61 protein-coding genes and 2 pseudogenes (1 of these 63 running past the window's edge) are annotated in these 57671 nt (G+C 42.7%); 29 read left to right on the top strand and 34 right to left on the bottom strand.

Annotated elements, in window-relative coordinates:
- The 3 genes from cdaA to APA_RS13325 all read right to left on the bottom strand — a co-directional run.
- Window positions 1-506, bottom strand: the 5' portion of a protein-coding gene (gene cdaA, locus APA_RS13335; protein ID WP_201322751.1) for a diadenylate cyclase CdaA. The gene continues 382 nt to the left of window position 1, outside the view; the window shows 506 of its 888 coding nt (coding positions 1-506); the start codon lies at window positions 504-506; the stop codon falls past the left edge of the window.
- 124 nt (window positions 507-630) lie between these two features.
- Window positions 631-2061, bottom strand: a complete 1431-nt coding sequence (lysA, locus tag APA_RS13330) for a diaminopimelate decarboxylase (protein WP_201322750.1) — start codon at window positions 2059-2061, stop codon at window positions 631-633.
- Between the two features lie 92 nt (window positions 2062-2153).
- Window positions 2154-2678: a cofactor assembly of complex C subunit B gene (locus APA_RS13325; protein ID WP_201322749.1), complete on the bottom strand. Its 525-nt coding sequence runs from the start codon at window positions 2676-2678 to the stop codon at window positions 2154-2156.
- A gap of 259 nt (window positions 2679-2937) precedes the next feature.
- Here APA_RS13325 and APA_RS13320 point away from each other — a divergent pair, with 259 nt between their 5' ends.
- A complete protein-coding gene (locus APA_RS13320) occupies window positions 2938-5145 on the top strand; it encodes a polysaccharide biosynthesis tyrosine autokinase (protein ID WP_201322748.1) in 2208 nt (735 codons plus the stop codon).
- A gap of 54 nt (window positions 5146-5199) precedes the next feature.
- On the opposite strand, the gene APA_RS13315 is transcribed toward APA_RS13320, so the two are convergent.
- Window positions 5200-6333: a cob(I)yrinic acid a,c-diamide adenosyltransferase gene (locus tag APA_RS13315; protein WP_201322747.1), complete on the bottom strand. Its 1134-nt coding sequence runs from the start codon at window positions 6331-6333 to the stop codon at window positions 5200-5202.
- Between the two features lie 148 nt (window positions 6334-6481).
- On the opposite strand from APA_RS13315, the gene APA_RS13310 reads away from it, so the two are divergent.
- Window positions 6482-7054, top strand: a complete 573-nt coding sequence (locus APA_RS13310; RefSeq protein ID WP_201322746.1) for a hypothetical protein — start codon at window positions 6482-6484, stop codon at window positions 7052-7054.
- A gap of 60 nt (window positions 7055-7114) precedes the next feature.
- Here the strand turns inward: APA_RS13310 and APA_RS13305 are convergent, their stop codons facing one another.
- Window positions 7115-7672, bottom strand: a complete 558-nt coding sequence (locus APA_RS13305) for a pentapeptide repeat-containing protein (protein ID WP_236579570.1) — start codon at window positions 7670-7672, stop codon at window positions 7115-7117.
- A 466-nt stretch (window positions 7673-8138) separates the two neighbouring features.
- On the opposite strand from APA_RS13305, the gene APA_RS13300 reads away from it, so the two are divergent.
- The 7 genes from APA_RS13300 (at window position 8139) to APA_RS13270 (ending at window position 18080) form a co-directional block, all read left to right on the top strand.
- Window positions 8139-10853 (top strand): valine--tRNA ligase, encoded by a 2715-nt coding sequence (locus tag APA_RS13300; RefSeq protein WP_201322745.1) that lies wholly within the window; start codon window positions 8139-8141, stop codon window positions 10851-10853.
- Between the two features lie 57 nt (window positions 10854-10910).
- Window positions 10911-11732 carry an ATP-dependent sacrificial sulfur transferase LarE gene (gene larE, locus APA_RS13295; protein ID WP_201322744.1) on the top strand — a complete coding sequence of 274 codons (822 nt, stop codon included), beginning with the start codon at window positions 10911-10913 and terminating at the stop codon, window positions 11730-11732.
- A gap of 740 nt (window positions 11733-12472) precedes the next feature.
- A complete protein-coding gene (locus APA_RS25220) occupies window positions 12473-13582 on the top strand; it encodes a septal ring lytic transglycosylase RlpA family protein (protein WP_236579569.1) in 1110 nt (369 codons plus the stop codon).
- Window positions 13583-13770: 188 nt separating this feature from the next.
- Window positions 13771-15348, top strand: a complete 1578-nt coding sequence (locus tag APA_RS13285; protein WP_201322743.1) for a bifunctional pantoate--beta-alanine ligase/(d)CMP kinase — start codon at window positions 13771-13773, stop codon at window positions 15346-15348.
- Window positions 15345-15977 (top strand): LptA/OstA family protein, encoded by a 633-nt coding sequence (locus tag APA_RS13280; protein WP_236579568.1) that lies wholly within the window; start codon window positions 15345-15347, stop codon window positions 15975-15977. The genes APA_RS13285 and APA_RS13280 overlap by 4 nt, the downstream gene beginning before the upstream one ends.
- A gap of 83 nt (window positions 15978-16060) precedes the next feature.
- Window positions 16061-16789 (top strand): LPS export ABC transporter ATP-binding protein, encoded by a 729-nt coding sequence (gene lptB, locus APA_RS13275; RefSeq protein ID WP_201322742.1) that lies wholly within the window; start codon window positions 16061-16063, stop codon window positions 16787-16789.
- Between the two features lie 103 nt (window positions 16790-16892).
- Window positions 16893-18080 (top strand): LptF/LptG family permease, encoded by a 1188-nt coding sequence (locus APA_RS13270; RefSeq protein ID WP_201322741.1) that lies wholly within the window; start codon window positions 16893-16895, stop codon window positions 18078-18080.
- A 27-nt stretch (window positions 18081-18107) separates the two neighbouring features.
- Here APA_RS13270 and APA_RS13265 read toward each other — a convergent pair whose 3' ends face one another.
- Together APA_RS13265 and APA_RS13260 are read right to left on the bottom strand one after the other, a co-directional pair.
- The gene (locus APA_RS13265) at window positions 18108-18710 is read right to left on the bottom strand and encodes a Uma2 family endonuclease (RefSeq protein ID WP_201322740.1); all 603 of its coding nucleotides are present in this window, start codon (window positions 18708-18710) and stop codon (window positions 18108-18110) included.
- Window positions 18711-18793: 83 nt separating this feature from the next.
- Entirely contained in the window at window positions 18794-19444 is a 651-nt protein-coding gene (locus APA_RS13260; RefSeq protein ID WP_201322739.1) for a hypothetical protein, read from the bottom strand.
- 495 nt (window positions 19445-19939) lie between these two features.
- On the opposite strand from APA_RS13260, the gene APA_RS13255 reads away from it, so the two are divergent.
- The 4 genes from APA_RS13255 (at window position 19940) to APA_RS13240 (ending at window position 24816) form a co-directional block, all read left to right on the top strand.
- Window positions 19940-21946 (top strand): GAF domain-containing protein, encoded by a 2007-nt coding sequence (locus tag APA_RS13255; protein WP_201322738.1) that lies wholly within the window; start codon window positions 19940-19942, stop codon window positions 21944-21946.
- Window positions 21947-21994: 48 nt separating this feature from the next.
- Window positions 21995-23563, top strand: a complete 1569-nt coding sequence (locus APA_RS13250; protein WP_201322737.1) for a YARHG domain-containing protein — start codon at window positions 21995-21997, stop codon at window positions 23561-23563.
- A 206-nt stretch (window positions 23564-23769) separates the two neighbouring features.
- On the top strand, window positions 23770-24192 hold the full coding sequence (locus APA_RS13245) for a hypothetical protein (protein WP_201322736.1): 423 nt from the start codon (window positions 23770-23772) through the stop codon (window positions 24190-24192).
- Window positions 24193-24357: 165 nt separating this feature from the next.
- Window positions 24358-24816 carry a Spy/CpxP family protein refolding chaperone gene (locus APA_RS13240; protein ID WP_201322735.1) on the top strand — a complete coding sequence of 153 codons (459 nt, stop codon included), beginning with the start codon at window positions 24358-24360 and terminating at the stop codon, window positions 24814-24816.
- 45 nt (window positions 24817-24861) lie between these two features.
- On the opposite strand, the gene radC is transcribed toward APA_RS13240, so the two are convergent.
- From radC to APA_RS13210, 6 genes are all read right to left on the bottom strand, one after another.
- Complete coding sequence (radC, locus tag APA_RS13235; RefSeq protein ID WP_201322734.1) at window positions 24862-25596, bottom strand: DNA repair protein RadC; 735 nt, start codon at window positions 25594-25596, stop codon at window positions 24862-24864.
- 134 nt (window positions 25597-25730) lie between these two features.
- Window positions 25731-26057 carry a type II toxin-antitoxin system RelE/ParE family toxin gene (locus APA_RS13230; protein ID WP_201322733.1) on the bottom strand — a complete coding sequence of 109 codons (327 nt, stop codon included), beginning with the start codon at window positions 26055-26057 and terminating at the stop codon, window positions 25731-25733.
- 4 nt (window positions 26058-26061) lie between these two features.
- On the bottom strand, window positions 26062-26319 hold the full coding sequence (locus APA_RS13225) for a hypothetical protein (RefSeq protein WP_201322732.1): 258 nt from the start codon (window positions 26317-26319) through the stop codon (window positions 26062-26064).
- Window positions 26320-26353: 34 nt separating this feature from the next.
- A complete protein-coding gene (locus APA_RS13220; protein ID WP_201322731.1) occupies window positions 26354-26776 on the bottom strand; it encodes a type II toxin-antitoxin system VapC family toxin in 423 nt (140 codons plus the stop codon).
- Window positions 26769-27029: a hypothetical protein gene (locus APA_RS13215; RefSeq protein WP_201322730.1), complete on the bottom strand. Its 261-nt coding sequence runs from the start codon at window positions 27027-27029 to the stop codon at window positions 26769-26771. Before APA_RS13215 ends, APA_RS13220 begins: the two co-directional genes overlap by 8 nt.
- A gap of 277 nt (window positions 27030-27306) precedes the next feature.
- On the bottom strand, window positions 27307-29814 hold the full coding sequence (locus APA_RS13210) for an N-6 DNA methylase (RefSeq protein WP_201322729.1): 2508 nt from the start codon (window positions 29812-29814) through the stop codon (window positions 27307-27309).
- Between the two features lie 146 nt (window positions 29815-29960).
- Between APA_RS13210 and APA_RS13205 the strand changes: the two genes are divergently transcribed.
- The 3 genes and pseudogenes from APA_RS13205 (at window position 29961) to APA_RS13195 (ending at window position 31210) form a co-directional block, all read left to right on the top strand.
- Window positions 29961-30122 (top strand): hypothetical protein, encoded by a 162-nt coding sequence (locus APA_RS13205; RefSeq protein ID WP_201322728.1) that lies wholly within the window; start codon window positions 29961-29963, stop codon window positions 30120-30122.
- A gap of 38 nt (window positions 30123-30160) precedes the next feature.
- Window positions 30161-30849 (top strand): annotated as a pseudogene (locus tag APA_RS13200) (IS1 family transposase).
- Between the two features lie 199 nt (window positions 30850-31048).
- Complete coding sequence (locus APA_RS13195; protein WP_201322727.1) at window positions 31049-31210, top strand: hypothetical protein; 162 nt, start codon at window positions 31049-31051, stop codon at window positions 31208-31210.
- Between the two features lie 130 nt (window positions 31211-31340).
- Here the strand turns inward: APA_RS13195 and APA_RS13190 are convergent, their stop codons facing one another.
- The 6 genes from APA_RS13190 to APA_RS13165 all read right to left on the bottom strand — a co-directional run bounded on the left by APA_RS13190 (window position 31341) and on the right by APA_RS13165 (window position 36017).
- Window positions 31341-32369 (bottom strand): anthranilate phosphoribosyltransferase family protein, encoded by a 1029-nt coding sequence (locus tag APA_RS13190; RefSeq protein WP_201322726.1) that lies wholly within the window; start codon window positions 32367-32369, stop codon window positions 31341-31343.
- An 82-nt stretch (window positions 32370-32451) separates the two neighbouring features.
- Window positions 32452-33375 (bottom strand): LysR family transcriptional regulator, encoded by a 924-nt coding sequence (locus APA_RS13185; RefSeq protein ID WP_201322725.1) that lies wholly within the window; start codon window positions 33373-33375, stop codon window positions 32452-32454.
- A 152-nt stretch (window positions 33376-33527) separates the two neighbouring features.
- Window positions 33528-33929 (bottom strand): hypothetical protein, encoded by a 402-nt coding sequence (locus tag APA_RS13180; RefSeq protein WP_201322724.1) that lies wholly within the window; start codon window positions 33927-33929, stop codon window positions 33528-33530.
- Window positions 33930-34254: 325 nt separating this feature from the next.
- A complete protein-coding gene (locus APA_RS13175) occupies window positions 34255-35289 on the bottom strand; it encodes a fatty acid desaturase (RefSeq protein ID WP_201322723.1) in 1035 nt (344 codons plus the stop codon).
- Window positions 35289-35471 (bottom strand): hypothetical protein, encoded by a 183-nt coding sequence (locus APA_RS13170; protein WP_201322722.1) that lies wholly within the window; start codon window positions 35469-35471, stop codon window positions 35289-35291. Before APA_RS13170 ends, APA_RS13175 begins: the two co-directional genes overlap by 1 nt.
- A 138-nt stretch (window positions 35472-35609) precedes the next feature.
- A complete protein-coding gene (locus APA_RS13165) occupies window positions 35610-36017 on the bottom strand; it encodes a hypothetical protein (protein WP_201322721.1) in 408 nt (135 codons plus the stop codon).
- 247 nt (window positions 36018-36264) lie between these two features.
- Here APA_RS13165 and pipX point away from each other — a divergent pair, with 247 nt between their 5' ends.
- From pipX to APA_RS13150, 3 genes are all read left to right on the top strand, one after another.
- The gene (gene pipX, locus APA_RS13160) at window positions 36265-36534 is read left to right on the top strand and encodes a transcriptional coactivator PipX (RefSeq protein WP_201322817.1); all 270 of its coding nucleotides are present in this window, start codon (window positions 36265-36267) and stop codon (window positions 36532-36534) included.
- A complete protein-coding gene (ispE, locus tag APA_RS13155; protein WP_201322720.1) occupies window positions 36531-37439 on the top strand; it encodes a 4-(cytidine 5'-diphospho)-2-C-methyl-D-erythritol kinase in 909 nt (302 codons plus the stop codon). Before pipX ends, ispE begins: the two co-directional genes overlap by 4 nt.
- 319 nt (window positions 37440-37758) lie before the next feature.
- Window positions 37759-38205, top strand: a complete 447-nt coding sequence (locus APA_RS13150; RefSeq protein ID WP_201322719.1) for a CopD family protein — start codon at window positions 37759-37761, stop codon at window positions 38203-38205.
- Window positions 38206-38238: 33 nt separating this feature from the next.
- Here APA_RS13150 and APA_RS13145 read toward each other — a convergent pair whose 3' ends face one another.
- On the bottom strand, window positions 38239-39201 hold the full coding sequence (locus APA_RS13145) for a hypothetical protein (protein WP_201322718.1): 963 nt from the start codon (window positions 39199-39201) through the stop codon (window positions 38239-38241).
- Between the two features lie 204 nt (window positions 39202-39405).
- On the opposite strand from APA_RS13145, the gene clpB reads away from it, so the two are divergent.
- Together clpB and APA_RS13135 are read left to right on the top strand one after the other, a co-directional pair.
- Complete coding sequence (gene clpB, locus APA_RS13140; protein ID WP_201322717.1) at window positions 39406-42078, top strand: ATP-dependent chaperone ClpB; 2673 nt, start codon at window positions 39406-39408, stop codon at window positions 42076-42078.
- Window positions 42079-42142: 64 nt separating this feature from the next.
- The gene (locus tag APA_RS13135; RefSeq protein WP_201322716.1) at window positions 42143-42496 is read left to right on the top strand and encodes a DUF565 domain-containing protein; all 354 of its coding nucleotides are present in this window, start codon (window positions 42143-42145) and stop codon (window positions 42494-42496) included.
- Window positions 42497-42573: 77 nt separating this feature from the next.
- On the opposite strand, the gene APA_RS13130 is transcribed toward APA_RS13135, so the two are convergent.
- On the bottom strand, window positions 42574-43056 hold the full coding sequence (locus APA_RS13130) for a cob(I)yrinic acid a,c-diamide adenosyltransferase (protein WP_201322715.1): 483 nt from the start codon (window positions 43054-43056) through the stop codon (window positions 42574-42576).
- 300 nt (window positions 43057-43356) lie between these two features.
- Window positions 43357-43599 (bottom strand): DUF433 domain-containing protein, encoded by a 243-nt coding sequence (locus APA_RS13120; protein WP_201322713.1) that lies wholly within the window; start codon window positions 43597-43599, stop codon window positions 43357-43359.
- A 92-nt stretch (window positions 43600-43691) separates the two neighbouring features.
- On the opposite strand from APA_RS13120, the gene APA_RS13115 reads away from it, so the two are divergent.
- Complete coding sequence (locus tag APA_RS13115) at window positions 43692-44354, top strand: hypothetical protein (RefSeq protein ID WP_201322712.1); 663 nt, start codon at window positions 43692-43694, stop codon at window positions 44352-44354.
- Window positions 44355-44423: 69 nt separating this feature from the next.
- Window positions 44424-45983: pseudogene (locus APA_RS13110) on the top strand (GUN4 domain-containing protein).
- A gap of 275 nt (window positions 45984-46258) precedes the next feature.
- On the opposite strand, the gene APA_RS13100 reads toward APA_RS13110, so the two are convergent.
- From APA_RS13100 to APA_RS13065, 9 genes are all read right to left on the bottom strand, one after another.
- Window positions 46259-46573, bottom strand: a complete 315-nt coding sequence (locus APA_RS13100; RefSeq protein ID WP_201322816.1) for a helix-turn-helix transcriptional regulator — start codon at window positions 46571-46573, stop codon at window positions 46259-46261.
- Window positions 46574-46752: 179 nt separating this feature from the next.
- Window positions 46753-46878 carry a hypothetical protein gene (locus APA_RS25505; protein ID WP_268961920.1) on the bottom strand — a complete coding sequence of 42 codons (126 nt, stop codon included), beginning with the start codon at window positions 46876-46878 and terminating at the stop codon, window positions 46753-46755.
- Window positions 46879-47120: 242 nt separating this feature from the next.
- A complete protein-coding gene (locus APA_RS13095) occupies window positions 47121-47360 on the bottom strand; it encodes a type II toxin-antitoxin system HicA family toxin (RefSeq protein WP_201322709.1) in 240 nt (79 codons plus the stop codon).
- Entirely contained in the window at window positions 47360-47578 is a 219-nt protein-coding gene (locus APA_RS13090) for a type II toxin-antitoxin system HicB family antitoxin (protein WP_142657513.1), read from the bottom strand. The genes APA_RS13095 and APA_RS13090 overlap by 1 nt, the downstream gene beginning before the upstream one ends.
- 58 nt (window positions 47579-47636) lie before the next feature.
- A complete protein-coding gene (locus APA_RS13085; RefSeq protein ID WP_201322708.1) occupies window positions 47637-47864 on the bottom strand; it encodes a DUF433 domain-containing protein in 228 nt (75 codons plus the stop codon).
- A gap of 254 nt (window positions 47865-48118) precedes the next feature.
- Window positions 48119-48382: a Txe/YoeB family addiction module toxin gene (locus APA_RS13080; protein ID WP_201322707.1), complete on the bottom strand. Its 264-nt coding sequence runs from the start codon at window positions 48380-48382 to the stop codon at window positions 48119-48121.
- Complete coding sequence (locus APA_RS13075) at window positions 48363-48626, bottom strand: hypothetical protein (RefSeq protein ID WP_201322706.1); 264 nt, start codon at window positions 48624-48626, stop codon at window positions 48363-48365. The genes APA_RS13080 and APA_RS13075 overlap by 20 nt, the downstream gene beginning before the upstream one ends.
- Window positions 48627-48782: 156 nt before the next feature.
- A complete protein-coding gene (locus tag APA_RS13070) occupies window positions 48783-49097 on the bottom strand; it encodes a helix-turn-helix transcriptional regulator (RefSeq protein ID WP_094528755.1) in 315 nt (104 codons plus the stop codon).
- Window positions 49098-49110: 13 nt separating this feature from the next.
- Complete coding sequence (locus APA_RS13065) at window positions 49111-49443, bottom strand: type II toxin-antitoxin system RelE/ParE family toxin (protein ID WP_201322705.1); 333 nt, start codon at window positions 49441-49443, stop codon at window positions 49111-49113.
- 122 nt (window positions 49444-49565) lie between these two features.
- Between APA_RS13065 and APA_RS13060 the strand changes: the two genes are divergently transcribed.
- Window positions 49566-50081, top strand: a complete 516-nt coding sequence (locus APA_RS13060; RefSeq protein WP_201322704.1) for a molybdenum cofactor biosynthesis protein B — start codon at window positions 49566-49568, stop codon at window positions 50079-50081.
- Window positions 50082-50143: 62 nt separating this feature from the next.
- On the opposite strand, the gene APA_RS13055 is transcribed toward APA_RS13060, so the two are convergent.
- Together APA_RS13055 and APA_RS13050 are read right to left on the bottom strand one after the other, a co-directional pair.
- Entirely contained in the window at window positions 50144-50929 is a 786-nt protein-coding gene (locus tag APA_RS13055; RefSeq protein ID WP_201322703.1) for a RibD family protein, read from the bottom strand.
- 145 nt (window positions 50930-51074) lie between these two features.
- The gene (locus tag APA_RS13050) at window positions 51075-51641 is read right to left on the bottom strand and encodes a hypothetical protein (RefSeq protein ID WP_201322702.1); all 567 of its coding nucleotides are present in this window, start codon (window positions 51639-51641) and stop codon (window positions 51075-51077) included.
- 320 nt (window positions 51642-51961) lie between these two features.
- Here APA_RS13050 and APA_RS13045 point away from each other — a divergent pair, with 320 nt between their 5' ends.
- Entirely contained in the window at window positions 51962-52519 is a 558-nt protein-coding gene (locus tag APA_RS13045) for a photosystem I assembly protein Ycf4 (RefSeq protein WP_236579566.1), read from the top strand.
- Between the two features lie 64 nt (window positions 52520-52583).
- Entirely contained in the window at window positions 52584-53354 is a 771-nt protein-coding gene (locus tag APA_RS13040) for a peptidylprolyl isomerase (RefSeq protein ID WP_201322701.1), read from the top strand.
- 42 nt (window positions 53355-53396) lie between these two features.
- On the opposite strand, the gene APA_RS13035 is transcribed toward APA_RS13040, so the two are convergent.
- A complete protein-coding gene (locus APA_RS13035; RefSeq protein ID WP_201322700.1) occupies window positions 53397-53846 on the bottom strand; it encodes a hypothetical protein in 450 nt (149 codons plus the stop codon).
- 222 nt (window positions 53847-54068) lie between these two features.
- Between APA_RS13035 and APA_RS13030 the strand changes: the two genes are divergently transcribed.
- The 3 genes from APA_RS13030 to APA_RS13020 all read left to right on the top strand — a co-directional run.
- Window positions 54069-55676, top strand: a complete 1608-nt coding sequence (locus tag APA_RS13030; RefSeq protein ID WP_201322699.1) for an Hsp70 family protein — start codon at window positions 54069-54071, stop codon at window positions 55674-55676.
- 343 nt (window positions 55677-56019) lie between these two features.
- A complete protein-coding gene (locus APA_RS13025) occupies window positions 56020-56529 on the top strand; it encodes a hypothetical protein (protein WP_236579565.1) in 510 nt (169 codons plus the stop codon).
- Between the two features lie 60 nt (window positions 56530-56589).
- Window positions 56590-57671: response regulator (locus tag APA_RS13020; protein ID WP_201322698.1), on the top strand; the 1082-nt coding region annotated here is incomplete at its 3' end.

The raw sequence follows: 57671 nt of genomic DNA, 5'->3' as shown, positions 1-57671 counted from the left end.
AATATTGTATGCAATAGCTCTTTTGATAATAAGGCGTTAAGTTTCACCCCTGGCACCGAAAAATCGCGATCGTCAATAGGTTCACCCGTCTCAATAATCATTAATGCACCTGTACGGTTTTGCGATAGTTCAATCACAGCATCATTAATTTCTTCAATTACTGAGTCAGCCTCAACGGTTGCCCGCCGATTTGTTGTCGGTTGAATTAACGAAAGCAGATCTCCTCGTCCCAGCCGTTCCAGAAATCGCCGTAGCTCTGGCTGCAAAATCACTGCCATCGCCACGGCTGCGCCAATTAATAATTTGTCGAGAACAAAATTGAGCAATCGCATACCAAGGCGATCGCTCAACACGCTAGCAATTAGTAAAAAGATGATCCCCCGCACCATCAATAACGTGCGGCGATCGTTGCTGAGAGACAGCATGAGATAGATCAATCCTAATACCGCAAGGATATCGATCGCCCTCATCATGAATGCAATTGAGTTGATATTAAACCACTGCATTCATCGTCCTCTCATTCACAACTCAACTCCAACTACTTCCGTAATACCAAAACATAAAACGGCTACGCCGTTTTATGTTTTTAAAACCCCTACTGGGTTTGGTTTTCAATCCACAAAAGTGTCGTCACACTTTTGTAGATTGGTATAATCTCTCTGGCAGACAATCTTGACGCAATAAATCCTCACGAGTTTCTCGTTTAATGATTAAACTGGATTCGCCAGTTCCTACAATGACTGCCGCAGGCTTTGGCAAACGATTGTAATTCGATGCCATGCTGTAATTGTATGCGCCCGTTCCAAATACAACGAGAATATCGCCAGCATTAGTCGCAGGTAGTTGAATATCCTTTATTAAAATATCACCTGATTCGCAATGCTTACCTGCGATCGTCACAGTTTGCGACAAGGACTCACCCATGTGATTTGCCACCACAGCCCGATATTTCGATTGATAGGTGATCGGACGCGGATTGTCCGACATGCCACCGTCAACGGTGATGTAGGTGCGAATATCAGGAACAGTTTTGCTACCACCAATTGTATAGGCTGTCACACAGGTCGCGCCAACTAGAGATCGCCCTGGTTCACAAAGTAATTTGGGCAATGCTAAACCTGAAGCAATAAATGCATCAGTTACACCAGAACTAACAGTTTTTACCCAGTCTTCGATGCTAGGTGGATCATCTGATTCCACATAGCGAATCCCAAGACCACCGCCAATATTTAGCTCTGAAAACTTCAAACCATATTTTTCAATCGCAAGTTTAAACCATTGCACCATCACACCGCCAATATCTTGGTGGGGTTGTAGTTCAAAAATTTGTGAACCGATATGGGCATGGATACCAATGCAGTTAAGGCTAGACTTTGCCACAAAAGCAAATACCGCTTCGATTTCATTGGGATCAAAGCCAAATTTACTATCAATATGTCCAGTCTGAATATATTCATGGGTATGGCATTCGATCCCAGGGGTCAGACGCAACATGATGCGCGGTGCAATAAAACTAACAGCAAGGGATTGTTCTTTGCCAAGGAGATCCAGAGTTTGTAGCTCATGCCAGTTATCAACCACGATCGTGCAGCCAGACTCTAGGGCATAGCTCAGTTCATCGGCAGATTTGTTATTGCCATGAAAATAAATCAAACTTGGCGAAACACCTGCCCGAAGTGCAGTCAAGATTTCACCTGCCGAGACGACATCGATGCCCAGCCCTTCAGAGCCAACGATCGCACATACAGCTAGGCAGCTCCAAGCTTTAGAGGCATATAAAACCTGTGATTGTCCTTGATAATGCTTAGTAAAGGCATCACGATATTGCTGGCAAGCAGTTCTGAGACTGACTTCATCCAAAATATAAAGTGGCGAACCATATTGTCGAACTAAATCCACCACATCACAACCACCAATTTCGAGATGATCGTTAGAATTAACGATCGCAGTTAAAGGCAAAAGCTGTTGATTAGGGGACAAACTATCTAAGCTTGAGGTAGTATTTTTCAATAAATCCGCTGTGATTATCTCTTCGCGCAGACTTGGTAAAACAGTAGTCATTAAATACCAATAAAATTTTGCAAAATTCTCTAAACCTATTATAAAAAATAAAGTGCAAAGCGCTATGAATTAGATTTTGTCGTTGGCAAAATCTAATTCACTTCTATTTTTTCTAGTTTTAGAGATCGCTGCAATTCTTCGATTTCGTCTTTGTGAGCGCGAACCTTAAGTCTTGTCTCAGGCAGAAGTTGCAAACTAACTTTACGCTCACGAGGAGTACCTCGCCAATAAAACACACCAGCGATCGGCGACAAGATTGTCAACCATAACCAAAGATTTTCTAAATCGGGGATTAAAATGCCTAACACCACACCCAGACAAATTAAGCCGATCGCCGCTAGTATTGTCAGAAATATTGCCAAAAAAAGACTTGGTTTGACTTGCCCTGAGAGATTTGCCACATCACGTTCTGGATCAATCTCAACGACTTTGTAAGCTCTTTGTTGAAAATGATCGCGAACTTGCTTCAATAGGTGATCGTCCGTCAGGTTGTCTACAGCAAATAGTGCGTCAGTTGTGCGATCGCGGATTGAACCACGCAAAAAAGAAATTAACCCATAAAACAACAGGATTGTTAAGAACAGGGTGGAATATATTGTCGGAATAGTTGCAGGCATTCGATCTGAGATGTTATTGGCTTTTGATACAGTCTAATAATCACTTATTATAGGTAGACATAATTAAATATAAAACCCTAAAACCTGTTTCGCCCACTGCGCGGGCGAAACAGGTTTGGGTTTGGGGTTGGGTTTTTAATTATGCCAATTATGCCGATGTACTTACTCAAATTTTTTAATTTGATATATTATCTTGATTTTGATATAAACATTAACGATTAAGGGCGTAACGATTAAAGCTACTTAGGTAAAAACAACGATGACTGAATATCCTAAAGCTACCTATGTAGGCAAGTATGTTGATGATTCATTTAAACTTGCCAAATTCCTCAGAGTACTCCGCAAACGCTGGATCGTCATCGTCGCTGTTTCGGTCACCGTATTTGCTGGAAATACCTACTACACATTTACCAGAACTCCGCAATACCGCTCAAGTGCTTCACTCTTAGTCAACTCAACGATCGCAGTATCAGACATCCAACTCCCCGGCTTGCCCACTAGCTCTACAGTTAATCTTGGTACAGAAATCGCAATTCTGAGGAGCCGCCCTTTGATTGAAATTGCTGTCTCCAAGATGCAGCAATCCCCGTCATCTGCGTACAAAGATCTAGATGCATTGACAATCATGAGCGGATTAGACATCCGTCCCGAAAAAGACACGATGGTTTTGCGTCTTACTTATACAGATAGCAATCCCAAACGAGCACAGGGAGTTTTAAGTGCATTAGCTCAAACCTATGTCGAATATAGCTTAAAAGATCGCCGTACTAAATCCAGTACTGCGATTAAATTTATTCAAGACAAACTGCCCCAAGTCAAACAACAACTTGATAAGTCAGCTCTAGCTGTTACCCAATTTCGTAAGACTTACAACATTGTTGATCCTGACACTTATGCTGCCTCTGTTTATAAAATGCGCGAGGCTCTAGAAAATCAAGCTCAAGACTTACAAATCAAAATTGCCCAAGTCCAACAGCAATATGAAGCTCTTAGTCGCCAAGTTGGTAAATCTCCAGAAGCTGCGATCGGTGGTGCGATTTTGCAACAAGATGCTCCTTACCAATCCTTGGTTAAGCAATTCCAAGAAGTTGAAACTAACTACTTTTTAGAGCGAACTCGATTTCGAGGCGATCACCCTAGTGTTATCGCCCTTAAAGATCGTCGTGATGAACTCTATCGGCTACTGGAGACTCGCGCTCAGTCAGTAGTCGGGGTGAGAGGCAATACAGCAAATATTACTAATGAACCCAATAGCGCAATTCAACAAAACCTAGCCTCACAGTTATTTGATGCTCAAACTACCCTTGCGGTGAGTCAAGCTCAGCTAGAAAGCATCCGCAATGCCCAAACAGAAGTATCTACGGCTTTTTCTAAGATCCCCCAGATTCAACAAAGGTATGTGGAAATTCAAAGACAACTTGCTCTTGATAGCTCTACCTACAATAAGCTCAGCGAAAAACTAGAGGAATTAAGGATTTCTGAGGCTCAAGAGATTTCATCGTGGAAGGTTTTGGAGCCACCTCTTATTCCCATCAGACCATCTTCTCCAGATATCGAGAGAAGTTTGATTACTGGAGCAATTTCTGGCTTAGTACTAGGTGTCTTATTTGCCCTGCTACTCAATCGCCTAGATCAGCGTATTCGTGAGGTCGGAGAAGTAAGAGAAATAATTGATATTCCTTTACTTGCTTCAATTCCGATGACAGAAACAGCCTCTTTGTCTGCAATCAATAGTCACGGGCTATTACCCACTAGTAGCTACTATGCTTTTAAAGAGGCGTTAGGCTCTCTAGCATTAAATTTGCGATATTTGGGTACGGACAACATGATGAAAGTAATTGCTTTCACCTCGTCTGTCCCTTCTGAAGGCAAGAGTACATTGACTTATAATCTTGCCATCATTCTATCGGCCCTAGGATACAGAGTTCTTTTAGTAGATGCAGATATGAGAAAGCCAACCGTTCATAAGTTGGCTGGACTGAGCAATAAAGTTGGTTTGTCTACAGCTTTAGCTACACCTAGTCCTTGGCAAGATCTGATTCAGGCAGGAGATGATGATGATCGTTTGCATATTTTAACTTCAGGCTCTCTCCCTCCCAATCCAATGCTATTGCTAGAGTCTAATAAAATGGCAACCCTCTTACAGGAATGGCGGCAAGAGTATGACTATGTATTGCTTGATACTCCGCCTGTAATCGGTATTACTGACGCTCAGTGTTTGACCTCTAAGGTAGATACATTCATTTTGGTGGCAGCGATTAATCGCTCGACAAGAAGTGGGATTTCCCGCGCTTTAGAGATTTTATCGACAGCTAGGGCTAATGTTTCTGGGTTGTTGATTAATATGATTGGCTCCTCTGATAGCGAGTATCACTATGGATACTACGATCGTTACTATCTCAATCCATCAGAAACTGTAGAAGAAGAATCTGATTCGGAAGTGGAAGTAATCGAAAATGCTACATAAAACCCAAAGGAGAATGGTGGCGCTTTGCGCCACCATTCTCCTTTGGGTTTTGATTTAAAAATCTACGCCACGTTTAAGATCTACACCTTTCTCGGCATAGTGCTTGTGGCAAACCATTTCCGAATGTACAGAGGCAAGGTCGAAATAGGCAGGCTGATTGAAACATCGACCTGTGATAATTATTTCGGTGTCGCGAGATTTTTTGAGCAATGCTTGGCAGATTGGCTCAACGGGTAATAAATCCAGATCAACAGTGGGATTTAACTCATCAAGAATGATCGTCTTATAAAGTCCAGATGCGATCGCAGCCTGAGCAATTTCCCAACCGCGTTGCGCTTCGATGCAGTCCATTTCCTGTTGTTGACCGCGCCAAACGATCGCATCTCGTCCACAACGCTGATGATCGATCACATGGGGATAGCCGCGTTTGAGGGCGGCGATCGCCGCATCTTCGGTATAACCAGCACCGCCTTTGAGCCATTGCATAATTAAAACTCGGTGGGATAAATCGCGGCTGATCCCTGTACCGATCGCCTTCAGAGATCGCCCTAATGCCGAAGTGCTTTTACCCTTACCTGCGCCTGTATAAATTTCGATCCCCGTCACACCATATTTCTCAGCATGGGCATCATCGTGTAATCGCATTTCTGAGTGCAGGTCAGCAATATCGATCAGCGATTGCGGTGCGCCACGTCCTGTGCAGATTACTTCGAGATGCGGTGGCTTATTTTTTAAATCTTTGACAATGCGATCGACAGGAATTAATCCTAAATCCAGTACGGGATTAATCTCATCTAAAACCACTACCGAATAAAGTCCCGAAGCCATTGCGCCTTTAGCGATCGCCCAACCACGTTCGGCTTCTTGGCGATCGAAAGGCGTGACATGTTCGGCATCAAAAAATTCGGCGCGACCAGTCCGCACATGATCGATCAAGTGGGGAAATCCCTGTTGCAAAGCTGAAATCGCGGCATCTTCGGCATATTCGCGTTCAGCTCCTTTAAGAAACCGCAATAACAAAATTCTTGTGCCGAAGGGTGAGGTGTCAGACATTCCTAAGCCAAGCGATCTCAGTACTACGCCCAATGCTGCCTGTGATTTGCCTTTGCCTGTTCCGTCATAAACATGGATTTGTCCGATCTCACGTTCGGGACGCACCTGTGCGGTCATGATGCCTATCGCTGCCATGTTTTTATCTAAGCTCGTTCATTTCTCATTCATTGTGATTATATCGAAAACCAAAGGATCAAATGTGGCACAAAGCTCCGCCCTTGATCCTTTGATCCTTTGGTACAGAATGCTAAAATCTACGTCTTAGAACCAATACATTTGTGTCATGAGAAAATTTGCAGCGCGATCGCTAATTACCTTTACAGCTATGACCACCGCAATATTAGCTGTGGCTACACCCGTGAGATCGCAGACCAAGCCAAGCACAACGCCAAGCACACCAACCTCAGTCGAGATTTCGCGACCAGAGAAACCAGAAATTAATTCAGGTAAAAAAGCTAGTTTCGTGAAAATGTTTGAAGACATTGCGATCGCGCCAAGATTTACACCGAAAGCGATTCAACTGCGGGGCATTAGTGGTGGCGGAGTCGAAACCCAAAAAAAGTCAGGACGCAAAGTTACGGAAACAGGCGACTGTATTGGGTTTGTTGATGCAGAACCCGATCACAAAATTACTCTCACAAAACCATTTCGATTTCTGCAAATGCAAGTCAAGAGTTCTGGCGATACTATTTTGCTCGTGCGCGGACCGGGTGGCAGTTGGTGTAGTGACGATGTTAGCGATCGTAACCCAGAGATTGGTGGCGACTGGCTAGAAGGAACCTACGAAGTATGGGTTGGCTCCTATGAAGAAAATACTTCTTTTCCTTATTTACTCCAACTTACCGAGGAACCCTAACCACCACATCAAAAAAAAGGTAGGAACAGTCGGCGCGAAGCGCCGCCGATCCTTATGCAATTAGATTGGACAGCCTAAAGTTTGGCGACTGTCATTTTTGGTAAACGGATGCGTGCCACTGGCGATCGTGCAAAGGTATAGCCGAGTGCGATCGTCCAAGTTCCGAACGCCTGTGAACTCTGTATCAGCACAGGTTCGTAAATTTTTGAAGATTGCGCCCCGCAAATTTGTGCCACGCATATTAGAACCCTTCATAATTGCGCCTGTAAAGTCGGCTTCAATTAAATTGCCGCCACTGAAATTAGTGACACTAAGATTTGCTCTAATAAATTTACTATTAGAGGAATTTGACCAAGTTAAATTTGCCCAACTTAGGTCTGCATCAGAAAAGTTTGCGCCCCTTAACAAAGCCCCTCTAAGATTTGTTTCAATCAAGTTAGCCCCTGTCAAGTTTGCCTCAATTAAATTAGCGCTACTCAAATCGGCTTTGTTCAAAGTAGATCCGCGCAAATCAATACCAATCAAGACAACACTGCGTAATTGAGCGTTACTAAGATCTATATTGGAAAAGTTCCGTTGTCCCTGTCTGTATAGTTCCAACAGTTGCGCGACTTCCAAGGCGGTTACTCCTAGCAAATGATATGACTTAGTTAGCTTCTGTTGCGGGCAATAAAAATATCGCAATTGTTAAGCTACTAGCAAATTTTTTTGATATTTAAGGTCTGGGCAAAATCTTAGCCTACTTTAAGCTTTCACCTCAAGCCAAAATGTTAATTATTGCAATTCTCATTATAAAAGTCGATTTTGAGGCAAGTTCGCTGTCGGCGGACTTGCCTCAAAATCGACTTTTGGATTTTCAGAGCTGTAGTCATTGAAAGCCTTGAAAGCAATTTTATTGAAAGTAGCCTGTGACATATCTCAAACCATTTAATCTCACAAATGAGAACTGATGGTGGATTACGACAAGATTTGGAGAATTCTAGTCTGGGAAACACTATAAGATATAAGCTGTATATAAACTTTAATTAAGTTGCTTTAATTTAAGTTGTCCATTGATTTTTGTCTAAATTTTCAGTAACCCGCTATGAGTACGACCGAACTTCCCAAACAATATAATCCTCTCGAATCTGAAGCCAAGTGGCAAAAATATTGGGAGGAAAGTGGCGTATTTGTAGCAGCCAGCGAAAGTGATAAAGAACCCTACTGCATCATGATTCCGCCGCCTAATGTCACGGGCAGCTTGCATATGGGTCATGCCTTTCAAGAAGTATTAATCGATATCTTGATCCGCTATCACCGTATGCGTGGCTTTAATACCCTCTGGCTGCCAGGTACAGATCACGCCAGCATCGCCGTACAGGCTATTCTCGATAAACAAATTAAAGCCGAAGGCAAAACCAATCAAGAAGTCGGGCGTGAAAAATTTCTCGATCGCGCATGGAAATGGAAAGCCGAATCGGGTGGGACGATTGTTTCGCAATTGCGGCGCTTAGGCGTGTCCGCCGACTGGACACGCGAACGTTTCACAATGGATCAAGGGTTGTCTAACTCGGTAACTGAAGCCTTTGTCAAACTCTACGAAGCAGGCTTAATTTATCGTGGAGAATATTTAGTCAACTGGTGTCCAGAATCCCAATCAGCCGTATCCGATCTTGAAGTTGATAGCAAAGAAGTAAATGGTCATCTCTGGCATTTTCGATATCCTTTAGCTGATGGCTCTGGTCATCTAGTAGTTGCTACCACCCGTCCCGAAACAATGTTGGGGGATACTGCCGTTGCTGTCAATCCTGACGACGATCGCTACAAGCATCTAATTGGCAAGACAATTATGTTGCCAATTATGAATCGTGAAATTCCGATTATTGCCGATCAATATGTTGACCCAAAATTTGGCAGTGGTTGCGTCAAAATTACGCCTGCTCATGACCCGAATGACTTTGAGATGGGCAAGCGTCATCAGCTTCCACTAATCAATATTCTCAATAAAAATGGCTCGATCAATGAGAATGGTGGTGAATTCCAAGGACAAGACCGCTTTGTGGCGCGAAAAAATGTAGTGGCTAAGCTCGATGAACTGAGCTTATTAGAAAAAATTGAAGACTATGCCCACACTGTTCCCTATTCAGAACGCGGCAAAGTCCCCGTCGAGCCATTGCTTTCAATTCAGTGGTTTGTGAACATCAAGCCACTATCAGATTTTGCATTGGAACAATTTGACAAACAAAATTCGCCCACCTTCGTACCCGATCGCTGGGGTAAAGTTTACCGCGATTGGCTGATCCGTCTTAAGGATTGGTGTATTTCTCGCCAACTATGGTGGGGACATCAGATTCCTGCATGGTATGCCCCCGACGGCACAATTTTTGTCGCCCATACCGAAGCGAAGGCGTACGAGCAAGCTAAAGCAAAGTTTGGTGAAGATGTAATTTTAGAGCGCGATCCAGATGTACTAGATACATGGTTCTCGGCAGGTTTATGGCCATTCTCGACTTTGGGCTGGCCTGAGCAAACACAAGACTTTGAGACTTTCTATCCAACTAGTGTGCTAGTTACTGGCTTTGACATTATCTTCTTCTGGGTCGCACGGATGACGATGATGGCGGGTTATTTCACGGGCAAGATGCCTTTTCATACGGTCTATATTCATGGACTGGTGCGCGATGAAAATAACCAGAAGATGTCCAAATCCAAAAATAATGGCATCGATCCGTTAGTTCTAATTAATAAATATGGAACTGATGCTTTGCGTTATTCCCTAGTTAAAGAAGTAACTGGCGCAGGGCAAGACATTCGCCTTGATTACAATCGCAAAACTGATGAATCAACAACCGTAGAGACAGCAAGAAACTTTGCTAATAAGCTTTGGAATGCTTCGCGATTTGTGATGATGAATCTCGATTTGAATCGTGGCTCCGCCACGATTCAAATCGAAAATCTGGAACTTGCCGATCGCTGGATTTTGTCGCGTTACTATCAAACAGTTTTACAAGTGCGGGAACAACTTGATGCCTATAGCATGGGCGAAGCAACCAAGAGCCTGTACGAGTTCTTCTGGGGTGATTTCTGTGATTGGTATATAGAGCTAGTCAAGTCTCGTTTGCAAGAAGATGCTAACCCAATTTCTCGCGCCACTGTGCAGCAAACCCTTGCCTTTGTCCTTGATGGGATTTTGCGTTTATTGCATCCATTTATGCCCCATGTTACTGAGGAGATCTGGCAATTGATCACCTATGGCACAAGCGAACCATCTAGCGATCGCCCAGTTCTCGCTATTCAACCCTATCCCGAAATTGACACAACTCATATTAATGAGGAGCTAGAAGAACAGTTCAAATTAATCATTGGCACAATCCGCACGATTCGCAATCTTCGCGCTGAAGCTGAGATTAAGCCCAGTCTGAAAGTCAAAGTGATTTTGCAATCCGACAGCGATCGCGAACGCACTTTACTCGAAGCTGGACAAAGCTATATTCTCGATTTGGCAAGGGTGGAAGACTTGGCAATTTTGGCTTCAGTCGATGAATCAGTCACTGAAGAGGCGATCGCGGGTGTCGTTGGGACAGTACAAGCGATCGTATCGTTAGTCGGGGTTGTCGATATTGCTCAATTGGTTGCCAAGCTAGAGCGCAGTCTCAAGAAATTGGAAGGGGCGATCGCGTCTAGTCAAGGTCGTCTAAACAATGAAGGCTATGTCAAAAAAGCCCCGCCTGAAGTGGTGGCAACCGCCCGTACAGAACTTGAAGAATCCTTGAAACAACAAGAGATTCTTCAAGCGCGTCTAGCTCAGTTGCAAAAATAAAGTCAAGCCCTCACCCCTAGCCCCTCTCCCAATGGGAGAGGGGAACAATACATATTTATGTTAAATGCTACTTTGTCCGACAAGCTCGATCGCTTACGTCAAATTTTTAACGAATCATCGCAAGTAATTGTTGCCTATTCTGGTGGCATTGATAGCACCCTTGTTGCCAAAGTTGCCTTTGATGTTTTAGGCGATCGCGCTTTAGCGATTACTGCTAAATCACCGTCATTATTACCCGCCGATCTTGCGGCCGCTCAAGTTCAAGCCGAATTTATGGGTATTAAGCATCAAATCGTCCAAACCGAGGAGATGAATAACCCCAACTACACATCCAATCCGATTAATCGTTGCTATTTCTGCAAAAGCGAACTGCATGACACTCTTAAACCACTTGCGAAAACGATGGGCTATGGCTATGTCGTGGATGGCTTAAATGCTGATGATTTGCAAGATTATCGTCCGGGGATACAGGCGGCTAAGGAACGCGGCGTGCGATCGCCTCTAGCCGAAGTGGGTATAAGCAAAATCGAAGTACGCATGTTATCGCAATATCTAGAAATGCCTTGGTGGGACAAGCCTTCACAGCCATGTTTAAGCTCACGGTTTCCCTATGGTGAGGAAATAACCATTGAGAAATTACGTCGTGTTGGTAATGCAGAACAATATTTGCGTGATCGCGGATGGAAAGGAGATATCCGTGTGCGATCGATGGGTGATACTGCCAAAATCGAAGTGCCTAGCGATCGCCTGCTCGAATTTATGCACTTTATGGCGATCTCCGATCTGACTAAATCCTTTCGGGGATATGGATTTAGTCTAATCACCTTGGATTTAGAAGGATTTCGGAGCGGAAAGCTAAATGATGCGATCGTGCAATAAATCAAAAAGAGAGTCGAAACTAAGTTTCGACTCTCTTTTTGATTTATTGCCTAAATTTTTCAAGATTTTTGAAAAAGTTTCTGTTGATTGATTAGAAATTCTTATGCTTTACCTTCAAAAGTTTTGCTTAACTTCTTAGTGATCCTGAGGCAGTTACGACATTTTTAAACACAAAAGTCTAAAATCAATTCAAATCGAACATATTTCTCAAAATGCTTCCAAATAGTTTTTATAGATTTAGTTTTTGTATCTATCCTAAGATTGATCTATTACTGTTTTTGGCGCTTTGTTTCTGAGATCATGTCTTCATAAGGTTTACGCACGAACAAAACTCAAGTTGGATTGCGATCGAAACTGAAATTTTCTTGTATATTGAAGCCTTATGCATACAAATCTTGTTTGATGGCAAAAATACCTATGTCTTTAGACATACTTTTATGGAGTTCTTTTTGTGATTATTAGCACAAAGTTCCATTTTTATAAAGAATGCTAATGAGAAAGAAGCAAAATTTTGATTTTTAGCAAAAATGAAGAGTTCAAATCCTTTCTCAATAAGGATTTGACGGCTAAGTTATCGTCATTTTGAATAACCATGTTAATCTGAACAACATGAACGAAATTATTAATTTTTTGTTCCTAGTTATCAAGATCGCTTGTTAGTGATTTTGTGTATTTAAGTCCCTCTGCGTAAAGCTTCTATCGATATATTCAGTCGTTTATCTTCATTTTCTGTTTTACCTATGCTTAATTGGAACTGGAGCTACACTCTCTCTACCTCAGTGGTAGCTCTTGCTATCGTCTCAAGTCTTGCTAGCCATAGCGCACAGGCTCAATCAGGATCTCAACTAGAAGTTAAAGCTGCTAATGCATCTACTTCTCTATCTAATTCTTTAAAAGTTGGTGAAACAAGATCGCAGTCCCTGACTAGAACTAAAGACGATGCAATCGCTCGTATTTACACACACAAACTAAATGGCAAAAATGCCGCTACAGTCTATGTCCGTGGCATTCCCGTAGTTACTTATATTGAGTCCGAAGAATCTGCAAAACCAGTCTCAGAAAATACTGCCTCCGACTCATCGAAAACTAAAAGTGAACCTAAAGGCGAAACTAAAAAGAACTCCGAATCAGTAAAGTTACCATCAAACACTACTAACTTAGAGCCTAGCAACTCAGCAGCAGATAACCCAGCAAAATCAGCAGATGATAGCTCAGAGAACCTGCTAACGTCATCAAATCCCATCGAACGTGCCACCGCCGCTGCTGCCTTGATTAATCAACTTAATCGTGATGGCATCGATGCAAACAAAATTATTCCTGCTTGGAAAAATGGTAACTATGTGATCAAATTAGGCGATCGCGCCATGTTGAAATTTGATCAGCAAGCAGTTTTCCCAGAATCTTTGCAAAATCAAACCCAAGACGTTTTGGAGTCAGCAAACCTCCTGCGCCGTCTGCTAGGTGGTGCTGATCCTGTCTTGGAAGTTGTCAATGCACCAAAGACCAAATTTACTGCTAGCTCGTCCTCTCGTCCAGCTTTAAATAGTCGCATTGTGGGCGTAATGTCTGGGATGGCTTCATGGTATGGGCCAGGCTTTGATGGGAATTACAGTGCTAGTGGTGAAATCTTTAATGCTAGCGAGTTAACTGCTGCCCATCCAAGTTTGCCATTTGGTACTTTAGTGCGGGTTGTAAATATGGATAACAATCAGTCAGTGGTAGTACGCATCAATGATCGTGGACCCTATGCCCATGGTCGAGTAATCGATATTTCTACAGCGGCAGCTAATGTAATTGGTTTAATTTCTTCTGGAGTTGCTCCAGTTAGAATCGAAGTACTTTCCAAATAAAAAAATATGTAGAGTGCCTTGCGCTCTACACATTTTTTTATGCTCAAAATTAGTTTTTAAGAAAGTCAGCCTAGGCTGACTTTCTTAAAAACTAATTTTTTTTATCGTCATGTATCGCTCAAAAACTCGAAATTGGTTTCATAATTAAAATTGCTGCTTTTTATAGTGATTTCGTTGAGGTTGATTGCTTGACACAGCTATTTACTACGATCGCTTCTCTGCGTAATTACTTAAACACCCAAAAAGAAAAACAGCCCTTAGGTCAAGTGTCTGTCGGGCTTGTGCCAACAATGGGGGCTTTGCACATTGGGCATTTGAGCTTGATTGATCGGGCAAGGACTGAAAATGCTTGTGTGGTTGTAAGTATTTTCGTCAATCCTTTGCAATTTGGTGCAGGTGAAGATTTTGATCAATATCCACGTACATTCGAGAATGATCTTCATATTTGCGAGAACGCAGGTGTTGATGCGGTTTTTGCGCCAGATGCTTTGGAGATGGGCGTAAATAATATAGACAAGTTAACGCAAGTGATCCCACCACCAGAAATGACAAATATCTTGTGTGGGCGATCGCGTGTTGGTCATTTTCAGGGGGTAGTCACAATCGTGACCAAGCTCTTAAATGCTGTGCAACCTAATCGTGCCTACTTCGGCAGTAAAGATGGTCAACAACTAGCGATTATTCGGCAATTGGTGATTGATTTAAACTTGCCTGTAGAAATTATTGGTTGTCAGACGGTGCGTGAACCTAGTGGCTTAGCCTACAGTTCTCGTAATCGCTACTTGTCAAGCAAAGATCGCATTTTTGCCCAACATATTTATCAAAGCTTACTGCAGTCCCAACAGCAATTTTTTCTTTGTTACGAGCTTTGGAACCCAGCGCAAATTATCGAAGCTGCTCGAAATTATTTAGCGAAGCTACCTGAAATTAATCTAGAGTATATTGAGTTAGTCGATGCCAAGACCCTGCAACCATGCAATCAAATTACGTCTGAAGCTGAGTTGATGCTGGCGATCGCGGCTCGAATTGGAAATATACGCTTGATCGATAATATTTTGCTAAGTCACACTATCACTCCCAGAAATCCGATCATTGCGATCGATGGTCCCGCAGGTGCGGGCAAATCTACGGTTACCAAACAGGTTGCTAACAAATTAGGCTTATTGTTCTTAGATACTGGCGCAATGTATCGTAGTGTTACGCTTGCGGTGTTACGAGAAGGCATTGATTTAAGAGATCAAGACAAAGTGCAAGCGATCGCTGCCGAATCAAAAATCCAACTGTTTGCTAATCCGATCTCAGGTAAGCCGATGCAAGTCTTGCTCAATGGCGAAGATATCACCACTGAGATTCGTACACCTGAAGTAACGGCAAATGTGTCATCGATTGCTGCTCAAGCTGCTGTGCGGGAAATTTTGGTCAAGCAACAACAACTGATTGGGCAAACAGGCGGTGTCGTCATGGAAGGACGAGACATTGGAACCCATGTCTTTCCTGATGCAGAGGTAAAAATCTTTTTGACTGCCTCGGCGGAAGAGCGGGCCAAACGCCGTCAAGCCGATCTGATCGCCCAAGGTCAAGTTGCCCCCGATCTCGCCACCCTCGAGCAAGAAATCCAAGAACGCGATCGCAAAGACTCCACCCGCGACCATGCGCCTCTGATTCAGGCTGAAGATGCAACTTTAGTTGATACAGATGGTCTAACTATAGAAGAAGTGGTCGCAGCCATTGTAAATTTGTATGAACAAAAGGTACAAAACCGATGAAGCCATTAAGCATGATTTACCGATCGCTGTTGCAAGGACAAGGGAAAAAGGAAAAAGGAAAAAATCATCACCCTTCAACAATTACCAATTACCAATCACCAATTATCAGACTGTTTTTAATTGCAATTCCGATTTTGGCGATCGCCTCTAGCTCACTACCATCCATCCAAGCTCAATCGAACACAGCTCTAACGATCCGTGCCGATGTCCAAGAAGCAAATTCGATCACAGGTGTAGTTACGGCAACTGGCAACGTAAAAATGAGTTATCCCGCCCGACAGATTGATGCGGTAGCTGAGCAAGCACAGTATTTTTCTAAGGAGCAGCGTGTAGTTTTAACTGGCAATGTGGTTGTCATTCAAGAAGGTGTCAATAGCATCAAAGCTCAAACCATCACCTATCTCGTCACTGAAGGGAAATTTATTGCAGCCCCGCCTAATAACCAACAGGTCGAAACAATTTATGTAGTCCCAGATCGCGATGCTGTCAGTAATCCTGCAACTTCGGCAACGCCTGTAACCCAAATCAAGCCTGCCTTTAAAAAGCAGCAGGTTAGTCCCCCTACATCAATCATTCCTCCTGAAAAGTTACAACCAAAACCACAAGAAATTCTTCCTGATGGTAAGTAATGTTGATGTATAAAGCTACAAAAAATGCTTTGCCATGACTAAGTTCAGTGTTACATTTCCAAATTTCCAAACCAAATTGAGTAATGCAAATCTCCCTCGACAACGTTAGTAAAAACTACAGTGGCAGGCAAGTCGTTCAACAAGTGAGCCTCACGGTTAAGCAGGGGGAAATTGTTGGACTGCTGGGACCGAATGGCGCTGGCAAGACCACTTCGTTTTATATGGCAACAGGACTGATTCAGCCTGATAGCGGTAGCGTCTGGCTCGATAAACAAGACATTACCAGCTTGCCAATTCATAAACGAGCGCGTATGGGTATGGCATATCTTGCCCAAGAAGCCACCATTTTTCGACAGTTATCGGTGCGCGATAATCTGTTATTGGTGATGCAACAAACCAATGTCCCAAAGCAATTACAGATTCATCGACTCCGCACTTTGTTAGAGGAGTTTCGCCTGACTAAGATTGCTGATACGATGGGAATCCAAGTGTCGGGGGGAGAGCGTCGCCGTACTGAAATCGCCAGAGCACTGGCGGTTGGGCTAGAAGGCCCCAAGTTTATCTTGCTAGATGAACCATTTGCGGGTATCGATCCGATCGCTGTTGGCGAAATTCAGACCATCATCAAAAACTTACGCGATCGCAATATGGGTGTGTTAATCACCGACCATAATGTCCGCGAAACCTTAAACATCACCGATCGCGCTTATATCATGCGTGAAGGTGAAGTTTTTGCTGATGGTTCTAGCAGAGAATTAGCTGACGATCCTGATGTCCGTAAATATTATCTCGGCGAAAAGTTTCATTTTTGACCCGCCAAAACTAATTTTAGGATTTGCCCTACCTTAGGCAAAGCAGATCCTAAAAAATTGGTTTTGATGAATACTCCAAAAACCTGTAATCTCGATAAAGGAAATGGCAACCTTACAAACGACTCACCCAAGGAAAAAAGTTACAAACGTGTCGCTAGGATGGCTACCAAGATTGTCGATCATGGATCGCTATTTATTCACGCAAATGTTGACCCCATTTTTGTTTGGGGTAGGTGCATTTTCCTCTGTAATTTTAGCGATTGGCTCCCTATTTGAATTGATTCGCCTGATTACTGATGCGGGATTAAGCGTTTTAACAGCGTTTCAGATTTTTGGCTACCAGATTCCAGGCTTCATGGTGTATTCATTCCCGATGTCAATGTTGCTAGCGACATTGCTATCCTACAGCCGCATGTCTGGCGATGGAGAAACAACGGCTTTACGGAGTTGTGGGGTAAGTGCTTACCGTTTAGTTGCACCTGCGCTAGTGTTGAGTCTATTTGTCACGGGCATGACCTATGTATTTAATGAAGCGATCGTTCCTGCGGCAAACTGGCAATCGCGCAGTACATTGCGAGCGGCGCTAAATCAAGAAAATGTGCAGTTTAAAAGCCAAGATATTTTTTATCAGCAATACGGTGAAGTACCCCAAGAAGATGGCACCACCAAACAAGGCTTAGTTCGGAGTTTCTATGCGCGGAGCTTTGATGGCAAACAGATGCGTGGCTTAACGGTTTTGGACTTTTCTCAAGGACAGCTTCAGCAAATTCTTGCTGCCGAGTCTGCTGTCTGGATTCCTGAGCAAAATGTCTGGAGGTTTAGCCAAGGTACGACCTATCTGGTGGGGCCAGATGGCAATTACCGGAGCATTCTCCGCTTTGACGATCAAAATCTGCAATTGCCTCGCGCTCCCCTTGATGTCGCTCAAGAGCAACGCAGTGCTGAAGAAATGAATATCGGCGATATTCGTCGCAATATTGACTTGCTCAAGCAGTCTGGCAATACCAAAGAAATCCGCAAGCTAGAAGTAAGGCTTGAACAAAAATATGCCCTCCCATTTATTTGTGTAGTCTTTGCGCTCGTTGGAGCATCTTTAGGAATGCGTCCTCAGCGTACTGGTGCAGCGATCGGTTTTGGATTGAGTGTGTTAATTATTTTTGGTTATTATTTGCTGTTATTTATTTGTGGCGCTCTCGGACAAGTTGAATTTCTTTCCCCATTCGCTGCCGCATGGTTGCCTAATTTAATTGGTGTTACGGCTGGAGTGATTATCCTCACCCGAGTTACATAAAAATAAAGGTGGCGCATAGCGCCACCTTTATTCGTTTTTTTGCTCAAATTGAATTTGTCGATACAGATCGCTAATAGTTATTTCGACATTTACGGATTTGAGGAATAGGCGATCGCTAAAACCATATTCAAAAAATACCCATTGCCCCTGATCATTTCGTTGAAATACTTCCACAATTGGCTGATCAACTTGGACTAATACATATTCTTTCAAAGTCTCAAACTTGCGGTATTGCGAAAACTTGAATCCGCGTTCGCGTAGCGTCTCTGAAAGAGATTCATAGGCTTCGGTCGATGGGGAAAGAACTTCGATCAGCAAACAAGGATACGCAACCACTAGAGCATCATTGCGATCGCGTTCATCACAAGTAACTACGACATCAGGATAAAAGTATTTGCGTTTTGGCTGAGTCTGGACTTTGACATCAGCGATGTAGACTTCACAGGGGCGATCGGCGAGAGTGTTGTCTAAAATTTTAGAAAAGTTAAGGGAAACTCGATTGTGGTCACGAGTGCCGCCAGCCATCGCTATAACTTCACCATTACAAAACTCATGGCGCATTTCTTGGGTCGATTCCCAAGCGAGATATTCTTCGTAGGTCATTAACAAGCGATCGGGTAAAGCAACCATAATTTTCAGAAGTAGTGGTTATAGATTTAATTTTAACTTCACCGAAAACGCAAAAAGGCAACGCTAAGCGTTGCCTTTTTGCGTTATTTCTTTTTGGTAGACTTACTCACAGGGACTTCCACGATAGCATCCTCAATAGTGATTACAGGCTCTTCCCCATCAGTACTAGTTACAACTTCAACTGGTTCTGAAACAACATTAGTAACTTCAACAGTCTCGACCTCATTACTAGTTACACTTTCCACAGGAGTTTTAACTTCTGAATTGGGAGATTTGAGAGCTTCATCAAGGACTTGACGCGCATTTTCAGCTTGCGATCGCGCATCGAGAAATTTCATATTAAGTTGGGCAAAACTTTTGAGAGTTTTAAAACCTTCCTTAATACTGTTAATTTGCTCCTCCGATACAATCTCGTCGGTAAACAAAATATCGATTTGCGATCGCACCTGCATCGCGTCAGAGCGTAACTCTTGGACTTTGATTTTTAACGTTGCGAGGTTGTTTAAGACTTGCACGGCTTGGGTAATTGGATCTTCACGATCTTCAGACATGGAAAGTTCTCTCACTTCTATAAATTGATCGGGACTAAAGCCATCGGCAAGATCGGTATCGAGTTTGCCTGAGTCCATTAGTTCCATTAGCTCTGCCATCGCCTTTTCTCGTGCTTTTGGCGAATCTTTGCCGGCAACGGTCAAGACAACTTCAGGACTCTGGGCAAGGGTATAGCGTGCCATATTTTTTAATTTACTTTGGTTTATCTATAAATAATTTGGAAAGGGCTTGTAATTACCTCGGCATAATTAAAAAAACAGACCCAAAATCTGTACCGCCCGCTGCGCGGGCGGTACAGATTTTGGGGTTTTATATTTAATTGTGCCTAGCTACTTATAGCTTTCACCATCTGAGTTAGGGCAAAACAAAACCCGAAAAAGACGAGTGGCGGCGTGAAGCGCCGCCACTCGTCTTTTGGGTTTTATGTCCAAACGCTTGGCGACAACTACAAAACAAGGCTTTTCCAAATTATTTATAGTTCAATAACGATCTTAACTTGTTTTTACCATGAGGGTTCGCATCGCGAACTCTCATGGTAAAAACAAAAGTTGCGCCTAAAGTTACGCTTTGTGTCTCATGCGATCGCCAAAACAAGTCCGCTAAAATCCATGGTCTAGATAGAGTAAACCCCTATCTAAGCAAAGCTAGAAAATATTCGGGGATAGTCGTTCTTACCCATGGATTCTACCCTCTTAGATCAAGTCCGCTACCTATGCCGCGATCGCGCTGCCTATGAACACCTCAAAGCTATTTTGGTGCAGCAGGAGCGCGTCCACCAAATTAGTTGGGAAGAGCGATATGAAAAGCTGATAACAGCACAGTCATCAGACACACAGACGGATATTTTTAGCAATATTATTGCTAGGGAAAAAGCACTTGCCCAGCTTGCTGAGGCAATTCAGAGATCGCCATCTTTAGAGCTAGTTTTACAAATAGCTGTGCAAGTAGCCCAGAAATTACTACAAGTGGATCGCGTCGCAATTTTTCGCTGCCATCCTGATGGACGGGGTGAGTTTGCTACCGATGCGATCGCCTCAGGGGTGACATCTCTTGCTGATATGCCCGAAAGACAGCTTTCACTGGCTCGGCACATGATCGAGTCTACCGATCCAGAATATTCTGCTCAGACCATTGACAGTATTCGGACTTCTAGCCTGTCATCCCATATCATGACGCTACTCGAACAGATTGGCATTTCATCCTATGCCGCAAATAAGATCTATGCAGGACAAGATGTTTGGGGAACTCTAGTTGCTTTTCATGGGAGTGTATATCACAGTTGGGCAGAGAGCGATCGCACCTCTCTATCGTTGATTGCAGCACAGATCGGCATTGCCATTTCCTTAACTAATTTACGCCAACAATCTCAAGATTTAACTGATGATTTGCAAACTTTACAGAGTGAATTAGATAATTTACAAAAAACAGTTGCAGAACTCGCCGAGAAAGCGGCTAAGTCATCTGTTGAATCTGAGATCACACAAAATACTGAGAAGCTCACTGAGTCTACTATTGATGAGCAAATCATCACGGCAATCAATCAAAATGTAGTTGAAGAGCAGGAAAATAATGTTTTAAACAGAGATTTAGAGCCTGATGATTTAGAGGTCAGTCAGAACGAGAAAGATACAGATACAGAAGAGAGTGAATTAGAAACAATAGTTAGTAATACCGACGAAATTACTAACTTTAAAGATGACTCCATCTCTCAGAATGGATTGCCTCCACTCTTTTTAGTTCCAGATTCTATATCTCCAATCTTAGATGAAGATGTGGAGTCAGATGAGGAAGTTAGATCAGCTGAGCCAGCGATAAATTTCACGCGAGATGACATATCCTATGTGATTATGCCTGATAATCTTAAAGTGATTTCAGACATTGCATCTACACCAGACGAATCAGACCAAGATAAACCAGTAGAGACTTCTGTAGCTGAGACGGAGGTGATTCTTCCAGAGACAATGATATTAGAATCGTCTGAGGCTGAAAGTTCTGCATCTAAAAAAAGCGAATTAGAATCATCTGAGGATGAAGATATAGAATCACAAGAACCTGAGCAAGAGATGATCGCTCCAGAATTAGCCGAGATAGAAGAATCAGAGTCTTGTGCATTTGAAGAGTTGGAGCCAGACTCTAGCGAGGTTGCTTATCTGTCCGAGACACAATCAATGGAGACAGAAATAGTTGCTCCAGAACTTGATCGACAAGAAGCCATAGATCCAGAAAGCAATGAGTCTGAAGTTGAGTCGATGGATGAGTCTCAGACTGGTTTCGATACAACTATAGATTTTGCGCATAACAATAATGAAGAAGATGAAGAGCCTGCAATCGAACCGCAGTTCATGGAAACGATTTTGGAGATTGCGGGTAACGATCTTAAAGCAACTGAATTTTTGTTAAATGTGATTGACTCGTATTTAGAAGAGACACCTCAGCTAGTCCAAGCCATCGATAGGGCGCTGGCTGTTGATGATCGTGCAAAACTATTACAAGCCTTAAATACATTACGCTCAAGCAGCGACTATATCGGCGCATTGACACTTTCATATCAATGTCGTCAACTTGAATTGGCGATAAGGGCGAATTATGTCGTGTTAATTTATGCTTGCTTATCGCAGGTAGCGATCGAGGCGCAGAGAGCAACTGATGCATTACGCATATCGCGATCGCGCTATGCGTTATAAAGTAGATGAGTGCGTTGCGCTCCTCTACTTTAATTGGTCTACCTGCACATGATTGGCAAAGTGATTAGTGGGAGATATAGAGTCATCCAAAACCTCGGAAGCGGGGGCTTTGGACAGACTTTTGTAGCTGAAGACTTGCAGTTGCCAGACCACCATAAATGTGTGGTCAAGAGACTCCAGCCTACTTCTAGCGATACTTTTGTATTGGAAATTGCTAGTCGTTTATTTGAGACTGAGGCAAGGGTTTTACATAAACTTGGTAGTCACGATCGCATTCCTCGTTTGTTAGCTCATTTTGAAGAAGATCATCAGTTTTATTTGGTGCAAGAGCTGATCGATGGCTATGAGCTTACTAAAGAAGTCATCTCTATTGAGCGATCTGCTGATGGCTATCCAGTAGGGCGGATGAATGAAGCTCAAGCGATCGCATTTTTGATCGATGTACTAGAAACCCTCGTTTTTGTACATCAACAGGGCGCTATCCATCGGGATATTAAACCCGCTAACCTGATGCGTCGGCGCACTGATGGCAAATTAGTACTGATCGATTTTGGGGCTGTGAAGCAAGTGGGAACGGCGGTTGCTTCCAATATTGGATCTACGGTTGCCATCGGTACAGATGGTTATATGCCCAATGAGCAAGCGATCGGCAAGCCTAGACCCTGTAGCGATCTTTATGCTGTTGGGGCGATCGCAGTGCAAGGGTTGACTGGAGTTGCCCCAAACTTATTATCTGAAAATCTCGAAACAGGCGAATTAGCTTGGCGCAAATCTCCTGATCATGCAGCTTTAAAATATCGCGCTAATGTCAGCGATGAATTGGCGATGATCATCGATAAGTTAGTCAAATATGACTTTCGCGATCGCTATCAGTCTGCCGAAGCCGTACTGACAGATTTACGAAAGTTAGCATCGCCGATCGCGCCCTCACTTTTATCTACGACGGTGCAGACTAATTTTCAAGGGTTAGTCTCAGCTTTTAATCCAAATGATGATGTTGCCACAACGGTTTCCTCAAAAATCTCGGCAATGGATCATCTGCAATTTAGTCATAAAAATCGTTTGGTGATGATCGCGGTGGGGATCGTATCGGCGATCGCGGTTATGGGTATTGTCATGTGGTTCCGACCATCCAGTGCCAAATATTTATTCTTATCAGAACGTGCGATCTCTGATAGCGATGTAGCTAACAAAAGTGCTATTGAGCTAGATGTCATGCGTAATGAAGTGTTTGCCCGTTATGGTCGCCGTTTTAAAGATCCTGAATTGCAGTCATATTTCAATATGCAACCTTGGTATAAAGCAATCTATGAGCCTGACAAGTTTCCTGAGGGGCTGCTAACCCCGACAGAACAGCGAAATCTAGAATACATTCGGGATTTTCAAACTCGTATTTCTCAAAAGCCTAATTCTTGTGACTATACCAAACGCTTAATTTCTGATCCCAATCCGCCGATTAATGTCCGTCAGGGTGCGGGGGTAGATTTTGCGATCGTTGGTAAGCTGGACAATGGCACACAAATTACTGTGCAGAGCGAGAATCAAGGCTGGCTCCAAATTTCTGCCCCGATCGCAGGTTGGGTCGCGGCTAATCGCACCAAACCCATATGTCTATAAAAAATACGTTGCTTCTCAACGTATTTTTTATAGACATATGGGCGATCGCTACAATCACGGTAAAATTCATTTATAAGTACCTTGGCATAATTAAAAAACCAAATCCAAAAACTGTACCGCCTGCGTGGCGGGCGGTACAGTTTTTTGGTTTTATATTTAATTGCTTAGCTACTCGTCATCAAATTCCACTTATTTAGATTGATGCTGTGACAGAAATTTCTGATTGGAGCGATATAGAAGCTCAACTCCAAGAAACTAAAGGGCTATTAGAAGAAATCGAACAGCGTTTCCTTCAAGTTCAGCGTGATTCGCTCAAGCAGAATGAACTGCAAACGCAAAAAGAACAAATTAGAGAGCAACTTCAAGATGTTTCTAGCGATCGCTCTGACAAGAACAAAAATCAAAAAATTCGCCGTAAGCCTAATTCTCGCAATGAGCGATCAAGCCTCCATAAAGAAGAATTACTCAAACAATTAGAAGAAGTAGGCGAGCAACTTGAACAAATCGAAGCCGATCTTGAAAGTCGTCTACTTTCTTGGAGTAGTTTTCGTGAACCTTTCTGGCAAATCGTCCGTTTTGTCGGGATCGGCATCATTATCGGTGTGATTTTGAGAAGCTGTGCCAGCTAAAAAATTAGATTTGGGCTGCGCCCAAATCTAGCAAGTAAGGTGGGCATTGCCCACCCTACTGAGGCTAATTAAAAAAAATTATTTGGGGTTTTGAACCTTTTGATCGTGGCGCTTGTCAAAACCCTCGTACAGATAATTAAGCCTTCTCACAAAGGGGAAAATCAAATGTTTCGTAATATCAAAAAATTGTTAGCGATCGCTTGTGTAACCGTAGCCGTTGGAGCAGTTACAATTCCAAATCTTGTCTCTGCACAGAATAACAATCCAAATCGCGCTGAAAACATGCAGAAGCGTCAAGATGCTCTCAAACAGTTGAACTTGACTGAAGCTCAAAAGACACAAATGAAGGCAATTCACGAAAGTGCAAAAGCTCGTCACCAAAGCGTATTGACTGCTGAGCAACGCGCAATCATGGAACAAGCACGTCAATCTGGCGATCGCAAGGGGGTACGCAAGTCTCTGAATCTGACTGATGCTCAAAAGCAACAGATGAAGGCGATCGCAGAAGATACCAAGGCGCAAATGAAGAATGTCTTGACTCCTGCTCAGCAACAACAACTTGAGCAAATGAAACAACAACGCCAATCAAATCGCGGCACAATGCGTCAAGGAACTCCTCGCTAGTGTAGTCCTTCGCTATAAAAAAAGGAGCGCTTTGCGCTCCTTTTTTTATTCTGATTGGGGAACTTCTTTCCATAATGTTGAAGTTTCGCGAATACTGGAAAAGGTTCCATTTCCTAAAATCAAATGATCTAAAAGAGGAATGCTCAGCATTCTTGCTGCTTCAAGTAATTGGCGTGTAAGCGTGATGTCTTCGGGACTTGGAGATGTATTTCCAGATGGATGATTGTGCGCCACAATTAGACGCACTGCACCGCTTTTGAGAACCTCTCGGAAAATATCACGGGGATGAGCGAGGGTTTCTGTCGCTGTGCCGATGGTAATAATGCGCTGGGCGATAATCCGATTTTTGTTGTCGAGCATCACCACTGCGAGGCGTTCTTGGGGTTGCCACATTAGGTCTTGACTGAGGGCGGCTGCCGCCACTGATGGGTCGGTTACTTCGGTTAAGTCTGGAGGCTTGGCATAGAGTGCTCTCTTGCCTAGCTCGATCGCAGCTAAGATTGCGGTTGCTTTAGCTGGCCCCACTCCTTCTATTTGCATGAGTTCCTGTGGCGATACGTTTTGCAAAGCTGCCACTGGGTCACTAGTGCGGTCTTTGCCTATGGTTTGCAAGATTAGCTGTCCTAATCCGACGGCGGAGAGTTTGCCTGCTCCTTGCCCTGTGCCTAACAAGATTGCGATTAATTCTGCATTGGATAAACTGCGAACTCCCTGACTGAGTAACCTTTCACGAGGGCGATCGCTCTCAGCCATATCCACAATTCGCAGGGAATAAGTCATTTAAAATCGCACCGAGTATTGCAAGAATATTTTCTGTATTTTATCGTGATTGTTAGTAAAAATATCAATTACGAATGAGGGGAGAATTATCAATTACGAATTAAAAATCTCAATTCGTAATTCGTAATTATCAACTAAGCCTTACCAATAGCGTCTTTAATTTCGTCTAGGCTCACGTCTGTTTGATCTGATTTTGCATAGATGAGTAGAAGTAAGATTAATTCAGGTGAAACCACTTGATAGATAACGCGATAACCGCCGCTTTTGCCAGTGGGAATATCACTGTTTTTGGCTCGAACTTTAAAAATGGGGAAGTCTAGACCAGAGATTTGGTCGCCGATAAGGTTCCCATTTTGTAGCTGTTCGATTATTGGCTGTATGTCAGATTGGATTTTTCGATAACGTTTGGTTAGTGATTTTAGTCGGCGGATGAAGGGTAAAGTAAAGCGAACTTCGATCATAGGTTTATGCTGTTGCATCTTCCCATAGTTGTGATACTGGGAATGTTTGTCCTGCGGCGGCGAGTCTGACGGATTCTTGTAAGTCGGCTAATATTTGTTCTTTGGGTTCTTGTTCGTCAATCAAAGCTAGTCCGCTAGTGCTATCGGTATTTAAGGAATGGATTAGCTGTTGCCAAAGTTCTAGAGGGACAAGCACATCGGTTGGTTTGCCTTCTGCATCAGTGACATAACGAATAAGGGTTTCAATTTGCGCGATCGGCATAGTTTTAATTCTCTTATCTTGTTTTTATTCTAGACTATGGTAAAAATATTCTTTCAAATGGTTGTTTACGATAACGGCGATAAACATCAAAGTCACTGTCTAATGTGACGATCGCTGCAATGTTTAGTCTTTCAGAGATCGCAATTAGTGACAAATCGGTAAAGTCTGCGGGTAGATCTTGATAGGTGGTGTTAAGTTCTTGGATTCTTTGATAGTCTGATGGCTGCAAGTGTTCACATAGAATGGCTTGCTTGAATAAAACAGATAGAAACTCGTTTTGAACTTTGATATTTGGTGCGAGTAGCCATAAAACCTCTGTAACACAGGCGACTGTGGTAATGGGTTGGCTGGTGCAGGTACTGAAAAATTTAATCGCTTGTTGGTGGTGTTTGTCTTTGCGATCGTAAAAAGCAACGATTATTCCAGTGTCAATTAAGATTAGGCGATATTTATTCATGTCTTGCTTGATGTTTTGCTCTAATCTTTTCGGCAATTATTTTTTTGCGGACGCTTCTCTCTGATAAATCTCCTGATCCTTCTAAAAAGTGTTTAGGATAACCACCCATACGCTCTAATACTGTTTTAGTTGAGGCTGGGGCAGTAGGAATATTTTTCTGAAGAGATGATATAAATTGCAATACAAGGGGTATTTGCTGATCATCAAGCTGATTGATTACTTCTATCAGTTGGCTCTGATTATTAGGTGACATGGCTTTTGGGCTGAATGTTTAAGTATATTATAGCAAATTTATCAATTACGAATCATCAAATCAATGTGTAGGGGCATAGCATTCCCGCCACAATCTATCAATTTCTAAACTGTTTTAATTCGGGAATGCTTTGCCCAAAACCTCACAACGCAGGGACAATTTATCAATAAAAGCGAAGAGGGTTCAGCATTTGCGTTTGGAGATTGTATCGGAGAATAAAAATATTGGCGCAAATGCTCAACCCCTACATTTTTTACATTTTTTGTGTTGATAATCCCTAATTGCCCCAAATTCTATTCAAAACAGTTTGTATCTTTTTCTCAAATCTCTCGATTAGTTCTCGGTTCGCATTAACAAGGGCTTGCTCGGCTTGGATTTCAGCTACTATCGCTTTTTGGATTTCAATCGGTGGAACTGGGATTGAATAACTTGCAAGGGACTTTGCATTAATATTTGATTGTCCAATCGCACGACTTGCAAACTGTTTTATACCTTGCTGAAAACTCTTAGAGTTCATAAAGGCATTAACAAAAAATGGATCAGCTTTTTCCTGATCGATTATCAAGCGAATTAGATATGAGGCAAAACAATAATCACCTTGCAAGTCAAAAACGCCAGTGCGCCCAACGTGTTCAAAACTGTTTGTGCGGTTAAAAAGAATGTCACCAATATTAAGCCTATATTTTTCAAACTCAGCATCAGATATTTCAGAACATTTCATGTCACCTCGATCAATACATCTTCCTTCAACAAGTTCATTCATGCGAAATGTCTTAAAACCTAGACCTACTGTATTAAGTGGCTCAGATAAACCATATTGAATCTTGTTGCAGATTTCGCCAATTTCCATCATTTCCCAATCAGGATCGATCGCTATATGAGGTCGATAATTATCAATGACTGCACGAGCGCCGTTGATGACTTTTTGGTAGCCCTCGATTTCGGTGACTATTTCTTTTTGTATTGCGATCGGGGGTAAAGGAATTTTAAATTGCTTTAATTTCTCAATTGTTAATGCTTTGTATGCAGCGCCAAATACAATATGCTCAATTCCATTAGTAAAAATAGAGTCAAGACAATATTTAAGAAATTGAGGATCAATATTTTCTAAATTTCTTACCCAAATAAGATTTCCATCTTTAAAATAAAACTCCCGATCATCCGAAACAATCCAAGAGATCCCAATTGTACCAACTGCTGAGATCAACAAGTCACCTTTTGCGGGTGATCCAAAGCGAGATTTAATCGACTGAAATCTTTCTTCAGAAATAAACAGTTCGAGTGTAATTTCGTGACCTTTGCTTAACTCAACTATCTCTTTAGTTCGATAAAATGGAATACCAGATGGAACATATTCTTCTGCAAGTATTCTTTTGCTAGATGTTACTTCGGAAACATCACCTAGCTCAACCATTGGAAAATGACTACTAACAAAGCTTGTCTCTCGATACCTTTCCCCACTCAAATTATAATCACCATTAGCCGCAATTTTCTCTTTCGGCACAATCAACCCAAGCGAAAACTCAAGATCGTCAGTCGAAACTTGCTTGCGAACAGCTTGCAAATATTCCACTAACTCGACTTGAACCTGTGAAAGCTGCCCCCCAGAAACCTCTCGCCTTTGAGCGCCTAGACCAAAACCATCATTTTCTACCTTAAAAAACGCAATCTTATCCGTCTTCTTCGCCAAAGACTTATCCAGAATTAAAATCGAAGTCTTCACTCCAGAATAAGGATTAAAAACCCCAGCAGGAAGCGAAATCACCGCCACCAGAGAATTCTCAACCAACATCTTACGCAAATCCTTATAAGCAGTCTGACTCTGGAAAATAATCCCCTCAGGCACAATAATCCCCGCCCTACCCCTTGGCGAAAGATGTTCCGCCATATAGTCCACAAACAGAACCTCACTCCGCTTTGCCTTAATCGAAAACCGCTTATGGGGCTTAATCCCACCCTTCGGCGACATAAACGGCGGATTCGCAAGGATTACATCAGCAAACTCATTCCATCTATCCTCAGAAGTCAAAGTATCGTATTCCACAATTTGCGGACTCTTAAACCCATGCAAATAGAGATTTACCAACGACAACCGCACCATATCGGGCGAAATATCATACCCCTTAAAATTAGTCGCCATCAGCCCCTTCTCATCGGGCGTAAGCGTACTATTCCCCTGAGCATCCTGATTAGTCCGCAAAATATGCTTATACGCCGAAATCAAAAAACCCGCCGTACCACAGGCAGGATCGAGAATCACCTCACCCTTTTGCGGACGCAAAATCTCCACCATAAAATCGATAATATGGCGCGGCGTGCGGAACTGCCCCGCATCCCCCTGCGAACCCAACACCGACAGCAAATACTCAAACGCATCCCCCAACCGTTCCGAATGATCGTAGGTAAACCCATCAATCACCTTCAAAAAACTCTTCAGCGTCTCAGGATCGCGATAAGGCAGATACGCATTCTTAAAAATATCTCGAAACAACGCAGGAATCCCCGCATTCTGCGGCATCGTGCTAATCCCCTCACTGTAAAGGCTCAGCAACTCATGCCCACCGACCGACGGACTCATCAACCGCCCCCAACCAAACTTCGCAAATGAATCCGCAAAAAAAGTGCGATCGCCCCCCAACTCCTCCACCTCCGCATCCATATCATCCATAAACTTATAGATGAGTGCGATCGTAATCTGTTCCACCTGCGACTTCGGATCAGGAACCTTCCCCACCAAAATATCACGAGCAGTATCAATACGGCGCTTAGTTTCAGTGTCTAACATTTTTAATTAATTACGAATTACGAATTATCAATTACGAATTGCAAAATCGTAAATTGGTAAAATATTATAACTCCTAAGCCATACCCCAAATCCCTAGGACCTACCTCCCACTCGTAATTCGTAATTCCTAATTCGTAATTGAATATATGAAAACCATACCAGTAGACAAACTCACCACCAACTTCATAAACCTCCTAGAAGAAATCGCCACCACAGGAAATCCCATCGAACTTGATTGGCAAGGCAACCGTTTTCAAATTCTGCCAGTACATAAAAAAAGCGGCATTGCACAAATGAAGGATGAATGAGTAAATATAAAGATAACGAGTTTAAGCAATGAAAAACAATGAAATGTCCAAAGTGTGGTTCAACACATATTCGTAAAAATGGGAAACGAGGAGACAAACAAAATCATATTTGTGCTGATTGCGGTCGTCAGTTCATTGATAACTACTCAGTGATTGGATATTCGCAAGATGTCAAAAGAATATGCCTAAAAATGTACTGCAACGGCATGGGATTTAGACAAATTGAGAGATGTACCGATGTTAGTCACAACTCAGTCATCAACTGGGTTAAGGAGGCAGCAAAGCAATTACCAGAACATCCCCCCATTGAAACTATTCCTGAAGTTGGTGAATTAGATGAACTCCAGACTTTTGTTGGGTCAAAAAAAACTTGATTTGGCTATGGACTGCGGTGAATCATTTTAGTCAAGGCATATTGGCTTGGGTATTAGGAGATAGGAGTAGCCAAACCTTTGAAAACTTGTGAACATTGATTAAGGTGTGGCAATGCTATTTCTGGGTTACTGATGGCTACTGTGTCTACAAAATGTTTATCAACTCGGAGGATCAAATTATCAGCAAAACCTATATGACTAGAGTTGAGGGTGAAAATACTAGACTGAGACATTATTTAGCCAGATTGCACAGAAAAACTTTATGCTATTCAAAATCGGAAGAAATGTTGAGGTATTCAATTCGTCTGTTAATTCACTATCTTAAGTACAAATCGATTCCTTCATTTTCTTGATTCATCTTTCATTTGTGCAACGCCGATAAATTAAAAGCATTCTTTGCCTTACTCTTACCAATTTCCGAAGCGCAAAGTGTTGGTTTAGCCATGTATTTGTAACTATTACATAACGCTTACATTAACAGAACATCATACTGTGACTTGCTTTCTGATGGTTAATGTCAATCTAAATATGTACCAAATACCAAACAAACACATGGAAACGCAACAAGTCACTAGCCAACCCACAAACCTCTCACATCAATCAACACCAATGGTTAGCCTACTAACCCCAATCAGCTACGCCTTAGCATCGGTGATTGTCCTCGCTGGGTTAGGTGCATTTCTTCGTCAGCTATTCAACCTAGGTAAAGAATAGTCATAAGTGCTATTAAGATCGCCTATGAGCTTAACCATGAGATGACAAGGCGATCGCACTTCATTAGATTGCTACAATAAACATAGTTCTGATAATCTGCGATCGCAATGACTATTTTGATTTTGAGAGGTTAAGCTCGTAAATCTTCTAACTTCCGTAACGCTTTACCACTGTTGATAAGTTCTTGAGCATGGACGATCGCATCGGCAATTTCGTCATGCATTCCGTAGAGCCAGAGATAGAATCCACAGTTCCATAATACTGAGTTGAGATATTCGGAAGGTTCCGCTTTGAGCGCAGAAATGATTTTGGCAGCCATTTCTGATGCATCTGCGATCGCAGGATCTTCGGAGCTAAATTCATAATTCCTTGCTGATAGAGTTATGCGCTCAAATTGATCGCCGTGATTAATGCCGATAATCCCTGTACGCGATCGCGGCAAGTCAACACTACCCTCCCAACCCTTAACCGTAGCAAATTCGGCAATACCGTGCTGGGCAAAGGCTTCACGGATATTGGTTTCGGTAGGCGGATGCACAAAACCTGACACGATAAATTGTTTACCTTGATAGGGCGACCACATTAGCTCAAGGGTGGCAAAGGGCGGACGTTTACCGATTTGCTCACGATATGCGACTAACCCTTGGGCAAGGGGAAAATGTTTGGGTAGGTAGACAAACCCCAAATTTTGAGTTTCTAGGTTGTGTTGGACTTGCTCAATGGTGAGATCTTGCCAATTTAAGCCCAAAGCTCGCCAAATTTCCATAAAAGGTAAGCCTTCTTTGGTGGGCATCCGATCGCCGCCATGCATCAATACAGGAACATCAGCCGCCGCCAAGACAATCGCCATCACAGGACTAACTGGCGCAGTCTTCGATCTGCCATCGTAGGGCGATCCAAGTACTAAAACCTGTTTGTCAGATGCCATCGGTGAAACCTTTGCGCCCAGAAGCTTATACGCATCGAGCATCCCTGCTAATTCTTCGCTGGTCGGACGTTTAATCCGATGAGCGATCATAAATGCGCCAATCTGAGCAGGAGTCGCAACTCCTTGCAACATCATGATCGTGGCAGCTTCAGCCTCTTGGCGCGTCAAGCTTTTGCTGGTATGTGTACCGCTCCCAACTTTACGCAAAAATTCGCGAAATTCTTTACTCATTACTCTACGGGTGAATTTAATGCAAAAGTCGGTTAGATGTTGAATTATAGCCTAGAAAGCAGATACTCTCTACTTTCTAGGCTTATAGTGCGCTTTTTAAAACGACAGGAATTTCCTGCTGAATCATCTGAGTAGCCAGCTTACAAAAATATTGAATCGGTGGAATTTGAATGCGATCGCTAGTGGTGACTAGGACAATTTCGCGAGTTAGGCAGGGTTCATTTATCGATCGCACAACTAGGTCTGGATCGTGAGCTAATTCCACTAAAAAGGTTTCTGGAAGTAAGGCGATCAAACTACCTTGCTTAACTACACCGCGAAAAGCTTCAAGGGAATTAAGCTCAAGAGATGCATTTAAACGAAGCCCTTGGCGATTGAACTGGTCTTGGACAAGACGCTGTAATCCATAGCCATCTTTAAATACGGCTTGGGGAACATTATGTAAGTCTTTCCATGTTAGGGATTCTTTTCGACAAAGTGGATGATTAACAGTCAGCAAAAGCTGGATTTTTTCTTCATAGAGTTGCTCAACTACCATTTCGGAACTTGCGGTTAAAAATGGATTATTCATGACGATCGCGATATCAATCAAGCCATCTTTAAGAACTTTAAGAGCGCGATCGCTTCCCAAGGTTGTCACTCGGAGCTGGACATTGGGATAAGCCTTAGAAAACTTTTGCAATATTGGCGGTAACTGATAAGCACAGGCTGAAGGAATCCCCGCCACACATAACTCTGTTTGTTTCCCTGCTTGCAAATCGAGTAGCTCTTGTTCGGCAGATGACCAAATTTGACAAATTTTCTTAGCATGTGGTAGCAGGCGATCGCCGCCTAAAGTTAGCTTAGCGTTCCCCTGACGATGAAACAGCGAGATGCCAACAGCTGCTTCTAAAGACTGCACCTGTCGGCTAATGGTTGACTGGCTAACTCCGCATCTCTGAGCTGCTTGCTGAAAGTTTCCTGTTTCTGCAACTGCCAAAAATGCTTGTAACTGTTCCAAACGCATGAAAAATTAACGATAGCTCTACTTATGTCTGCCATCATTAAGCAACTTCTAGGATTTTGGAAAAGTAGCGCTAGTAACAAGTAGATTTAACAAGTACCTCGGCACATCGCTTTGAGATCCAAAATGAGGCGCTTCGCGCCTCATTTTGGATCTTACTTAACTAATGATTCGCCGAAAGTACGAATTGTGGGCAATGTATCGGTAAACCAGCCTAGCCCCAGTCCAGCCCCAGCGATTAAAGCAAGAACAAAGAAATTCCAGCCACGATTGTTCATGAAAGCGCGAAGTTCATTTCTTGCAACATACATCATTAGCACCCAAACTACACTAATCCCCAGTGATAAGACAAACTGCGACTTTTGGTAAAACACAAATATTATCGCCGCGATCGCCCATCCTACGGAGAATAACCAGTCCACGCCAAAGGCGATCGCCCCAGCGGGAATCCATATTCGCCAATCCGCCTTGTGAATCGAAAGCAACCATCCATAGACAATGTAACCAACCAAAACTAGAGCAAGCGATAGGATCGGCAATTTTCGTATGGTACGCATATTTTGCATCTCCAGAGTGAAAGTATTAATCACAGGTTATAGCGCAAAGCGATACATCTAGAGCATTTTGCTATCTAAAATTTGGGGATTCACATTTGAGCCAAATCATCAAAATGGCAACTGCATTTTGATGATTTAAAACCCAAAAGAGTAATGGCGGCGCTTTGCGCCGCCATTACTCTTTTGGGTTTTGATTTGTCCTAAATAATTCAATCATTGCTATAGCTTTAGTCACTCTAGTTAAGACATAAAAACAAAAAGAGAGTTGAGGCGTTTCGCGCCACAACTCTCTTTTTGTTTTTTTTGCCCTTGGCTAGAGCTTTAGCTAAACTGATTTAGCATCAACTTCATCGAAACTTTTATAGCATTTATCTACATCGTAGATATGACAGCGATCGCCAATATCCTTCATCAAAGCCCAAGAAAACTTAGTCTTATACATATATTGACCCCAATTTTCATCGAGAGACTTATGTGCTAAGCGCAAATTATACGAGGGAATCCCAGTCGAAACGTGATGAGGAACATGGACATTGATATCGTGACATAGCCACTCCACCCAAACTGGATAGTCGCAATGGACGGTTCCTGTTAGCTGGTCGGTCGCTGCGTGCCATTTATCCTTATCTTTGAATTGGATATCTGGCATCGTGTGGTGAACAATAGTGAAGGTGCTCATCCAAAAATGATATACCAACCAAGGCATTACAAAAAAGCTGACAAAGCCAAAGAAGCCTGTTGTGATAATCAAAGTTGGAAATGCGATCGCGGCGAATGCAATCACCAATCGATAAGAAAACTTGACTTGAGACTGCTGGCGCTCAGGATAGAGGCTAGCGTTAAAGTGTAAGTTTCCCCAATGAACGATCGAGCCAATCCACCAAAAACGGGTGCGAATCAATCGATAAACATTGGAAATAAGCCCTTTTCCTTCCTCATATTCTTCGACGGTAAATGGATACCAAGCATTGTCTTCACCCATCTTATTGGTATGCAAATGATGGTAATCATGCTTAAAGCGCCAACCATGAAAAGGAAAAATCAATGGCAAGAAAGCGATATGTCCGACAAGATCGTTAACCCAAATTTTGTTGGAGAAAGAACGATGTCCACAGTCATGCCCAATTACGAACCAACCTGTCAGGGCAGTACCTGTAAAAATCCAAGCGAAAGGCAGCAAGTACCAAGGCGAGAAGGCAATGCTGGCATAACCAAGCGCGGCGGTTGTTAATGAAAATAAAACGCTCAACCAAGCTCTGAGAGGTTTTTTCTCAAAGTATTCAGAAGGGATAGTTTTAATGATGTCGCGGAGGGTCGTCTCAGGGGTAAGAGTGTGTGAGGAGTTTTGTATGGCAACCACTACTGAGCACTCCCTACTGTGGTCAGGCGTTGACTACTCAAGCTTTGTAATTGCTGGAAAAGAACATCGATATCTGATTGCAATTCCGCAAGTTCGGCTTGAACTTCTTCGGAGTATAACTTTTTAGCGGATACATTCAATGTAGAAATCTTTTTCGTTGGGGCTTCAGTTTGTTTGCTCATACTTCCTTTAAAACGTTTGAAAACGTCGCGATCACACCACAAAATAACAAAAATATTTTATGACTCAAATTCTATCTTATGTCATGTGTATTTTTGTGTACCATAAATATATCTAATGAGTAATTATACGGATTGATTTTAGTATTTAGTGCCAAGGGGCGTATCGGCGAACAAAATTGGGGCGATCGCAGCCGCAGATCCGAGCCGATCATCGGCATAATCTTCGAGGCTGTAGTACTGATCCATGCGATCGCATAGTCCTTCTGGACTAAGACTTTGAATATTGTGGCTAATGATATAGCTTTGAGCCGCAGAGCCACGAAAGGCAACAAAAGCTTCTTGGCAATAGGCTTGCTTAGAATCATTGGAAGCAGCCATCCAGTCAGATCCATGCATATTGCCACTGAGAATCGGCTGCCCATTGGCGGGGATAACAGGACGACGTTCAGCAGCGATCGTTAGTTTTGGGGCTAAAAAAAGGCTGGAGATCAGGACAATAACTAAAACTAGCCTTGCCAGAACACGAAAATTAAAAAATTTAGTCATAATTTGATCGAATGCTAGGGGAAAAGTCGTTAAGGTTTGATAACATTTCCTGATTAATCGCACTAAACATATCAAAATAATAATCGTAATATTATCGAATAGGTTGTATTGTCTAATTTCTAGGGATTTTTAAGCTTCTTTATAAATACCTGATCCCGATAGTTTCGTTAAACTCATGTTGTTTACGATACAGAAAAAATTCACTTTTCCTAGTTCATCCAACTTACTAAATTTTCTAGCCCGCCAAATGTCCGAACATTATCTAAATCATCCCACTTTTGGCTTGCTATCTCGCTTATGTAGAGTAGATGAGTTTCGTAGTTTGTTTACCACACTCTACGCACAAAGGTTATTTTTCCTAATTACAACTAGTCCTGACGGTGTTCAGTTTGAGCCTGTCTCGCGAGCAGATGCCAAGCTCATGGTCGAAAACCAAATGCGATCGCTGCGGCGCGGTGGGACTGATATCGATCAAAAAAACTTACAGCATATATACAAGCGAACTTTTTCTCAATGACCTCGCGTATTTCTCTCAAAGCAGCGGCAAAAATCAATCTCTATCTAGAGATTACGGGGAGCCGTGTTGATGGTTACCACGATTTGGTGATGATCTTGCAGAGTATCGATCTATGCGATCGCGTGGATATTCGTAAAATTGGTGCAGATGAGATTCAAGTCCTCTGTACTAATCCTGAAGTGCCTTGCGATCGCACAAATCTAGCTTACAAAGCTGCGGCCTTGATGCAAGACATCTATCCAGAGATTGGGGGAATGGAAATTGTGATCGACAAGCAAATTCCGATGGGGGCTGGTTTGGCTGGTGGCTCAGCCAATGCTGCCGCAGTTTTTGTGGGGATTGATCGCCTTTGGGATTTGGGACTCACCCAGTCACAACTTTGTGATTTTGCAGCGCAGTTAGGCTCCGATATTCCTTTCTGTGTGTTTGGCGGCACTGCCCTAGCCACAGGTCGCGGCGAAGTGCTTTCACCTTTGCCCGATCTCACAGATTTAGTATTAGTAATTTGTAAGCCACGTCAGATTGAGATCGCTACTGCATGGGCCTATCAAACTTTCCGAAAACAAGGTTTGCTTGCCACTAGTCAAGTTAAAAACCAAAATCTATCTAGTCAAATCGTCGCGGCGATCGCCTCTGGTGGTGATTCTGCGCCAAATAAGATCGGGCGATTACTTTATAACGATCTTGAACGAGTAGTATTGCCTGAGTATCCTGCGATTGCTGATCTCAAAAATAAATTGCTCGATCAAGAATGTCTTGGCGCAATGATGTCAGGTTCAGGATCAACAGTATTTGCGATCGCGCCCGATCTAGATCGCGCTCAGCAAATTGCTGAAGCTGTAAGAACCGATGAAATCGATGTTTGGGTAGTTAAGAGCTTAGTTCGTTCTATTTTTGATGCTTAAGCTTCATGCCTGCGATCGCTAGCATCTCTTGTAAGTTACGGTGATTTGCTCCGCAACTCTCTTTTTGGTTTTGTGTCTTACAGTAGTGTTCGAGCAAACCTGCCACAAGAAGGGTCGCAGGGCTAAGCCCTGCAATGGGTTTTAAGTCCTTGTGCAAAATAAATTACCCAAACCCGTAAAGTTACGCCCCTCAGGGGCGTAACTTTACGGGTTTGGGTGTGTAATTAATTATGTGCATATACTTATATTCTTATTTGTGGCGGGTTTGAAAGCAAATTGCTGTAAGTAAAATTTTCATTGCCAAAGGAGAAGTCATTAAATGTTATTCAAAATTCTGGTTGTTCTACATACTTTGGGTGCAACTGTATGGGTGGGCGGTCATCTAGTGCTGGCAGTGACAGTATTACCCAAGGCTTTGCAAAATCGAGATCCTGATTTGATTCATCAATTTGAAGAACATTTTGAAAATTTTGGACTGACTTCCCTATTGGTGCAAGTAATTACAGGCTTGGGGCTAACGTGGATTTATTTCCCTTATTTCCATCACTTCCTAGATTTTGATTCCTATCTATCAACTTATATCGGAATCAAACTTTTACTGCTATTAGGAACGATTGCCTTGGCGATTCATGCTCGCTTTTTTATTATTCCCAATCTCACGAAAGAAACTTTAAATTCCTTGGCTTATCACATTATCGGAGTGACGACCCTAGCCGTTTTATTTGTGATTTTAGGCGCAGGAATTCGCCTCGGTGGTTTCTTCTAAAAGAAAAAGGGGCGCATTGCGCCCCTTTTTCTTTTAGAGAAGCTCTTTGAGCTTCACTTGATATTCTTCAGGAGTAATACTTCCTGCTTTCAGCTCCTCATTTAGCAATTGAACTTGAGGCTCGATCGCTTGTTTTTTCGCTGCAATTTCATCAGCTTTGGTTTTGTAAACAGCTTCACCCTCTTTCTTGGCTTGTTTAAAAGCTTGACGAAGGCTAAAGGTATCCATTTCTCCGCCCGATGCATAGTAATCGTTGGCAACTTTGCCAAGCGCCCATGTACTTGCATAAGCGGTAGTTGCACCAACTACCATGCCAAAAACAGGAACAAGTTTAGCGAGATTACTAACTGCAATCCTTGTACCCGTGATTCCTAAACTACCGAATAGGGCTTTACGAAGATTTTCGTTGGCGCGATCGTAGCCCCAGCTTTGACCGATCGCTTGAGCGAGATCGAGTTGATTCCAGTAGATCAACATATCGAAGGCGATCGCGATCCCAGGAATGGGGAAAGCGCCCAAAACTGCATTCAAAAAACAGGCATCAGTAGTTGCACTTTCAACCTCAGCAGCCCGTTTGTCAGGATCATCGATTTGACGTACCTGCTCGGAGATAGAGGATTTGGTGGAGCGGCGCTCTAGTGTCTCCAGCCATTCTTGTTTGCCCCAAAGCTTAGAACTCGTAAAAGTTGCACCAATTTTATCTAAAAGCTCTTTTTCTTCTGAACTGCACTCACCATCGATATTTGCCATCGCATAGGCAGACTGATAAACCATCTCCTGCGCGATCTCGCTGGTGATTTGGGTCAGTAATGTATCGATTGGCTCATCTTCTTCATTCAATAGGCGATCAACGGTAACGCCTTCGGGTAGATGGATTTCTTCAAAAGTATCGGCAAGACTAGCAAACTCTTCTTCAAGCAGTTTACCGTCGGCTTTTGCCATGCTTACCAAAACCTTAAAGCTTGCCAAAACTTCTTGCTGATTGACTACAGACATCGAATGCTTTCTCCTTTCCAGAAATTATCAACGATGGTAACAGCGATCGCGATCTAAGTTTGTATAAAGCTAGTCTAAGAGAGTGCGCCCTTTAGTCGCATACTCTCACAAACCTTTTAGGATTGCTATAGACAAGAAACTATATTGTAAACTTATTTTAACTATCGTTAGAAATCACACCTAAGCCTGCTGTAACCAAAGCCAATGCAACCAACCGATCCGAAAAAATTTACCGAAAAAGCATGGGAAGCGATCGTCAAGTCGCAAGAGGTCGCAAGGCGATCGCAGCATCAACAACTTGAAGTCGAGCATTTGCTGATGGCGCTCTTGGAGCAAGAAGATGGCTTAACCACAAATGTATTTGCGGCGATGTCCGTACCGATGGCGCGGGCGCGGCGACAGGTTGAAGAATTTTTGCGACGACAGGCTCGTGTAGCGAGTCCAGAGCAGTTGTATTTGGGGCGCAGCTTGGAGGTATGGCTCGATCGTGCTGAGGAGAGTCGCAAGAGCTTTGGTGATGACTTTATGGCAGTTGAGCATATGCTCCTCGGCTTAACCGATGACGATCGCATCGGTAAGCGGCTATATCGGGATTTAAGCATCGATCGCAAAAAGTTAGAAGAAACAATCAAATCACTACGGGGTAGCCAGACCATCACCGATCAAAATCCTGAAGCAAAGTATGCGGCTTTGGAAAAATATGGTCGCGATCTTACAGAACAGGCGAAGCAAGGCAAACTCGATCCTGTGATTGGTCGTGACGATGAGATTCGGCGGGTGGTACAAGTATTATCGCGGCGGACTAAAAATAATCCTGTGTTGATTGGTGAACCAGGGGTTGGTAAAACGGCGATCGCAGAGGGACTTGCCCAGCGTATTATTCGTGGCGACGTACCAGAATCTCTCAAAGACCGCACGATTATTAGTATGGACATGGGGTCGCTGATTGCAGGAGCAAAATATCGGGGGGAATTTGAAGATCGCCTGAAAGCAGTTCTAAAAGAAGTTCTCAATTCCGATGGCAAAATAGTGCTATTCATTGATGAATTGCATACCGTGGTGGGTGCAGGAGCCACACAGCAAGGCGCAATGGATGCAGGAAATATTCTCAAGCCGATGTTAGCACGGGGTGAATTACGCTGTATTGGCGCAACGACCTTAGATGAATATCGTCAATACATAGAGAAAGATGCAGCTCTAGAGCGTCGTTTTCAGCAAGTTTTAATCGAGCAGCCGACAGTCGAAGATACAATTTCGATTTTGCGTGGTTTAAAAGAGCGCTACGAATTACACCATGGCGTAACTATTTCTGATTCAGCACTAGTAGCAGCGGCAACTCTCTCTAATCGCTATATTACCGATCGCTTTTTGCCAGATAAAGCGATCGATCTTGTGGATGAATCAGCAGCCAAATTAAAAATGGAAATGGATTCCCGACCACTAGAGCTAGATGAAATTGATCGTCGGATCAGACAGCTTGAAATGGAAAGATTCTCTTTGCAAAAAGAAAAAGATGCCACCGCTGTCGAACGAGTGGAAGCAGATGGCAAAGTGATCTATAAGAACAAGAGCAGTAAAGCCGTACAGGATCGACTAGAACGCCTTGACAATGAGATGAATGAATTAAGCGATCGCTTTACCAGTCTCAATGATCGTTGGCAACTTGAGAAAGATGCAGTGACGAATTTACGTTCACTAAAAGAACAAATCGATCAAACCAAGCAGCAAATCGATCAGATGGAGCGCGAGTTCAATCTGAACAAAGCCGCCGAACTCAAATATGGAAAATTAACTGAGTTAGAGAAAAATCTTGATGAGGCTGAGTTAGAAATTAGCCTTGCAGGTTCTGAAGGATCTCTGTCTCGTGAGCAAGTTACTGAAGATGATATTGCCGAAATTGTAGCGCGGTGGACTGGAATTCCTCTTAACAAATTATTACTGTCAGAACGGCAGAAATTACTGACTCTAGAAAAACACCTCCACGATCGCGTTATTGGTCAAGAAGAAGCAGTAATTTCGGTGGCTTCCGCAATTCGTCGTGCCCGTGCGGGGATGAACGATCCCAATCGTCCGATTGGTTCATTCCTATTTTTGGGCCCCACGGGCGTGGGCAAAACTGAGCTGGCTCGCACACTTGCCGAATTTCTATTTGATTCCGATGCCTCGATGGTGCGGATCGATATGTCGGAATATATGGAGAAGCATTCGGTTTCGCGCTTAATCGGTGCACCTCCTGGATATGTCGGCTATGAGGAAGGCGGACAATTCTCAGAAGCCGTGCGTCGCCATCCTTATTCGGTGGTGTTATTTGATGAGGTCGAGAAGGCGCATCCTGATGTATTTAATATTCTCTTACAAGTTCTTGATGATGGGAGGATTACCGATAGTCAAGGGCGCTTGGTAGATTGCAAAAACACGGTAATCATCATGACCAGTAATATCGGTAGCGATCGCATTCTCGAAGTATCAAAGGATTTATCCAGCGATCTTGATGGCGACTCTCGCTATGATGAAATGCGCGATAAAGTTCTTGACGTTCTTCGCAATCACTTTCGCCCTGAATTTCTCAATCGCATTGATGAGACAGTGATCTTCCATGCTTTACGGCGCAATGAGATTCGCTCGATTGCCGCGTTGCAAATTAAACGTATTGAGAATCGACTTAGCGATCGCAAGATTTCTTTAAAACTAAGCGAAGAAGCGAAAGACTATATTGCTGCGGTTGGTTATGATCCTTCCTATGGTGCGCGTCCTTTAAAACGAGCCATTCAAAGGGAAATCGAAAATCCGATCGCCAATAAAATTCTAGAAGGAACTTTTGCGGAAGGGCATCAGATTTCGATCACGGTTGAGGATGACAAACTAGTTTTTAGTTAGTATCTAGGATAGGCGGCGCTTCGCGCCGCCTATCCTTACCATATAACGAAGTTGAGAAATTTTTATGCAAAATACTCGTCTTAGTACAATTATCAGTGTTAGCGTTGGTAGAATATCGCAATGGTCACGAAACCCTTGGCGGCGCACATCTTTTATATTGATTAGTCTATTGCTAGGATTCTTTTTAGCATCGGTGATTTCCACTGTGTCTGGGGCGAAATCTGAGCAAGATGTTGTGACAGCGGCAGTTGTGGTTTTGATTGTGGAGCTTACTAATCGCTATGTTTATGGTGCTAAAAGAGTAACTTCTGTAGATGGAAGCTTAGCCCCAAGATTACTGACTACTGAAATATTGAATTCTATTAAGTTAGGCTTGGTATATGGACTATTTCTAGAAGCCTTCAAGCTTGGGTCATGATTAAGAAAGCTCGCTTTCTTAACAAAAAAACTTTAAAAAGTGCTGCGAAGCAGCACTTTTTAAAGTTTTTTTGTAGTCTAACTACGTCGGTGGGTGACTTGTTCAGCGTAGTCAGCAATGCGAGAAGGCATTGATGCACCTGTCAAGATGATATTGACCTTGGGCGATCGCGTTTCTAGCACCTCTAGCAATTCTTCCTCTGTGATTAGCGATCGCGCCACAAGCAAATTCGCTTCATCTAAAATAACTAAACTTGCATGTTCTAACTTAATCGCAACTTTGGCATAGTCCCATAGCTCCAGTACCGCCAATTTCTCGGCATCGGTCAGTTCAATATCATCTTGTGACAAGTCACGCTGAGCTTCACAACGGAGCCATTCCAAGTTTTCGACCAGCCGCCGAGGATTTTTCAAGCCTTGATTAATCCCTGTTTGAAATGGTTGTACTAGTAATACCTGTGTGCCTTGACCCGCTACCCGCAAGCCTTGCGCGATGATATCAGCGTAGAGATTGCGATGGGGCGCGATAAACACCTGCACATTGCCTTTAATTGGGGTCACGATAGATGCGCTTTTAGGCGAGGTGAGAGCTGTTGCGTTAGTTGTAGTCTGATTGTGGTTGTTTTTTGTTGGATTCGTCTTAATCTGAGCCGTCTTAATTTGAGCCACCATAAACAAATCTAGTGTTTAAATTTCCACTATGCATCATAGCAGACACTAGATGTAGAAATTGTTCCTCCTGAGCTGCAATGGCGTTGGGATGGTCTAGATCTATGTCTAGGGTAAAGTTTTCGCGATCGCAAATTTTTGATAAGTAATGCGATCGACCCAAGCAATATGACATAAAAAAGTTTGGTAATTTCAAAAGGCTTGCTCCATTGGATAGATTGTTTCGTAGTTTAGAAGCTCTGCAAAATAAGTTAATGATGCAAGGATTTGTTGTTGGGTAACTGCATATTCTTGAATAACTTCTTCATAGGTCATGCCTCCTGCGAGAGAACCAATGATAATTGCTACGGGGATTCTTGTTCCTTGGATTACTGGTTTACCATGCTGAATTTCAGTGTTGATGGTAATTGCATGATTTAAGGTGTTGGGTTTCATTTGTTACTCCTTATAGCTAGCGATCGCATTTTTCATCATATCAATTTATTTTATCGGTTTATAATGCGTGAAATGCGATCGCCCCAAACACCATGACTCAAGAACAAAACAAGCAATCTGATCCTAGTTCTGAAAAAAGATTTGTACAGCGATCGCTTGCTGCAATTGCGCGATGGTCGCCTTTGGGTGGAACGAGTTATGCTTTCGGAGCATTTTTACTTAAACAAGAATGGGCAATAGCCATAGCACTATTTCCTGTGACTGCGGTTTCGGGAGTATGGGCTGCCTATAGTAAGAATTTTATTGAGAAGTTAGTCAAAATTTATAGCAAACGGGCGATAGATGATGCAGTGTCACTTGTTGAAGGATTGGACAATCTCAACAAAAGTCTCAAAGAAGCAATTGAGTGGCAGTTTGCAGGGTTTGACACGAAATATCTCCAACAACAAGCTAAACCTTATACACCCTACACTACCGAAGGCTACAACCCTGATAAAACTGCAACACCAATGCTCGAAGAGGTATTTGTACCTTTAGAGCTTAGTGGCGAGCTAAGTGCAACTAATCTCAGGATATGGGATTTAATTCGGAGATCGCACAAAGAATCAAGATTTCGGCAAATGGTTATTCTCAAGAGAGGAGGATTTGGCAAAACCACTCTGCTCAAACATATTGCGCTCATTTACGGCAAAGGTAAGCATGGGAAATTTAAAGCCCCAAAATTAATTCCTTTCTTGATGTTTCTACGCGATTGAAAACAAGATCAAGGAATTCTTAGCCAAGCTTCTATCCCTAATTTATCTGAGTTAATCACTGACTTCCATTTGCCAAAAATATCGAAAAAGAATCAACTCTTAAAGCCACCGCCAAGATGGGTAACTAATCTCCTCCGTCACGGTAAAGCCCTAGTCATGTTGGATGGATTTGATGAGTTGCCAGAAGCAGATCGTCACAGGGTTAGCCATTGGATTAGTGAGCAGATGCAAGAATATGATCAATCAATCTTTATCTTGACCTCGCGCCCCTCAGGCTATGAGGATTATGTGGCGACTCGTCCTGCTACGCCTCTGACGATTCAAGATTTTAGCCCAGAACAGCAAGCTGATTTTGTAACGCGCTGGTATCTCTGTCAAGAGAGGTGCTTTCATGATCACCATGCTCAACGACAAGCTAAAGAATCGGCGGAACGTAAGACTCAAGATCTGATCAAGCAATTACAAGATCCTAACCGTCCTGAATTGCAGGAACTATCCAAAAATCCACTGTTACTCAATATGCTGACTACCTTTCATCGTTTTGATGTTGGGATACAATTACCACGCCGCAAAGTAGAACTTTATAAGAATATTTGTAAGCTACAGTTAGAAGATCGCCCTAGAGCTAGGGGGATTAAGATGTTATTACCCACTGACAAGAGCCAAAGCATTCTTCAATTAATCGCTCTAGGTTTGTTAAAAAGCAATTGCATATCCATTAAGCAAAGCAATCTTTTAAGCTTCTTAGAAAAACAGCCTGTATTTGCTCAAGAAGAAGTTTTACCTAGAGACTTTTTGAGAAGGATTGAAACTGTCAGTGAATTATTAGTACAGCGTGATCTAGGTGAATATGAGTTTCCGCATCTTAGCTTTTTAGGATACTTTGCCGCTTCGTATTTAGAGCAACAGGGCGAGGCTGCTTATGAGATAGTTTTACAAAATTGGGATAAATCTTCTTGGCGCGAAACTATTTTGTTTTACACTGCCCAATTACCGCCTAAGCGTTTTACGGAAATGCTGGCGCAGGTTTGTCAAAGGGGAGTGGATGCAGCAAAATTAGCCTATGGCTGTTTGCGTGAATATCGCAGCCCCGAAAAAGTCGATCCGACTTGGGAAAATCGGCTCAAGGCTCTAATGGTTGATGTTAGACATTTGCTATATCAAAATCTTGAGAACTATCTCAAAAACAAACAATGGTATGAAGCAGATCAAGAAACATGGCAATTGATGCTTAAGATAACGGATCGTGAGGAAGAAAGATGGTTGAGAGAGGATGATATTAAAACTTTCTGTTGCGAAGATTTATTAATCCTAGATCGCCTATGAGTGAATTATAGCAACGGACTCTATGGCTTTAGCGTCCAGAAGGATATTTATGCCGAGTGTGGTGGCAAGCTGGATTTTAGTGATCCTAGTGATGAGACTTGGGATAAATTCTGTGCTCGGACTGCATGGTATAGCGGAGATGAAGAGATGATCTATCCTGAGGCTGAGGCATATAATGAAACTGTGATGAGTGTAAGGGGACACCTCCCTGTAGGAGGAGGTTTTCTTTATAGGAATGAGGAGATAGAGAATTGGTCATCGTGTGCGGATTATCTACTTCTTTTCTCGCATCAAGACCTATAAAGTGAAATAATCAAGTAAAAAGAAAAAATTGGGATACAAACAAACTTAGGGTCTTTACAACTTCAATTAATTAGGACTTACGCAGAAGTTGCTAAGACCATCACCCCTAGCCCCTCTCCCAAAAAGGGAGAGGGGAACAAGAAAAATCTCTTACTCCCCTTCTCCCAGAAAGGGAGAAGGGTTTGGGGGATGAGGGCAATTTAGATTTTGCGTAAGTCATAATTAATAAGATAAAAAACAAATTTTTCCTTTTGCCTTTCTCCTTTTCCATTAGTCTACCCCACACTAGCAATAACCTGTCCAATATCTTGAGGAGTCGCACCAGTTGCCAACATTGCCCTAATCAATAACTCAATAGAAACAGAAGCATCACCATTTTCAGCTTTAGCAATTCGAGGCTGACTAGAACTCATCTTAGACGCAAGTTCACTTTGAGTCATCAGCTTTTGCCGACGCTCCTTCAAGCTTTGACTAAGAGCCAACTTAATCTCTACCAAAATAGACTCTTCAGACGTTAACTCCAAAAAATCTGCAACCTTACCAACTTTCCAGCCCCTAGACTCCAAACGAGTTCTTTTATCCAAATCCATCGCATTAATCCTGTTAATCAATTGGGACAAAAATGTGGCAAGTAAGGCATCAAAAGAAGTCTGCAAATGAACAGATCCCCGACTTTTTCTAAGCAAGCAAAGGTTATTTGCAAATTCACAAAAAAAGTCGGGGATCTTAACCTGTGCTTTTTAAGTTTTCTTATTTTAACAACCTCTGCTCATCCCAATTCGTCGTTACATCTTACAGAACTTTCAAAAAACTGCTCATATTCGCGATCTCTTAACGGTACAAGAGACAGCGATCCGTCCGACTTACCACCAAACAAACCCTTAAACCAACTCATCACGCACCCAGCCTCGCTATAAGCTCCTAAAATTTTAGCAATTTTTTCCGTAGGGGCTAAGCATTCCCACAAATGTTTATGAATTTTTAGATGCCATCAAATTGGGAATGCTTAGCCCAAAGCCTCACACATTAATGCAAAATCCCAAACCGCAGGAATAATTTATCGATAAAGGCAAAGAGGGTTCAGCATTTGCAGATCGAGATTTTTTGTGGAGAGATTTGCGATCGGGGCGCAAATGTTTATACCTTCTCATAAGCACTAATAAAATCATCCCGCGATATTCCCGATTGAGTACAGATGCTTCTGAGAGTAGAACCCTTGATCAGCTTATGGTTTGGCATAGTTAAAGGAGTCGTTGTTCCATCAGTATTTTGTCTGACCATAGAGATATGCTCCTTCTCCCGTACTATCGAAAATCCAAAACTCTCAAGCACCTTAATTACCTTTGATTTAGGCGCATCAACAGGAAACTTAGCCATTACACACTCGCCTCAGCGACAAAAGCCTCAAGCACTGAAGACTCAGACTCTAAAACCGATCGCCCAAAGGTTTCCACATGAAACAAGATCGCCGATCTCACATCATTGAGAGCCTCTTCATAGGAATCTCCCTCACCAACTACAACCCCTTGAATCCCTAAAGGATAAGCCACATAACCCTCTGGATGCTTTTCTACCACAATTTTGATGTGTTTCATGATTAATTGACGTAATTAGAGATACCTATAATAACCCTTTTGTTTTTTGTGCACGCACTCATCTAGCAGCACTTTCATAATCATGTGACAAATAACATTTGATTGATAGATTTAAAAACTCCACCACTTTTTCTTTCTGCACAGTGGGAAAGTCATCTAAAAATTCTTCCAGAGAGTCTCCTACTTCAAGATAATCAACTAAGTTCTTTACAAGAACTCTAGTTTCCTTAAATACAGGTATTCCAGAGAGAATTTCAGGATCTCTTACAATTAATTGATTTTCCATTTCGTTACCTCAATGTTAGATCTCTCATAATTTAGATCTTACAACGAAAATATGAAATCATGAATGTTGTGATTCTTTAGGATTTATTTCTTAGCGATCGCCTTTTTCGTGGAGAGATTTGCGATCGCTAAATAGCTTAGCCTTATCTTCGCGCAACCCATTCCCAATATAAAATTTTAGCAGCGCATCTATCGACATATCTCGACTTGCCGCAACCTCCTCAAGCGATCGCGGAATGCCAGACTGGAATTCCTTTAATCGTAATGACCACCGATCGCAAATATATAGACGTATTGATCATCGAATTTGTAGATGAGTCGATCTTTCTGAGAAAGCCTTCTCGACCATAAGCCCGAAAGCTTATGCTTTAACGGCTCTGGTTTACCTATACCCTTAGCAGGATCATCCCGCAGTAACTCTTTGATGATTTTACAAAGATTCTTGTGAAGGTTCTTATCTTTCTGTCTGAGATCCTCATAAGCCTCCCATGTATTACCCTCAAAAACTAAGTATCTCATCCATCTCTTCCTTACTAGGCTGATAACCTTGCCGTTGCTCATGGGTTGCCATAGAACGAGATATCTGTTTCATAAGATCATCATTATGTAAAACAAACAAAGTTTCCTGATGTTGTTCCCAATCCTCAGAACTAATTGCTGTAAAACCTGACTGTTTAGCAAACTGCCAAATCTGCATAAATTTAATCAGCGAGGCTTCAGGCGCTTGCTCAATTTCGCGAATTAATTGCTCTTTGATTGTCATACATTTGCCCTCCTTGCCTTTTAAGCATAGCTTATAAATTTTTCTAGAGTATACATCTAGCGATCGCCCAAAAGTTTTATCAACCTCTGCTAATCCCAATTCGCCGCCACACCTTGCAGAACTTGCAGAAATAACTGCTCATATTCGCGATCTCGCCTACCCTACTCCAGCAATAACCTGTCCAATATCTTGAGGAGTCGCGCCAGTCGCCAACATTGCCCTAATCAATAACTCAATAGAAACAGAAGCATCACCATTTTCAGCTTTAGCAATTCGAGGCTGACTAGAACTCATCTTAGACGCAAGTTCACTTTGAGTCATCAGCTTTTGCCGACGCTCCTTCAAGCTTTGACTAAGAGCCAACTTAATCTCTACCAAAACAGATTCTTCAGGCGTTAACTCCAAAAAATCTGAAACCGTACCAACTTTCCATCCCTTAGACTCCAAACGCGCTCTTTTATCTAAATCCATCGCATTAATCCTATTAGTCAGCATCGTATTTACAAAAGCGTTTCTTGCAAACTTCAATCACATTCTTAGGAGTCGTTCTCGTTGATTTGTTAAAAACCTCCACAATTACAATTGCATCATCATCAATTCGATAAATGATTCTCCAGTTTTTATCAGCATCTCGAATGCGTAACTCATGACAACCTTCTCCGATACTTGGCATAGGACGAGAATGAGGTAATCCAAGAGAAACTCCTTGCTGCAATTGCCTAAGTAGAACACCTGTTTCTACCCGTATTTCTTGGCTGAAAGGCGGAGTTTTAACTTCTCCATGCAGCCAAACTAAAGGTTTACTTTGATTTCCCATATCGCTTTATATCACATTTGATATATTAGCATGGGTTAGCCTTGTTCTAAATTTTTGGTAATGAGTTTGGAGATAGTGGCGCAAATGCTAAAACATTACAAGGTTATACTTAACTAAAAACTATGAAGCCTTCTCAAAATCCTTGTCCCGATCCACCGTCCTATCAAGTCCATTTTGCAGTAATTACCGTCAGCGATACCCGCACACCAGAAACCGACAAAAGCGGTAACTTTATCAAACAATCGATGACGAATGCAGGACATCTGCTGGAATACTACACCCTAGTCAAAGACGAACCCGACGAGATCCGCGAGCAAATGTATAAGTTAGCCGCGATCGCCGATCTTGATGCGATTATTCTCAATGGTGGGACGGGGATTGCGCCACGAGATACGACCTATGATGCGATCGCTGCTTTGCTGGAAAAGACACTCCCAGGATTTGGCGAAATGTTTCGTTATCTAAGTTGGCAAGAGGTTGGCTCTAGAGCGATCGCCTCGCGATCGGAGGCAGGAATCTATCAAGGGAAGTTAGTTTTTTCGCTCCCTGGGTCGAGTAATGCTGTGAAACTAGCGATCGAGCAGCTAATTTTGCCAGAAATTATTCATCTTGTGCGCCAACTTAAAGGTTTGCATTAAAACCCAGTTTGGTTGAAAGTTCGCCGTCGGCGAACTTTCAACCAAACTGGGTTTTATCGGTTTTATATCGTCGTAAATTGATAGCGCAAAAACAACTCTGATTCATGGTGATATAGCGATCGCAACTTGAGATTGGGCAAATCAGTACCACCAAGCCCATAACCTGAACCGCCAACAACGGTCATATTGTCAGCTCCGCCAACTATATGAGGAGATAACGTCAAAAACAACTCATCAGCTAAACCTTGAGAGATTAGCGAATAATTTAGGGCGGGGCCACCTTCCACTAAAAGACGCTGAATGCCAAGTTGCTCAAAAAGCATTGACAATACTTGCTTTAGGTCAATTTGGTGATCTTTGGTGGGAAATCGAAAAATTTGCGCTTTCTCATCGAGCCAAGGTTCAACGGAAGTATCTTGTCCTAGCAAAGCAATTCGTAAATCTTTTCCAGCGTTCCAAAAACGATGTTCGCTAGGTAGATTACCCGAATTACTAATCACGATGCCGACGGGTTGAGGCTGTGAAAAGTTTTTTTGGCGTTCCTCTATTAGTTCAGGAGGTACGGTAGGGATAAAGGCATCTTGGCGTAGCGTCGTGCCTCCAGCTAAAACAGCATCAAATTGCGATCGCAGTCTTTGCATTAATAGGCGATCGGGACGCGAGCCTAAGCCTGTAAGTTTTCCCTGATAGGTTGTCGCTTTCCCATCGACACTAGATACCATATTGAAGGCAATATATGGACGCTTAGCGGGGCTATCGTTTAGTTCAAATTCCACGCCTTCAGTGGGGAAAGCTAGTTCTTCAAAGTTATAAATGCGATCGTGAGATGAGTAGAAACTGTTATACATTTTGTGGCGAGTTTGCTTCGGTATTTGCTAAACCAAAAAGAGAGTTGCGGCGCGAAGCGCCGCAACTCTCTTTTTGGTTTTGATTTTGTCCACAGTCTTAAAAGAACAAGCAAAATCGCACTCCGATCTTGCTTGCCTAAAAAGATTATTGTTTGACCAATTTTACAGGCTGACCATCAGCTTGCAATTCCTTGCCATCTGCGGACAAGGTGTAAGGCTGTTCGGGAGGAGCTTGGGGTGGTTTTTCTCCATTAACGGATTCGACTTGAGAAACAACCTTGCCATCTTTGATTGAAATTTTGCCAGCAGTCTTGATTTCTTGGACTTCATCTTTAGTAGAGACTGCTTTGAGGGTAGCTTCAAAAGTACCTTCAGGTTTAATTGTCCATTTACCTGTAACGGATTTAACACCCTCTTTTTCAGCATCAGCTAAAACTTTAGGGTCTAAAACGACTGTATATTCACCTGCGACCTTGTCAAGACTAGCAGGGGTTGCGGGGCTTTTGTCTGGTGCAGACTCAGGAGTCTTTGTGGTGGGAGATGCTGATGCGGTAGTTGTAGGACTTGCCGTTGCTGCGGCTGTTGGTTTAGTGGTTGCCGCAGTTTCTGTTGGTGCTGGTGGTTGCTGGCAAGCTGACATAACCGCAACGCAACTAACGGCGATCGCTGCGAGTAGGCTTTGCTTTAAGGAATAGTTGAGTGATTTTTTCACGATTAATTTGGCGAGGTAATTGTCGGTAAGTAACGGTTGGAAATTAGTCTTGAGTCACTTGTCTAATCAAGATACTCTACGCATCATTTCTTAGCAAATCTTTTGGACACAACTGACTGCGATCGCGATTGACCTTTAGTTTACATATTGAGCATCTCGACACAATTAAACATAAAATTACAAGATCTGTACCGCCTGCTTAGCGGGCGGTACAGATCTTTGGATTTGGGTTTTGAATTATGTCGAGATACTTACTAGAGACTGCAAGCCGCTATATACTGTTCCTTGGCATAGTAATTTTTTTAATATTGTTTCAACCGATGGTAACTACAAAATCTCAATCCAATGTTCTGCGATATGACATTGTCGGGTCACGGCGCTTTAGTAACTATTGCTTTGCGGTTATTGTTGCCATAGGTGCGTCGGGCTTTTTGCTAGCAGGAATATCGAGTTTCTTAAAGATTAATTTGCTACCGTTTTCCGATCCCCTACAGTTGGAATTTGTGCCTCAAGGTTTGGCACTTTCCTTTTATGGAGTAGCTGGCACATTGCTAGAGCTATACCTGCTATATGTGATGGCGATCGATTATGGTAGTGGCTACAACGAGTTCGATCGCAACAGTGGCAAGGTGACACTTTTTCGACAAGGACGCAGTAAGAGCAAAAACATTGAGCTTTCTTACAAGATGACTGATGTACAGGCGGTTCGTGTCGAAATTCGCAATGGACTAAATCCTAAGAGAGCTTTGTATTTACGAGTTAAGGGCAAAGGCGATCTACCTCTATCAGAAGTTGGTCAACCGATCGCTTTGACCGCTCTCGAAGATCAGGCGGCGGAAATTGCTAAGTTTTTAGCAGTGCCATTGGAAGGGCTATAAATGATAGTAGGCGCGGAGCGCCTACTATCACCATCTCATATTTACAAGTTATCAAGGGTTAAACATGTTGCGTTGGATTCTTAGTTGTTTTTTAGCAGTGAGTGTTTTACTCACAAGTTGCACAAATGGCGGTAGTGTCTCCGCCAGCGCTTCGCCGACTGCTTCAGCAAGTGCTTCACCTACAACTAGCAGCAAGCCTACAGCGATCGCTACGATCCCAGCATCGCCTAAGCCTAGTGAAAGTCCTGAGAACTCACTAGATGCGGCGCTTGCTAAATATGTGCAGCTTAAAGGCTCAGCAACGGTGGAATTAAAACTAAAATCTGGAATCGTTAAGATCGAGCTTGATGGTGCTAATGCACCAGTTACCGCAGGGAATTTTGCCGATTTAGTCAAGCGTGGATTATATAACGGCTTAACTTTTCATCGAGTGGTTAAAGACCCAACTCCATTTGTCGCCCAAGGTGGCGATCCCCTTGGCAATGGTACGGGTAATTTCACAGATCCCGTAACTTCACAGCCCCGTTATATTCCTCTGGAAATTTTGCCTGATGGTGCAAAGCAACCTGTCTATGGCGAAATTTTAGCTCCTACTCAAAAGCCAAAATTACGTCATAACAAGGGCGCGATCGCTATGGCGCGATCGCAGTCTCCTAATTCTGCATCTTGCCAGTTTTATCTAGCTCTTGATGATATTTACTTTCTTGATGGTTCCTATGCTGTATTTGGCTATGTGACCGAAGGTATGGAGTTAGTCGAAAAAATTCAGGGCGGCGATCGCATTGAATCAATAATTATCACTAAAGGCGAAGAAAATCTTAAGCAACCTGCTTAAAAAATCACAAAAAAAAGATCCTGCATTTGCAGGCTCTTTTTTTTAGCGAATGCGAATGATTCGTCGCTCGACAATATAGCGATCGCCAAGGTTAACGTTATGGGGGTTATAGATCATCGATGGATTGCTCGTTGGATAGCTGCTATATCCTCCAAGGTTGACGTTATATGGATTGTAGACTGACTGATTTGCAGCAGGATAGGTAACTCTATGCGCAGATGGATAGTTCCGTGAGTTGCCATAATTATGGCTTGGGACTATTTCGCGAACAATCACTCTAGAGTTACTATTGTGTTGGTGCTCGTAGTTGCGATGATAAGGATTGTGGTAAATGGGCTGGCGGGTATGAGAACGATAGGAATCGTAGGTGCGATAGGTGTTGGTTGAGGGACTCGATCCAAATCTGATGCTAATAGAGACATCTGCAAGTGCCGAGCCTGCAAATGTAGTCATCGCCCCAAGCGTAGCGATCGCTGTCATGATTACTTTCATGGGTTTATGCTCCTTGATATTTCAGAACACAACATAGAGCCGTCTATCTATACTTTAACTCAATCTACTCCTTTCTCACCCAAGAATTAGTAGTGCGGCGCGGAGCGCCGCACTACTAATTCTTGGGTTTTACTGTCTATCCTTTCGATGGTATAAAGTGAATAATTAGTGATGTGCAGCGGAGCCGCGCATCACTAATTATTCACTGGGAAATGCTTAAACATGACTGTTGTTGCGATTGATTTTGGAACAAGTAATACTGCGATCGCAATTCTCGCAACAGACAGCGATCTCGATATGGCAATACCAACAACTTTGCGCTTTGATAATATCTCTCACGGTTTTGGGACGGATGAGAGAACGGCTTGGCTAGTGCCGAGTTTAGTCTATGTGCTTGGTGCTGAGACAGGTTTTGGTGGATTTCTATTTGGAGAGCAAGCGCGATCGCAATATTTATTAGAAAGTCAATCAAAGCGATTGTTCCAAGGATTTAAGCGGGATATTGTCGCTAGTTTTCGATCGCCTGCGTGTGAGATTGATGGCAAGTTTTATGATGCCGAAGCGATCGCGGAAGTGTTCTTAACAGAACTATGGCAGCGACTAATATTGGAAGATATCCACCCAACGCAATTAATCTTTACAGTTCCCGTTGGCGCATTTGAGGCATATCTCAACTGGTTTATTAACTTTGCCGAACGACTAAAAGTTCCTAACTTCCAAATTATCGATGAATCTACTGCGGCGGCTCTGGGCTATGCGATTACTCGGCCAAACGCTCTGGTATTAGTGATTGATTTTGGTGGTGGTACGTTAGATTTGAGTTTAGTGCGGACTGCGCCGATCGCTAGCGCCACCACTCATAAACAAGTTACTAAAGCTGAAGCGATCGCCAAATCTGATGCTTATATTGGTGGGATTGACATTGACCGATGGATTGCTGCGTATTTTTTGCGGCAATTAGAAATGACGCGATCGCAGGTTGGCGAAACTAGTTGGCTAAGTATTTTAGAAATAGCGGAACAAATCAAAATCAAATTGTCAGTAGTTCAGGAAGTCAAGGAAATTTGGCTGGATGAGAACATGATTTCTCACGAATTACGACTTAATCAAAATGCACTAACCGAAATTCTCGAACAAAATCAGATGCTTGAGCAGTTGCGGGAAGCTATTGATGAAGTTCTGACAATTGGACTAAATCGGGGCATTAGTAAAGCGGCGATCGAGCAAATTCTATTAGTGGGTGGCAGTTGTCAGATTGTGGCAATTCAGCAATTGATCGTGTCTTATTTCGGCAAATCTAAAGTCAAGTTTGGCAAACCCTTTGAAGCAGTTGCTCATGGGGCTTTAGTTCTAGGTCAGGCGATCTCGATCGTCGATCATTTGCGGCATAGCTATGCGATTCGTCTTTGGGAGCCTTATCTGCATCAATATTCTTTCTTTACATTGTTTGAGAAAGGCACAAAATATCCTTGTCAACGCACTGAGCCATTAATTTTGCAAGCAGCGATCGCAGGACAAACTGAAATTTGGCTAGATATCGGTGAGGTTGCAGATATTTCACAGGCTGAGGTTACCTATGACAATTTTGGACGCATGACTAGCAGCCAATTGCTGAAACAATCAGATTTTCGATCGCTAGCGGCAAGTAGTAAAAAATCAGATGTCGATCAAGTTTGTATTGCCCGACTAAATCCTTCAGGACAGTTAGGGAACGATCGCATTGCAGTTGATTTTGAAATCGACGATCGGCGGGTTTTGATGGCGACTGTGCGAGATTTGCTGACGGATCGAGTACTGATCGACCAACAAGCGATCGCTAAACTAGAATAAAACCCAAAAGGAGTTGCGGTGCAAAGCGCCGCAACTCCTTTTGGGTTTTGCCATTAGAAACTATTTAAAAATTGTCTAGATCCCCCTCAATCCGCCTTAAAAAAGAGGGGATTAAATTCTTCCCCCTTTTTAAGTGGGATTGAGGGGGATCTCTTAGGGCTTTTAGCCGCAGAAAGCAATTCTCAAATGGTTTCATATAAAAAGCGTCATCAAGCGAGGTTTTTTCTTTGGAGTTTGTATTTAACTTTAAGAAATGACTTTAAGCGTCTGAAATTTTGTAGAATCTAGAAAGGCATATTTCTCCGTTATGACTCAAACATTCAGTTGATAGCAGGCATCACTTGTGACTCACACACGCTCAAAACATTCTCGACTGATGATTGCTGTCTTACCTGACGAATCTTCAGCTTTTGAAGCATATCGCTTGCTTCAATGTCATGGCATCTCTCCAGAGCATCTTGCTCTGGTTGGCAAAGGTTATAGCAGCCCAGATAGTGTGGGCTTATTTAATCCCACTTACACCGCATGGCGCTACGCCAAACGCGGCATGTTTTGGGTAGGCGTAATTAGCACCGTAATGGGCGTGATCTTGTATCTAATCTTCAATATCAAATTGCCAAATCTTGAATGGCATCAAGCCTTATTGACGATCGCCTCAACAGCGGGACTGATTGGGATCGTTATTGGTGGTGTAATTGGTACTTTGTATGGCTGGTTTTTTAAAAGTAGCCTGTCGATTTCCTGTCGTAGTTGTTTGGAGCGCGGACAATATTTGCTCATGCTAGAAGGATCTGAAACACTGACTCGGCGTGGAAGAGAAATCCTTGATGACTATACGGTGAAACCACGTTAATTCTTCTTAAAAATTTGGTAATTTTCATGGTAAAATCTTGTGAAGATGAGTTTTTAAGCCATGTTTAATGCGAAAACTATTTTGATAGTGGATGATGATGAAAGCGATCGCTTACTATGTCGTCACTATATTGAGTGTGATCTCGATAATAGCTATCGTATTTTAGAGGCTGAAACTCTTAAGCAAGGATTAGAGTTATGGCGATCGCAAAACCCTGATTTAGTATTGGTTGACATCGCTTTGCCTGATGGTAATGGGATAGTCTTCGTCGAGGCTATTCGAGACCATATTCGGGGTAAGGCAAGTGAGCAGGTGTTAGATCTCAAACTTCCAGTAATCATGTTTACTGGAAGCGAAGATGCAAGAAATGCTGCCAGCACAATGCGTTTGGGGGCGTATGACTATTTGATTAAAAACGATATTACCAAATATTCATTACAGCAGAGTATCCGTAGTCTACTTGAATACTTTAGCCTAACTCGTCAACTGGAGCAGTCTCGCAGACGGGAAGAGCTAGTTTCTCAAACGGCTCTTAATATTCGTCAGTTTATTAATCTAGAAGATATCTGTCAGACCGTGGTTCAAGAAATCAGTAAATTTCTTCAAACCGATCGCACGCTTATTTATAAGTTTGATGAGGATATGAGCCGCAGAATTATTGCTGAGACAGTAGTTCCACCTTTTCCTGCTTGTTTAGCCTTTGGGGCTAACGATCTCTGTGTACATCCTTCAGAAGATCAGGTAAACGCCTATCTTGATGGTCAGATCTTTGCCAATTCTGATGTACATAGCGCTGGGTTTTCGGAATGCCATATACAGATGTTGGATGGCTTTCAGGTTCAGGCAAATGTGGTTTTACCAATTCTATTAGCTGAAACTCTAAGTAATAGTTCAGCTTCTAATAATCAATCAAATAATCAGTCAAATAATCTCCAGAACAATCAAACTTTATGGGGATTACTCATTGTTCACCAATGTTCTGCGACTCGTGATTGGGAAGAACATGAAATTAAGTTGCTTCAGCAATTATCGGTGCAATTAGCGATCGCAATTCAACAAGCTGAAATCTATCAAAATCTCCAAAGTCTGAATGGTTCCCTAGAGAAACAAGTCCAAGAACGTACTGATGCAGCTCAATCTAG

It is taken from the genome of Pseudanabaena sp. lw0831 (assembly GCF_016584665.1).
GTDB lineage: Bacteria > Cyanobacteriota > Cyanobacteriia > Pseudanabaenales > Pseudanabaenaceae > Pseudanabaena.
Note: the sequence above shows the minus strand (reverse complement) of the source record. Positions and strands in the feature narration are given on the sequence as shown.

Coding starts and splice junctions, on each gene's coding strand:
- lysA (WP_201322750.1), bottom strand. CDS start 2,061: ATGACTACTGTTTTACCAAGTCTGCGCGAAGAGATAATCACAGCGGAT.
- APA_RS13325 (WP_201322749.1), bottom strand. CDS start 2,678: ATGCCTGCAACTATTCCGACAATATATTCCACCCTGTTCTTAACAATC.
- APA_RS13320 (WP_201322748.1), top strand. CDS start 2,938: ATGACTGAATATCCTAAAGCTACCTATGTAGGCAAGTATGTTGATGAT.
- APA_RS13315 (WP_201322747.1), bottom strand. CDS start 6,333: ATGGCAGCGATAGGCATCATGACCGCACAGGTGCGTCCCGAACGTGAG.
- APA_RS13310 (WP_201322746.1), top strand. CDS start 6,482: ATGAGAAAATTTGCAGCGCGATCGCTAATTACCTTTACAGCTATGACC.
- APA_RS13300 (WP_201322745.1), top strand. CDS start 8,139: ATGAGTACGACCGAACTTCCCAAACAATATAATCCTCTCGAATCTGAA.
- larE (WP_201322744.1), top strand. CDS start 10,911: ATGTTAAATGCTACTTTGTCCGACAAGCTCGATCGCTTACGTCAAATT.
- APA_RS25220 (WP_236579569.1), top strand. CDS start 12,473: ATGCTTAATTGGAACTGGAGCTACACTCTCTCTACCTCAGTGGTAGCT.
- APA_RS13280 (WP_236579568.1), top strand. CDS start 15,345: ATGAAGCCATTAAGCATGATTTACCGATCGCTGTTGCAAGGACAAGGG.
- lptB (WP_201322742.1), top strand. CDS start 16,061: ATGCAAATCTCCCTCGACAACGTTAGTAAAAACTACAGTGGCAGGCAA.
- APA_RS13270 (WP_201322741.1), top strand. CDS start 16,893: ATGGCAACCTTACAAACGACTCACCCAAGGAAAAAAGTTACAAACGTG.
- APA_RS13265 (WP_201322740.1), bottom strand. CDS start 18,710: ATGGTTGCTTTACCCGATCGCTTGTTAATGACCTACGAAGAATATCTC.
- APA_RS13260 (WP_201322739.1), bottom strand. CDS start 19,444: ATGGCACGCTATACCCTTGCCCAGAGTCCTGAAGTTGTCTTGACCGTT.
- APA_RS13255 (WP_201322738.1), top strand. CDS start 19,940: ATGGATTCTACCCTCTTAGATCAAGTCCGCTACCTATGCCGCGATCGC.
- APA_RS13250 (WP_201322737.1), top strand. CDS start 21,995: ATGATTGGCAAAGTGATTAGTGGGAGATATAGAGTCATCCAAAACCTC.
- APA_RS13240 (WP_201322735.1), top strand. CDS start 24,358: ATGTTTCGTAATATCAAAAAATTGTTAGCGATCGCTTGTGTAACCGTA.
- radC (WP_201322734.1), bottom strand. CDS start 25,596: ATGACTTATTCCCTGCGAATTGTGGATATGGCTGAGAGCGATCGCCCT.
- APA_RS13230 (WP_201322733.1), bottom strand. CDS start 26,057: ATGATCGAAGTTCGCTTTACTTTACCCTTCATCCGCCGACTAAAATCA.
- APA_RS13225 (WP_201322732.1), bottom strand. CDS start 26,319: ATGCCGATCGCGCAAATTGAAACCCTTATTCGTTATGTCACTGATGCA.
- APA_RS13220 (WP_201322731.1), bottom strand. CDS start 26,776: ATGAATAAATATCGCCTAATCTTAATTGACACTGGAATAATCGTTGCT.
- APA_RS13215 (WP_201322730.1), bottom strand. CDS start 27,029: ATGTCACCTAATAATCAGAGCCAACTGATAGAAGTAATCAATCAGCTT.
- APA_RS13210 (WP_201322729.1), bottom strand. CDS start 29,814: ATGTTAGACACTGAAACTAAGCGCCGTATTGATACTGCTCGTGATATT.
- APA_RS13205 (WP_201322728.1), top strand. CDS start 29,961: ATGAAAACCATACCAGTAGACAAACTCACCACCAACTTCATAAACCTC.
- APA_RS13195 (WP_201322727.1), top strand. CDS start 31,049: ATGGAAACGCAACAAGTCACTAGCCAACCCACAAACCTCTCACATCAA.
- APA_RS13190 (WP_201322726.1), bottom strand. CDS start 32,369: ATGAGTAAAGAATTTCGCGAATTTTTGCGTAAAGTTGGGAGCGGTACA.
- APA_RS13185 (WP_201322725.1), bottom strand. CDS start 33,375: ATGCGTTTGGAACAGTTACAAGCATTTTTGGCAGTTGCAGAAACAGGA.
- APA_RS13180 (WP_201322724.1), bottom strand. CDS start 33,929: ATGCGTACCATACGAAAATTGCCGATCCTATCGCTTGCTCTAGTTTTG.
- APA_RS13170 (WP_201322722.1), bottom strand. CDS start 35,471: ATGAGCAAACAAACTGAAGCCCCAACGAAAAAGATTTCTACATTGAAT.
- APA_RS13165 (WP_201322721.1), bottom strand. CDS start 36,017: ATGACTAAATTTTTTAATTTTCGTGTTCTGGCAAGGCTAGTTTTAGTT.
- pipX (WP_201322817.1), top strand. CDS start 36,265: ATGTCCGAACATTATCTAAATCATCCCACTTTTGGCTTGCTATCTCGC.
- ispE (WP_201322720.1), top strand. CDS start 36,531: ATGACCTCGCGTATTTCTCTCAAAGCAGCGGCAAAAATCAATCTCTAT.
- APA_RS13150 (WP_201322719.1), top strand. CDS start 37,759: ATGTTATTCAAAATTCTGGTTGTTCTACATACTTTGGGTGCAACTGTA.
- APA_RS13145 (WP_201322718.1), bottom strand. CDS start 39,201: ATGTCTGTAGTCAATCAGCAAGAAGTTTTGGCAAGCTTTAAGGTTTTG.
- clpB (WP_201322717.1), top strand. CDS start 39,406: ATGCAACCAACCGATCCGAAAAAATTTACCGAAAAAGCATGGGAAGCG.
- APA_RS13135 (WP_201322716.1), top strand. CDS start 42,143: ATGCAAAATACTCGTCTTAGTACAATTATCAGTGTTAGCGTTGGTAGA.
- APA_RS13120 (WP_201322713.1), bottom strand. CDS start 43,599: ATGAAACCCAACACCTTAAATCATGCAATTACCATCAACACTGAAATT.
- APA_RS13115 (WP_201322712.1), top strand. CDS start 43,692: ATGACTCAAGAACAAAACAAGCAATCTGATCCTAGTTCTGAAAAAAGA.
- APA_RS13100 (WP_201322816.1), bottom strand. CDS start 46,573: ATGGATTTGGATAAAAGAACTCGTTTGGAGTCTAGGGGCTGGAAAGTT.
- APA_RS25505 (WP_268961920.1), bottom strand. CDS start 46,878: ATGAGTTGGTTTAAGGGTTTGTTTGGTGGTAAGTCGGACGGATCGCTG.
- APA_RS13095 (WP_201322709.1), bottom strand. CDS start 47,360: ATGGCTAAGTTTCCTGTTGATGCGCCTAAATCAAAGGTAATTAAGGTG.
- APA_RS13090 (WP_142657513.1), bottom strand. CDS start 47,578: ATGAAACACATCAAAATTGTGGTAGAAAAGCATCCAGAGGGTTATGTG.
- APA_RS13085 (WP_201322708.1), bottom strand. CDS start 47,864: ATGGAAAATCAATTAATTGTAAGAGATCCTGAAATTCTCTCTGGAATA.
- APA_RS13080 (WP_201322707.1), bottom strand. CDS start 48,382: ATGAGATACTTAGTTTTTGAGGGTAATACATGGGAGGCTTATGAGGAT.
- APA_RS13075 (WP_201322706.1), bottom strand. CDS start 48,626: ATGACAATCAAAGAGCAATTAATTCGCGAAATTGAGCAAGCGCCTGAA.
- APA_RS13070 (WP_094528755.1), bottom strand. CDS start 49,097: ATGGATTTAGATAAAAGAGCGCGTTTGGAGTCTAAGGGATGGAAAGTT.
- APA_RS13065 (WP_201322705.1), bottom strand. CDS start 49,443: ATGGGAAATCAAAGTAAACCTTTAGTTTGGCTGCATGGAGAAGTTAAA.
- APA_RS13060 (WP_201322704.1), top strand. CDS start 49,566: ATGAAGCCTTCTCAAAATCCTTGTCCCGATCCACCGTCCTATCAAGTC.
- APA_RS13055 (WP_201322703.1), bottom strand. CDS start 50,929: ATGTATAACAGTTTCTACTCATCTCACGATCGCATTTATAACTTTGAA.
- APA_RS13045 (WP_236579566.1), top strand. CDS start 51,962: ATGGTAACTACAAAATCTCAATCCAATGTTCTGCGATATGACATTGTC.
- APA_RS13040 (WP_201322701.1), top strand. CDS start 52,584: ATGTTGCGTTGGATTCTTAGTTGTTTTTTAGCAGTGAGTGTTTTACTC.
- APA_RS13035 (WP_201322700.1), bottom strand. CDS start 53,846: ATGAAAGTAATCATGACAGCGATCGCTACGCTTGGGGCGATGACTACA.
- APA_RS13030 (WP_201322699.1), top strand. CDS start 54,069: ATGACTGTTGTTGCGATTGATTTTGGAACAAGTAATACTGCGATCGCA.